The following is a 44,291-nucleotide window of genomic DNA, read 5'->3' as shown; positions in this document are numbered from 1 at the left end:
GTGATCACGGCCGGACGTCCGCACCGGCACGGCCGGGAACGCCCGGCCGAGCTCCTCGGCTGTCCGGCGGGCGCCGACGACCCTGGCCCGCAGCCGGTTGGAGCCGCAGGCGACGCAGTGCCAGGCGGTCTCAGCCCGACCGCACCAGGCACAGTCGAGATCCCGCTGGTCCGGCGCTTCGAGCGGGCCCGCGCAGTGCCGGCACCGAGCGGGCTCGCGGCAGCGCTCACAGGCCAGCCGCGGCACGTATCCGCGGCGCGGCACCTGGATCAGCACGGGGCCGCTGCGCAGCCCGTCCCGTACCGTCTGCCAGGCCAGGCTGGGCAGCCGCGCGGCCCTCGCGGCGCCGTCCCGCGCCAGCTCCCCGTCGCCGACGGTACGCACCAGGGGCGCCGCGATCCGCAGCTGCTCCCGGTCCGCGCGCAGCGGCAGCGCCCAGCCGCTCTCCACCAGCTGGGCGGCCTCCACCGTGCAGTTCGTACCACCGAGCAGGAACGCGCAGCGGCCGTGCGCGGCCCGCAGTTCGAGCACCTCGCGGACGTGCGGGAAGGGGGCGTTGTCGTCGCTGTGGCTGGAGTCCCCGTCGTCCCAGACGGCGACCAGGCCGAGGTCGGCGACCGGTGCGAACATCGCCGCTCTCGTCCCGACGACCGCCCGTACCGAGCCGCGTCGCACGGCGAGCCACTCCCGGTACCGCTTCTCCGGTCCGGAGTCGGCGGTCAGCAGCGCGTGGCGCCCGGGGCCGAGCAGCTCGGTGAGCGCGGCATCCACCCGCCCCGCGGTCCGGCCGTCGGGGACGACGACGAGGGCGCCGCGCCCGGATGCCAGGGTGGCGGCCATGGCCCTGGCGATCTCCTCGGGCCAGTGGGGTCCGGGCAGCGCGGTCCATACGGCCCGGGGCGCACCGCCCTCGGCCAGCGACCGCAGGAACGCCGGCCCCTGTGCGTACCGCGCCCAGCTCCCCACCGACGGTGCGGGCGGCGGTGGCAGCGGCTCGGGCGAGGGCCTGGACTCGGCCCTGCCGTTCCGGGGCGGCACGGCGAGCTGGAGGACATCGGCGAGGCTGCCCGCGTAGCGGTCGGCGACGGCCCGCGAGAGCGCGAGCAGCTCCGGGCCCAGCACCGGTTCGGGCGACACGACGTAGGCGAGTGCCGCGAGGGCACCCGTGTAGTCCGATTCGGCGAGCCGCTCGACGAGGAAGCCGTCGATCAGCCCGCCGCCCTCGCGCCGGCCACCGCGCACATTGCGTCCCCCGGCCCCGAAGCGGACCCGCACCCGCACTCCGGGCTGGGCCTCGGCGTCGAGCTCCTCGGGCACCGCGTAGTCGAAGTACTGGTCGAGATGGAGAACGCCCTTGTTGACCAGCACCCGGGCGACGGGCAGCTCCTTGGCGAGTGCGGCGCCGCGCCAGGTCCGCGGCTTGGCCCGCGGCACCTTGGCCTTCCGTACTGTCTCCCGGATCAGCGCAAGCTGCTCCGGGGCCCCGTCGCCGGAGTCCGCGGATCGCTCGTTCTCGCTGCTCACAGCCAAATTCCTACCAGACAGCACTGACAGTGGCCCCGTCGAGGCGGTACCGGAGGCCGGACGCGCCGGGGCCCGGACACCGTGTGCGGTGTCCGGGCCCCGGCGTGCGGACGGAAAAGGCGGCAGTCCTACAGCCCGGCCGCCGCGCGCAGCGCGTCCACGCGGTCGGTGCGCTCCCAGGTGAAGTCGGGAAGCTCACGGCCGAAGTGGCCGTAGGCCGCGGTCTGGGCGTAGATCGGGCGGAGCAGGTCGAGGTCGCGGATGATCGCGGCCGGGCGGAGGTCGAAGACCTCGCCGATGGCGTGCTCGATCTTCTCGGTGTCGACGGCGGCGGTGCCGAACGTCTCGACGAACAGACCGACCGGCTCGGCCTTGCCGATCGCGTACGCGACCTGCACCTCGCAACGGGCGGCGAGGCCCGCGGCGACGACGTTCTTGGCGACCCAGCGCATGGCGTACGCGGCCGAGCGGTCCACCTTCGACGGGTCCTTGCCCGAGAAGGCGCCGCCGCCGTGGCGGGCCATGCCGCCGTAGGTGTCGATGATGATCTTGCGACCGGTCAGACCGGCGTCGCCCATCGGGCCGCCGATCTCGAAGCGCCCGGTCGGGTTGACCAGCAGCCGGTAGCCGTCGGTGTCCAGCTTGATGCCGTCCTCGATCAGCTGCCCGAGCACGTGCTCGACGACGAACTCGCGGATGTCGGGCGCGAGCAGCGAGTCGAGGTCGATGTCGCTGGCGTGCTGCGAGGAGACGACGACCGTGTCGAGACGGACGGCCTTGTCGCCGTCGTACTCGATGGTGACCTGGGTCTTGCCGTCGGGGCGCAGGTACGGGATGGTCCCGTTCTTGCGGACCTCGGAGAGCCGACGGGAGAGCCGGTGCGCGAGGTAGATCGGGAGCGGCATCAGCTCGGGCGTCTCGTCGCAGGCGTAGCCGAACATCAGGCCCTGGTCGCCGGCGCCCTGCTTGTCGAGCTCGTCCTCGTCGCCCTCGACCCGCTTCTCGTACGCGGTGTCGACGCCCTGCGCGATGTCGGGAGACTGCGCCCCGATGGACACCGAGACACCGCAGGAGGCGCCGTCGAAGCCCTTCTTGGAGGAGTCGTAGCCGATCTCCAGGACCTTGTTGCGTACGAGGGTCGGGATGTCGGCGTAGGCCTTGGTCGTGACCTCACCCGCAACATGCACCAGACCGGTGGTGATCAAGGTCTCGACGGCGACGCGGGACCGGGGGTCCTCGCGGAGCAGCGCGTCGAGAATGGTGTCGCTGATCTGGTCAGCGATCTTGTCGGGGTGACCCTCGGTGACGGACTCCGAGGTGAAGAGACGGCGGGACACATCGCTCCCTGGGGTTGCAGCGGCTGCTGGCTGATCATTTGGCGGACGGCCGGGAGCTGCGCCCGGCATGGTCCGGCGCCAGTTTATCGGTCGCTTCCGTCCGGCGGACAACGTGTCTCGTCCTTTGGGAGTTCTGTGACCTCCGGCACGGCCCGCCGGCGCGGGCCGGTCCCCCTCGGGCAATGCCATTTACGCCCATATTTCAAGGGTTTCGGCCCGGCCGCGGGCGTGAAACAAGATTTTCATCCGAGACGCGACGACACGAGATCCCAGACCGTGTCGGCAAGTGCCTCCTTGGGCCCGTACGGCACCTGGGTCTCACCGCCGTCGGCCGCGAGCACCACGGCCTCGTTCTCCTCCGAGCCGAAGGTCCGGCGCTCCCCCACCTCGTTGACGACGAGGAGGTCACAGCCCTTGCGGCGGAGCTTCTCCCGGCCGTTGGCGAGGACGTCGTCGGTCTCGGCGGCGAATCCGACGACGATCTGACCGGGACGGGCGCGTTCGCCGGCCACCTCGGCGAGGATGTCGGGGTTGCGGACGAGCGTGATGGGCGCGGGCTCCTGGCCGTCCTTCTTCTTGATCTTCCCCGGGGCGTACTCGGCGGGGCGGAAGTCGGCGACCGCCGCCGCCATCACGACCACGTCGGCGTCCGCGGCGGCCTTCAGCACGGCCTCGCGGAGCTGCACGGCGGTCCCCGCGTGCAGCACGTCGGCGCCGGCCGGGTCGGGCAGGCCGGTGTTGGCCTCGACGAGGGTGACCCGGGCGCCGCGGGCGACCGCGGTACGGGCCAGGGCGTAGCCCTGCTTGCCGGAGGAGCGGTTGCCGAGGTAGCGCACCGGGTCGAGCGGCTCGCGCGTACCGCCCGCGCTGATCACCACATGGCGGCCGGCCAGATCGGGTCCGACGGGCCCGCGGGCCAGCACCCGGCGGCAGACCTCGAAGATCTCCCCGGGATCGGGCAGCCGGCCCTTGCCGGTGTCGACGCCGGTGAGCCGGCCGACGGCGGGCTCGATGACGACGGCGCCCCGGCGGCGCAGGGTGGCGACGTTCTCCTGGGTGGCGGGGTGCTCCCACATCTCGGTGTGCATGGCGGGCGCGAAGACGACCGGACAGCGGGCCGTGAGGAGCGTGTTGGTGAGCAGGTCGTCGGCGAGACCGTGGGCCGCCCTGGCGAGCAGGTCGGCGGTGGCGGGGGCGACGACCACCAGATCGGCGCCCTGCCCGATCCTGACGTGCGGCACCTCGTGGACGTCGTTCCAGACCTCGGTGGACACCGGGTGGCCGGAGAGCGCCGACCAGGTGGCCGCTCCCACGAAGTGCAGCGACGACTCGGTCGGTACGACGCGCACATCGTGACCGGACTCGGTCAGCCGGCGCAGCAGCTCGCACGCCTTGTACGCGGCGATGCCCCCGCTGACCCCCAGAACGACCTTCGGCTTGTCCACTGCGTCTCCCCGCACTCGGATACGAACACCCCCATGCTGCCTCACCGCACCGGGTCGGACGCTGTCGCCCCGGACACACCTCAGGCCCGGCAGCCGTGGCCGCCGGGCCTGAGGTGAAGGTGCAATTCCTGCTTACTGCGCGGGGCCCTCGATGGCCTCGGAGGTGAGCAGGCCCGCGTTGATCTCGCGGAGCGCGATCGAGAGCGGCTTCTCGTGCACGTGGGTGTCGACGAGCGGACCGACGTACTCCAGGAGACCTTCGCCGAGCTGCGAGTAGTACGCGTTGATCTGGCGCGCGCGCTTGGCGGCGTAGATCACGAGGCTGTACTTCGAGTCGGTGGCCTCGAGGAGCTCATCAATCGGCGGGTTGATGATGCCCTCGGGCGTGGTGATGGAAGAGGACACTCTCTGCCTTCCGAAGGGGGTAAAGATCAAAGAAATCTTTGACGGTGCGGAGTTCCGCGGTGGCGCGTACCGACTTCGTCAGTCGCTGTCGGCACGGTGGCCGGAAACATCCAGCATCAAGGCTAGCAGCTCACGGGCCACATCCTCGACGGAGGTGTTGACCAGCGTCGTATCGAACTCGGCCTCGGCGGCCAGTTCGACCTTGGCGGCGGCGAGCCGTCGCTCGATCACCTCGGGTGCCTCGGTCCCGCGGCCAGTGAGCCGGCGGACCAGCTCCTCCCAGCTCGGCGGGGCCAGGAAGACCAGCTGTGCGTCCGGCATCGACTGCCGGACCAGCCGGGCACCCTGGAGATCGATCTCCAGCAGCACCGGCTCGCCCGCCTCCAGACGGTCGAGCACGGCGCGGCGGGGCGTGCCGTAGCGGTTGCCCGCGAATTCGGCCCACTCCAGCAGCTCGCCGTTGGCGATCAGCTTGTCGAACTCCTCGTTGTCCACGAAGAAGTAGTGGACACCGTTGCGCTCGCCGGGGCGCGGCTTGCGGGTCGTCGCCGACACCGAGAGCCAGACCTCGGGGTGGACCTTGCGCATATGAGCGACGACCGTGCTCTTGCCGACCCCGGAGGGGCCGGAGAGCACGGTCAGCCGCGGACGTACGTCCGGGGGTACGGGGGACGTCCCCCGGGATGTTGCAGCCATGGAGCGATTATCCAGGTTCTCAGGAGTGCCTGAGAACGTCAGGCGGCGCTGCCGCCGAACTCACGCTCCAGGGATGCGATCTGGTTGGAGCCGAGACCCCGGACCCGGCGACTCTCGGAGATGCCGAGCCTCTCCATGATCTGCTTGGCGCGGACCTTGCCCACGCCCGGCAGGGACTCCAGAAGGGCGGAGACCTTCATCTTGCCGATGACGTCGTTCTCCTGGCCCTGCTTGATGACCTCGTGGAGGGAGGCGCCGGAGTGCTTGAGTCGATTCTTGACCTCGGCCCGCTCCCGGCGAGCCGCGGCGGCCTTTTCGAGCGCGGCTGCGCGCTGTTCAGGGGTAAGGGGCGGAAGAGCCACGCCTACGTCACCTCGGATGTCGATCTGTCGGATACGGACCGGTGAGGAAGCTGAGCGCTCCACACCAGGTGAGCGACGGACAACTTGTGTACGTCGGCTCTGGACGGAGACTAGCGGCCAAGGCCGCCGGAGTCAGCGAGAACCAACGAAAAGTCCTGGTCAGCCTTGGCCGACCAGGACATTTCAGGCATAACTACCGAGTTTTTGGTCAGGAAAGAGTCAACACCCTGTTACGTGGCACGATCAGCTATCCGCCACGGCTACCCGGATCTCGTCCGTGAGCCGTTCGGCGGCCTCGCGCAGCCCCTCCACGTCCGGCCCCTGGCTCAGTACGCCGCGGCTCACGCTGGGCACCACATTGCCCACCGAGGCGCCGAACACGCCGGGCAGATCCGCGGGCGTCGCGCCCTGTGCCCCGATCCCGGGGGCGAGCAGCGGGCCGTTGATCGCCAGGTTCACCCCCGCGTCCCCGAGCGTGGCCCCGACCACCGCGCCGACGGAGCCGAGCGGGGTCATTCCCTCGTTCTCGGCGGCCATGTGGTCGAGCATGAGCTGGGCCAGCGAACGGCCGTCGGCGGCGGTGGCGCGCTGCACCTCGGCGCCCTCCGGGTTGGAGGTGAGGGCGAGCACGAAGACGCCGGCGCCGGAGAGGACCGCCGCGTCGAGCGCCGGGCGCAGCGAGCCGAAGCCGAGGTACGGCGAGACGGTGACCGCGTCCGAGAACAGCGGCGAGTCCTTCTCCAGGTAGGTCGCCGCGTAGGCGCCCATGGTGGAGCCGATGTCGCCGCGCTTGGCGTCCATCAGCACCAGCGCGCCGGCCGCCCGCGCCTCCTCGACCGCCTTCTCCAGGACGGCGATGCCGCGCGAGCCGAAGCGCTCGAAGAACGCGGACTGCGGCTTGAGCACGGCGACCCGGTCGGCCAGTGCCTCGACGACGGTACGCGTGAAGCGTTCGAGCCCGGCGATGTCGTCGTTCAGGCCCCAGGCTGTGAGCAGCGAGGCGTGCGGGTCGATGCCGACGCACAGCGGACCGCGGGTGTCCATGGCGCGGCGCAGGCGCGCGCCGAACGGTTCGGTGCTCATGCGGTGGCCTTCCTGGTCTCTGCGCCGACGGCCTCGGCGAGGGTGGCGTACGGGGAGGCGGCCAGGCGCGCGGCCAGGCCCTTGTGGATCGACCGGGCGTAGAACGGGCCCTCGTAGATGAAGGCGCTGTAGCCCTGGACGAGGGTGGCGCCCGCGAGGATGCGCTGCCAGGCGTCCTCGGCGTTCTCGATGCCTCCGACACCGACCAGGGTGATCCGGTCGCCCACGCGCGCGTAGAGGCGGCTCAGCACCTCCAGGGAGCGTGCCTTGAGGGGCGCGCCGGAGAGTCCGCCGGTCTCCTCGACCAGGGACGGAGCGGACTTCAGGCCGAGGCCGTCGCGGGCGATGGTGGTGTTGGTGGCGATGATGCCGTCCAGGCCCAGCTCGACCGCGAGATCGGCGACCGCGTCGACGTCCTCGTCCGCGAGGTCCGGGGCGATCTTGACGAGCAGCGGGACCCGCCGCCCGGTGACGGTCCGGTCGGCCGCCTCACGCACGGCGCTGAGCAGGGGCCGCAGCGCCTCGGTGGCCTGGAGGTTGCGCAGACCCGGGGTGTTGGGCGAGGAGACGTTCACGACGAGGTAGTCGGCGTGGGCGGCGAGGCGCTCGGTGGACTTCACGTAGTCGCCCACCGCTTCGGCCTCCGGCACGACCTTCGTCTTGCCGATGTTGACGCCGACCGTGGTCCTGAAGACCGGCCTGCGGGCGGCCAGTCGCGCGGCGACGGCGGCCGAGCCCTCGTTGTTGAAGCCCATGCGGTTGATCAGCGCGCGGTCCGCGACGAGGCGGAAGAGGCGCTTCTTGGGATTGCCGGGCTGCGGTTCGCCGGTGACCGTGCCGATCTCGATGTGGTCGAAGCCGAGCATCGACATGCCGTCGATCGCGACGGCGTTCTTGTCGAAACCGGCGGCGAGGCCGAAGGGGCCGTGCATCCGCAGGCCGAGGGCCTCGGTGCGCAGCTCCTTGTACCGGGGCGCGAGCGCGGCGGCGACGAAGGTACGCAGCACGGGCGTGCGGGCGGCGAGGCGGATCCACCGGAAGGCCAGGTAGTGGGCCTGCTCCGGGTCCATCCGCTTGAAGACCAGCCGGAAGAAGAACTTGTACATCAGGAGTGTCCTCACAGAGAGGGGGACACCGTTTCCGGTGTCCCCCTGCCGTTCTGCTAGTCGCGGGCCGCGGTCAGATGTTCGGCGTGTTCCTGGAGGGAACTGACGCCGACGTCCCCGTGGGTGAGCGCGTCGATGCCCTGGACGGCGGCGGCGAGCGCCTGGACCGTCGTGAGGCACGGCACGGACCGGGCCACGGCCGCGGTACGGATCTCGTAGCCGTCGAGGCGGCCGCCCGTTCCGTACGGCGTGTTGACGATGAGGTCGACCTCGCCGTCGTGGATCAGCTGGACGATGGTCCTCTCGCCCTGCGGGCCCACGCCCTCGGACTGCTTGCGCACGATCGTGGCGTTGATGCCGTTGCGCTTGAGGACCTCGGCGGTGCCGGAGGTGGCGAGCAGCTCGAAGCCGTGCGCGACGAGTTCGCGCGCCGGGAAGATCATCGAGCGCTTGTCGCGGTTGGCGACCGAGATGAACGCGCGGCCCTTGGTGGGCAGCGGGCCGTAGGCGCCGGCCTGCGACTTGGCGTACGCCGTGCCGAAGACGGAGTCGATGCCCATGACCTCGCCGGTGGAACGCATCTCCGGGCCGAGGACGGTGTCGACGCCGCGGCCGTGGATGTCGCGGAAGCGCGACCACGGCATGACGGCCTCCTTGACGGAGATCGGCGCGTCCAGCGGCAGGGTGCCGCCGTCGCCGTTCGCCGGGAGCAGGCCCTCGGCGCGCAGCTCGGCGATGGTCGCGCCCAGCGAGATGCGGGCGGCGGCCTTGGCGAGCGGGACCGCGGTCGCCTTCGAGGTGAAGGGGACGGTGCGCGAGGCGCGCGGGTTGGCCTCCAGGACGTAGAGGATGTCGCCGGAGAGCGCGAACTGGATGTTGATCAGTCCGCGTACGCCGACGCCCTTGGCGATGCCCTCGGTGGAGGCCCGCAGCCGCTTGATGTCGTAGCCGCCGAGCGTGATCGGGGGCAGCGCGCAGGCGGAGTCGCCGGAGTGGATACCGGCTTCCTCGATGTGCTCCATGACGCCGCCGAGGTAGAGCTCGGTGCCGTCGTAGAGCGCGTCCACGTCGATCTCGATGGCGTCGTCGAGGAAGCGGTCGACCAGGACCGGCCGGGTGGGGCTGATCTCGGTGGACTCGGCGATGTACGAGGAGAGCCGCACCTCGTCGTACACGATCTCCATGCCGCGGCCGCCGAGCACGTAGCTGGGGCGTACGAGGACGGGGTAGCCGATCTCGTCGGCGATGGCCTTGGCCTCGTCGAAGGTGGTGGCCGTTCCGTGCTTCGGGGCCGGGAGCCCGGCCTCGGCCAGGACGCGGCCGAAGGCGCCGCGGTCCTCGGCGGCGTGGATGGCCTCCGGGGACGTGCCGACGACCGGCACGCCGTTGTCCTTGAGCGCCTGCGACAGGCCCAGCGGGGTCTGGCCGCCGAGCTGGACGATGACACCTGCGACCGGTCCGGCGAGGGTCTCCGCGTGCACGATCTCCAGCACGTCCTCCAGCGTCAGCGGCTCGAAGTACAGGCGGTCGGAGGTGTCGTAGTCGGTGGAGACGGTCTCCGGGTTGCAGTTGACCATGACGGTCTCGTAGCCCGCGTCGCTCAGCGCGAAGGAGGCGTGGACGCAGGAGTAGTCGAACTCGATGCCCTGGCCGATGCGGTTGGGGCCGGAGCCGAGGATGATCACCGCGGGCTTGGTGCGGGACGCGACCTCGTTCTCCTCGTCGTAACTGGAGTAGAAGTACGGCGTCTTCGCGGCGAACTCGGCGGCGCAGGTGTCGACCGTCTTGTAGACCGGGCGGATGCCCAGCGCGTGCCGCACCTCGCGCACGACGTCCTCGCGCAGGCTGCGGATCTCGGCGATCTGGGCGTCGGAGAAGCCGTGCCGCTTGGCCTCGGCGAGCAGCTCGGGGCCGAGCTCGTCCGCGGCGGCGAGCTCGTCGGCGATCTCCTTGATCAGGAAGAGCTGGTCGACGAACCAGGGGTCGATCTTCGTGGCGTCGAAGACCTCTTCCTGGGTGGCGCCGGCCCTGATCGCCTGCATGACGGTGTTGATCCGGCCGTCGGTCGGGCGGACCGCCTCGGCCAGCAGCTCGGCCTTGTCGCCGGGCTCACCGGTGAAGGTGAACTGCGAGCCCTTCTTCTCCAGCGAACGGAGCGCCTTCTGGAGCGCCTCGGTGAAGTTCCGGCCGATCGCCATGGCCTCGCCCACCGACTTCATGGTGGTGGTGAGGGTGGAGTCGGCGGAGGGGAACTTCTCGAAGGCGAACCGCGGGGCCTTGACGACGACGTAGTCGAGGGTCGGCTCGAAGGAGGCCGGGGTCTTCTCGGTGATGTCGTTGGGGATCTCGTCGAGCGTGTAGCCGACGGCCAGCTTGGCGGCGATCTTGGCGATCGGGAAGCCGGTGGCCTTCGAGGCGAGCGCCGAGGAGCGGGAGACGCGCGGGTTCATCTCGATCACGATGACCCGGCCGTCGGTCGGGTCGATGGCGAACTGGATGTTGCAGCCGCCGGTGTCGACGCCGACCTCGCGGATGATCGCGATGCCGATGTCGCGCAGCCGCTGGTACTCACGGTCGGTGAGCGTCATCGCCGGGGCGACGGTGATCGAGTCACCCGTGTGGACGCCCATCGGGTCGAAGTTCTCGATGGAGCAGACGACCACGACGTTGTCGTTCTTGTCGCGCATCAGCTCCAGCTCGTACTCCTTCCAGCCGAGGATGGACTCCTCCAGGAGCACCTCGGTGGTCGGCGAGAGCGTGAGGCCCTGTCCGGCGATGCGGCGCAGCTCGTCCTCGTCGTGCGCGAAGCCGGAGCCGGCGCCGCCCATGGTGAAGGAGGGGCGGACGACGACGGGGTAGCCGCCGAGCGTCTCGACGCCCGCGAGGACCTCGTCCATGGTGTGGCAGATGACCGAGCGGGCGGACTCGCCGTGGCCGATCTTGGCGTTGACGGCCTCGACGACGCCCTTGAAGAGGTCGCGGTCCTCGCCCTTGTTGATGGCCTCGACGTTGGCGCCGATGAGCTCGACGCCGTACTTCTCCAGGACACCGTTCTCGTGCATGGAGATCGCGGTGTTGAGCGCGGTCTGGCCGCCCAGGGTGGGGAGCAGCGCGTCGGGGCGCTCCTTGGCGATGATCTTCTCGACGAACTCGGGGGTGATCGGCTCGACGTACGTGGCGTCGGCGATCTCCGGGTCGGTCATGATCGTCGCCGGGTTGGAGTTCACCAGGATGACGCGCAGGCCCTCGGCCTTGAGGACGCGGCAGGCCTGGGTCCCGGAGTAGTCGAACTCGGCGGCCTGACCGATGACGATCGGGCCGGAGCCGATGACCAGGACGGACTGGATATCGGAGCGCTTAGGCACGCTGGCCCTCCATCAGGGATACGAAGCGGTCGAAGAGGTACGCGGCGTCGTGCGGGCCCGCGGCTGCTTCGGGGTGGTACTGGACGCTGAAGGCCGGCTGGTCGAGGAGCTGGAGCCCCTCGACGACCTGGTCGTTCAGGCAGACGTGGGAGACCTCGGCGCGGCCGAACTCCGTCTCGGACACCTTGTCGAGCGGGGCGTCGACGGCGAAGCCGTGGTTGTGCGCGGTGACCTCGACCTTGCCGGTCGTACGGTCCTGCACGGGCTGGTTGATGCCGCGGTGACCGTACTTCAGCTTGTAGGTGCCGAAGCCGAGGGCGCGGCCCAGGATCTGGTTGCCGAAGCAGATGCCGAAGAGCGGGGTCTTCCGCTCCAGGACGCCCTGCATGACGGAGACCGGGTGGTCGGCGGTGGCCGGGTCGCCGGGGCCGTTGGAGAAGAAGACGCCGTCGGGCTTCACCGCGTACACCTCCTCCAGGGTGGCGGTGGCGGGCAGCACGTGCACCTCGATGCCGCGCTCGGCCATCCGGTGCGGGGTCATGCCCTTGATGCCGAGGTCGATCGCGGCGACGGTGAACTTCTTGGTGCCGATGGCGGGGACGACGTACGCCTCCTTGGTGGCGACCTCGGCGGAGAGGTCGGCGCCCACCATCTCGGGGGCCTGCTGGACACGGGCCAGCAGCGTGGCCTCGTCGGCGACGGCGTCACCGGAGAAGATGCCGACGCGCATGGCGCCGCGCTCGCGCAGGTGGCGGGTGAGCGCGCGGGTGTCGATGCCGCTGATGCCGACGACGCCCTGGCGCTCCAGCTCCTCGTCGAGCGAGCGCTGCGAGCGCCAGTTGGAGGGCACCCGGGCGGGGTCGCGGACGACGTAGCCGGAGACCCAGATCCGTCCGGACTCGGGGTCCTCGTCGTTCACCCCGGTGTTCCCGACGTGCGGTGCGGTCATCACGACGACCTGGCGGTGGTACGAGGGGTCGGTCAGCGTCTCCTGGTAGCCGGTCATGCCGGTGGAGAAAACCGCCTCGCCGAAGGTCTCCCCCACGGCCCCGTAGGCGCGGCCGCGGAAGGCGCGGCCGTCCTCCAGGACGAGTACGGCGGGAGCTTTGGCGGCTCCCCGGGTGGAGATCGTCATCGTGCGGTGCCTTCCGTAGTGCTGGTGAGTTGGTTGATGGCCTCGACCCAGGCCGGGTGCTCGGCGGAGCGGTCGGAGCGGAAGCCGGAGTCGATCAGCTTGTCGCCGTGCGCCCAGGTGATGATCAGCAGGCCGCCCTCGGGGAGGACCTTGCCTGCGATGCCCTTGTCGAGCCGGGCCTCGCGCAGTGCGGCGGCCGGCACGAAGAAGTCGGCCGCCCCGGGCCGTACGACATCCAGGCCCTGATCGGTCAGGGTGAGCTCGACGCGGCTGCGGGTGCCGAGGCCGTGGGCCACGATCCGGTCGAGCCACTGCCCGGCGGTGGTCGAGGCGTGGTACCGGCCGGTCAGCGTGAGCAGCTTCTCGCCGTCCGCGAACCCTTCCGGGGTGGAGCCGAGCTCCGGCAGGCCGGACTGGAGGCTGCCCCTCCACTTCCATCCCTGGCGCATCAGCCAGTAGACGAAGGCGATGAGGACGATCAGCCCGACGACCCAGCTGATCCGGGCGGACCAATCGGTCACCTCGGCCGACTTCCGCCCGGCGGCGAGTTGGTACAGGGGGATGAGTGATGTCACGCGAGCTTCCCGTCGACGACCGTGGCACGGCCCCGCAGGAAGGTGTGGGTGACTCGGCCCGGCAGCTCGCGCCCCTCGTACGGAGTGTTGCGGCTGCGGGAGGCGAAGCCCGCGGGGTCCACGACACCACGGTATGCCGGATCGACCAGGGTGAGGTTGGCGGGTTCGCCGGCCGAGACGGGCCGGCCGTGTCCGTCGAGCCGTCCGATGGCGGCCGGGCGGAACGACATCCGGTCGGCGACGCCGGCCCAGTCGATCAGGCCCGTGTCGACCATCGTCTGCTGGACCACGGAGAGCGCGGTCTCCAGTCCCACCATGCCCATGGCGGCGGCGGCCCACTCGCAGTCCTTGTCCTCGTGCGGGTGCGGGGCGTGGTCGGTGGCGACGCAGTCGATGGTGCCGTCGGCGAGCGCCTCGCGCAGGGCCATGACGTCGGCCTCGGTGCGCAGCGGCGGGTTCACCTTGTAGACCGGGTTGTAGGACCGTACGAGCTCGTCGGTGAGGAGCAGGTGGTGCGGGGTGACCTCGGCGGTGACGTTCCAGCCCTTGGACTTGGCCCAGCGGACGATCTCGACGGACCCGGCGGTCGACAGGTGGCAGATGTGCACCCGGGAGCCGACGTGGGCGGCGAGCAGGACGTCGCGGGCGATGATCGACTCCTCGGCGACGGCGGGCCAGCCGCCGAGACCGAGTTCGGCGGAGACGACGCCCTCGTTCATCTGGGCGCCCTCGGTGAGGCGGGGCTCCTGGGCGTGCTGGGCGACGACGCCGTCGAAGGCCTTCACATACTCCAGCGCGCGCCGCATGATCACCGCGTCGTCGACGCACTTGCCGTCGTCGGAGAAGACCTTCACTCCGGCGGCCGAATCGTGCATGGCGCCGAGCTCGGCGAGCTTCCTGCCCTCCAGGCCGACGGTGACGGCGCCGATCGGCTGCACGTCGCAGTAGCCGGACTCCTTGCCGAGCCGCCAGACCTGCTCCACGACACCGGCGGTGTCGGCGACCGGGAAGGTGTTGGCCATGGCGTGCACGGCGGTGAAGCCGCCGACGGCCGCGGCCTTGGTGCCGGTGAGGACGGTCTCGGAGTCCTCGCGGCCGGGCTCGCGCAGGTGAGTGTGGAGGTCGACCAGGCCGGGCAGCAGGATCTGGCCCCCGGCCTCGACGACCGTCGCGTCACCGGCCTCGATGCCGGTGGAGACTGCGGCGATGGTCTCGCCCTCGATCAGGACGTCCTGGGGTTCGCCGCCGAGGATCTTCGCGCCGCGGATAAGGATCTTGCTCATGGTTACTTGTTCTCCTCGGTACGGGACGGGGCGGCGGGGGCGGCGGATTCGTACCCGCCCAGCAGCAGGTACAGGACGGCCATGCGGATCGAGACGCCGTTGGCGACCTGCTCGACGACCGTGCACCGGTCGGAGTCGGCGACCTCGGCGGTGATCTCCATGCCGCGCACCATCGGGCCGGGGTGCATGACGACGGCGTGTCCGGGCATCTTCGCCATACGCTCGGCGTCCAGGCCGTAGCGGCGGGAGTACTCGCGCTCGGTCGGGAAGTACGCGGCGTTCATCCGTTCACGCTGCACACGCAGCATCATCACCGCGTCGGACTTCGGCAGCACCTGGTCGAGGTTGTAGCTGATCTCGCAGGGCCACTGCTCGACGCCGACCGGGACGAGGGTCGGCGGGGCCACCAGGGTGACGTGGGCGCCGAGCGTGTTCAGCAGGTGGACGTTGGAGCGGGCCACCCGGCTGTGCAGGATGTCGCCGACGATGGTGATCCGGCGTCCTTCGAGGTCCCGGCCGAGACCGCTATCGGCCCCGACCAGGCGGCGGCGCATCGTGAAGGCGTCCAGGAGGGCCTGGGTGGGGTGCTCGTGAGTGCCGTCACCGGCGTTGACGACGGCGCCGTCGATCCAGCCGGAGGTGGCGAGGCGGTACGGGGCCCCGGAGGCTCCGTGCCGGATGACGACGGCGTCGGCGCCCATCGCCTCCAGGGTCAGCGCGGTGTCCTTGAGCGACTCGCCCTTGGAGACGGACGAGCCCTTCGCGGAGAAGTTGATGACGTCCGCGGACAGCCGCTTGGCGGCGGCCTCGAAGGAGATGCGGGTACGCGTCGAGTCCTCGAAGAAGAGGTTGACGACGGTGCGGCCGCGCAGGGTCGGGAGCTTCTTGATCGGCCGGTCCGCGACCCTGGCCATCTCCTCGGCGGTGTCGAGGATCAGGACGGCGTCGTCGCGGGTGAGATCGGCGGCCGAGATGAGGTGGCGCTTCATCTGGGTGTTCTCCGGGTGGCTGGAGGGTTCAGGCATGCGGGCGTGCGGAAGCAGCCGTACGGGCTCGCGATGGGCCGTACGGATGTGGTGCGGCTACTGCTCGCCCGACGGGGCGGCCCGCTCGACACCGAGCAGCACGGCGTCCCGGCCGTCCTCCTCGGCGAGCTGGACCTTGACCGTCTCCCGCAGCGACGTGGGGAGGTTCTTGCCGACGTAGTCGGCACGGATCGGGAGTTCGCGGTGACCACGGTCGACGAGGACCGCGAGCTGCACCGCGCGGGGCCGGCCGATGTCGCCCAGGGCGTCGAGCGCGGCGCGGATCGTGCGTCCCGAGAAGAGGACGTCGTCGACGAGCACGACCAGGCGGCCCTCGATGCCCTCGCCGGGGATCTCGGTGCGGGCCAGGGCGCGCGCCGGGCGCAGCCGGAGGTCGTCGCGGTACATGGTGATGTCGAGGGAACCGACCGGCATCTTCCCGCCGGTGATCTCTTCGAGCTTCTCGGCGAGCCGGCGGGCGAGGAACACGCCCCGCGTCGGGATGCCGAGGAGGACCACGTCGTCGGCGCCCTTGGCGCGTTCGACGATCTCGTGGGCGATCCGGGTCAGTACCCGGGCGATGTCGGGAGCCTCCAGAACGGGGCGTGCCGCATTGCCGGTGGCGTCGTGCTGTGCGTCCATAAGAAACGGACCTCCTTCTCCGCCTCACGGGACGGACCTTAAAGGACGTCGAAATTGCGTCATCCACGGTACCAGGGCTTGCACCGGCCTCTGCTACCACCCCCGGGAGGTGCCGGTCCGAACCATTCGGCTTGACGCATCCAAGTAACGCTGCGTAACCTCACAGTGAGTTACCAGCAACGCGGCGGAGCCGCGAAATGTCCCAGCGTCCGGGGAGCCTTATGTCCAGCGAATACGCAAAACAGCTCGGGGCCAAACTCCGTGCCATCCGCACCCAGCAGGGCCTCTCCCTTCACGGCGTGGAGGAGAAGTCCCAGGGGCGCTGGAAGGCCGTCGTGGTCGGTTCGTACGAGCGCGGCGACCGTGCCGTGACCGTGCAGCGCCTCGCTGAGCTCGCGGACTTCTACGGGGTCCCGGTACAGGAGCTCCTGCCCGGTACGACGCCCGGCGGGGCCGCCGAGCCGCCGCCGAAGCTCGTCCTGGACCTGGAGCGCCTCGCCCACGTCCCGCCGGAGAAGGCCGGTCCGCTGCAGCGCTACGCGGCGACGATCCAGAGCCAGCGCGGTGACTACAACGGCAAGGTGCTCTCGATCCGCCAGGACGACCTGCGCACACTGGCCGTGATCTACGACCAGTCGCCGTCCGTGCTCACGGAGCAGCTGATCAGCTGGGGTGTGCTGGACGCGGACGCGCGTCGCGCCGTGGCCCACGAGGAGGGCTGACGCCCCTCCGAAGAAACGTACCGCCGTGTCGGCGCGGTTCACCCCTTCGGGTGCCCGCACCGACACGGCTTTTTCGTGCGTGCCGGTTTGCGTGCCGGTTCGTGCGGAGGGTTTCGTGCGCGGCGGTCCGCCACATGCCGAAGGGCCCACGGCCAGGTGACCGTGGGCCCTTCGTCGGCTGAACGCCGTCGGAGGCTACTGCTCCCGGCGGAGGTTCGGCTTGAGGTCCTTGAACCGGGCCAGCAGCCCGTTCACGAAGGACGGGGAGTCGTCGGTGGAGAACTCCTTGGCGAGCTGGACCGCCTCGTCGATCACCACCGCGTCCGGGGTGCCGTCCACCCAGATCAGCTCGTACGCACCGAGCCGCAGGATGTTCCGGTCGACCACCGGCATGCGGTCGATCTCCCAGTCCACCGCGTAGGTCACGATGAGGTCGTCGATCCGGTCCGCGTACTGCGCGTACCCCTCGACGAGCTCCATCGTGTACTCGGTGACCGGCGGCTGACGGTTGTCGGCCCGCGAGTGCCGCACCCAGTCCGCGAGGACCGTCTGCACGGACTCGCCGCGCTGGTCGGCCTCGAAAAGGATCTGGAAGGCGCGCTTGCGGGCCTTGTTCCGGGCAGCCACGGTTAGCTGTTCACCCGGCCGAGGTAAGCGCCCGTGCGGGTGTCGACCTTGATCTTCTCACCGGTGGTGATGAAGAGCGGGACGCCGATCTCGTGGTCGGTCTCCAGCGTGGCCGGCTTGGTGCCACCGGTGGAACGGTCGCCCTGGACGCCCGGCTCGGTGTGCTTGACGGTCAGCTCGACGGCGGCGGGCAGCTCGACGTAGAGCACCTCGCCCTCGTGCTGGGCGACGGAGGCGGTGAAGCCCTCGACCAGGAAGTTGGCGGCGTCGCCGACAGCCTTGCGGTCGACCATGAGCTGGTCGTAGGTGTCCATGTCCATGAAGACGAAGTACTCGCCGTCCATGTACGAGAACTGCATGTCGCGACGGTCGATGGTGGCCGTTTCGACCTTCACACCGGCGTTGAACGTCTTGTCGACGACCTTGCCGGAGAGCACGTTCTTGAGCTTGGTGCGCACGAAGGCCGGGCCCTTGCCGGGCTTGACGTGCTGGAACTCGACGACGGACCAGAGCTGGCCTCCGTCGAGCTTGAGCACCATGCCGTTCTTGAGGTCGTTCGTGGAAGCCACGGTTGCGGAATCTCCTGGACTGAAGCTGGTGGAACGACCGAGGATGCGCGCTAGAGCGCGAGCAGCTCCTTGGTCGTAATGGTGAGTAGCTCGGGTCCGCCGTCCGCCTCGGGGCGCACGACGAGCGTGTCATCGATCCGGACCCCGCCCCGGCCCGGGAGGTGGACCCCCGGTTCGACGGTGACCGGTACACAAGCGTCCAGTTTACCCATGGCCGCAGGTGCCAACTGCGGGTCCTCGTCGATTTCGAGTCCCACCCCGTGCCCGGTCCAGGGTGCCAGGCCCCCGCCGTGCCCCGCGGAGTCCAGCAGATTCCGGGCCGCGCGGTCCACGTCGCGGTAGGCGGCGCCCGGTACGAGAGCCTCCCGCCCGGCCCGCTGAGCGGCGAAAACCAGGTCGTAGAGCTCGATCTGCCAGTCGGCGGGGGTCGTCCCGATGACGAATGTACGGCCGATCTCGCAGCGGTAGCCGCGATAGTTCGCGCCGAGGCAGACGGAGAGGAAATCCCCTTCCTCCACCCGCCGGTCCGAGGGGCGGTGGCGGCCCTGACCGGAGTTCGGTCCGGTGGCCACGGAGGTGGCGAAGGCGGGGCCGTCGGCGCCGTGGTCCACCAGGCGCCGCTCCAGCTCCAGGGCGAGATGCCGTTCGGTGCGGCCCACCAGGATGGATTCGAGGAGTTCGCCCAGGGCCTGGTCGGTGATCTCGGCGGCGATCCGCAGGCAGGCGATCTCCTCCTCGTCCTTGACCACCCGCAGCTGTTCGACGGTGGCACCGAGATCGCCCAGCCGGAGCCGCGGGGCGACCGAGCCCATGGCGCGGTGGCGGGCGACCGTCAGATGGTGCTCCTCTACGGCCAGGGACTCCGCGCCCGAGGAACTGGCCAGATCGGCGGCCGCGACCACCGGATCGCCGTCGGAGGCCGGCAGCAGGGACACCCGCAGCTGATCGTCGGTGCGGCCGTCGGCGGGATCGCCGCCCGGGGCGCGGGAGGAGAGCAGGACGTCCCCGCCGGGCCCGAGCAGCAGCACGGCTCCCGGGGGCGCCCCGCCCGCGAGATAGCGGACGTTGGCGGGGCGGGAGACCAGAGCGGCCGCGGATCCGACGGCGGCGCACCGGTCGCGAAGCAGCCCGCGGCGGACGGCGTACACCTCTGACATGTCACGAGCCTACGAGCGGTGGCGCGGGCCTGCTCGGTCAGCGCATCCGACCGGGGGGCGGTCGCCGCTCCCGTCACCGGGCCGGGCACCCCGCCGGGTGAGGGTTCACCAGCTCGGCGGGCTGGCTATCGAGCGGGCGAGTATGTCGTCCAGGACGCGGGCGGTGGTCTCCACGTCGTAGGCCGAGTTGTCGATGATCGGCAGCCCGGAGCCGTACCAGCCGGCCATCCTGCCGTGGATCCTGGCCACCTCCTCGTCCGAGAGGCGGCGGTTCCCGCTGCGGGCGGCGTTGCGCTCCAGCACGATCTCCAGGCCGGGCAGCAGGACGACGGGCAGGAGTCCTGGACCGACATGGCGCTTCCAGCCACCGAGCCCGACGACCGGACGGTCGGGGAAGACCGCGTCGTCGAGGATGCAGGAGATGCCGTTGGCGAGGAAATTGCGGGCGGCGAAGCCGCAGGTGCGGCGGGCGAGGCGGTACTGGGCCTCGGAGTGGTCGTTCCACCCGGCCTGCGGGTCGGCGAAACCGGAGCAGACCCACTCGCGGACGTCGTCGAGGCTGACATGGGCGGTGGGCACCCGGCGGCGGCTGGCCCAGAGCTTGGCCACGGTGGTCTTGCCGGCGCCCGCGGGGCCGATCAGGAGGACGGCGAGGGTCGCGCTGCCGGTGCCGGGCTCGGCGGGTGGCGCGGGCAGCGGGACGGGGCCGCCGGGCGGCAGCTGGACGTGTCCCGTGGTCTCCCTGGAGGGAGGACCCGGCGCATGGTGCGGGGCCGGCCCGCTCCATCCCCCGGGCGCGGGTGGGGTGGTGGGCGGCGGCCCCGGCGGACCGGGGTGGCCGGGGTGCTGGGCCTGGTGCGTCCAGCCGACAGGTCCGCTTCCGGGTCCTTGGGGCGGCGGCAGCGGGGCCCCCACTGCGTGCTGCATCCGGTGCCACTCCGTCTCGTACAGGCAACTGGCGCTGGTGGAACGGCAACCGTACCGTCCCCGGCCGCCGCAGAGACAACGGTCGGGGACGCGCCAGGGTGCCCGGTCGGCCGGGGAACCGGTCCGTCAGTCGGTCAGCTCGTCCGCGAGGGCGCGCAGGGCGAGGCGGTAGGAGCCGATGCCGAATCCGGCCACGGTCCCCGTGGCCACCGGCGCGACCACGGAGTTGTGGCGGAATTCCTCCCGCGCGTACGGGTTCGAGATGTGCACCTCGATCAGCGGGGCGGTGCGCTGGGCCGCCGCGTCCCGCATCCCGTACGAGTAGTGGGTGAAGGCACCCGGGTTGAGAACGACCGGAATTGAACCGTCCGCGGCCTCGTGGAGCCAGCGGATCAGCTCGCCCTCGTCGTTGGTCTCGCGGACGTCGACATCGAAGCCGAGCTCCTTGCCGAGCGCCTGGCAGGTCTCGACGAGTCCGGCGTAGGACGTGGCACCGTACACATCCGGCTCGCGGGAGCCGAGCCGGCCGAGGTTCGGGCCGTTGAGGACGAGCACCCTGCGGGTCACGCCGACACCTCCCCGTAGGCGGCCAGCAGCACGGCCGGGTCGGGGCCCTCCAGGACGGTGGGCTTGCCGAGGCCGTCGAGGACGATGAAGCGCAGCAGGTCGCCGCGGGACTTCTTGTCGACCTTCATGTTCTCCAGCAGCTTGGGCCACTGGTCGCCGCGGTAGGTGAGCGGCAGTCCGACGGACTCCAGGACGGTGCGGTGCCGGTCGGCGGTGGCGTCGTCGAGGCGCCCGGCCAGCCGGCCCAGCTCGGCGGCGAAGACCATGCCGACCGAGACGGCCGCGCCGTGCCGCCACTTGTAGCGCTCGTTCTTCTCGATGGCGTGGGCCAGGGTGTGGCCGTAGTTGAGGATCTCGCGCAGTCCGGATTCCTTCAGGTCGCTGGAGACGACCTCGGCCTTGACCCTGATGGCGCGTTCGATCAGCTCGGCGGTGTGCGGCCCGGTGGGCGTACGGGCGCCCTCGGGGTCGGCCTCTACGAGGTCGAGGATCAGCGGGTCGGCGATGAAGCCGGCCTTGATGATCTCGGCCATGCCGCTGACGTAGTCGTTCACGGGCAGCGAGTCCAGTGCCGCGAGGTCGCAGAGGACCCCGGCCGGCGGGTGGAAGGCGCCGACGAGGTTCTTGCCCTCGGCGGTGTTGATGCCGGTCTTGCCGCCGACGGCCGCGTCGACCATGCCGAGCACGGTCGTGGGCACGGCGATCCAGCGCACCCCGCGCAGCCAGCTCGCCGCGACGAATCCGGCCACGTCGGTGGTGGCTCCGCCGCCGACGCCGACGATCACATCGGTGCGGGTGAAGCCGGTCTGGCCGAGCGCCTTCCAGCAGTACGCCGCGACCTCGACGGTCTTGGCCTCCTCGGCGTTCGGCAGCTGGATCGCGATGGCCTCGTAGCCCTGCCCGGCGAGGTCCTGGCGGACCGCCTCACCGGTCTCGGCGAGCGCCTCGGGGTGCAGCACCGCGACGCGCTTGGCCCGGTCGCCGATGAGCGCGGGCAGCTCGCCCAGCAGTTGCCGGCCGACCAGCACCTCGTACGGGTCGGTGCCCGCACTGCCTGCGATCGGGATACGGGTGGGGCCCTGCTCGGTCATAGGTGTGTTCTCCCGGCCGGGGTCGTCCGTGCGCTCCGGCAGTTCCAGTGCGTCGAGGACCGCCTGGGCGACCTCTTCGGGGGTGCGCTCGTCGGTGGCGACGGTCACCCGGGCCACCTCGGTGTACAGGTGACGGCGGGCGTCCATCAGCTCGCGCCACTGCCGGCGCGGGTTGACGGCGAGCAGCGGGCGGGCAATGTTCAGACCGACCCGCCTGACGGCCTCCTCCACGTCCATCGAGAGATAGACGACGGGCCGGCCGGCGAGCAGAGCGCGGGTCGTGTCGTCGAGCACGGCGCCGCCGCCGAGGGAGAGCACACCCGTGTGCTCGGCGACGGCGGTGTGCACCGCGCGCCGCTCCAGCTCGCGGAAGTGCTCCTCGCCCTCGTCGTAGAAGATCTCCGGGATCGGCTTGCCAGCCGTGGCCACCACGTCCGCGTCGGTGTCCCTGTAGGTGGTGCCGAGCCGGTCGGCGAGCAGCTCACCGACCGTGGACTTGCCGACGCCCATCGGGCCGACGAGGACGATCAGCGGGCCGCTCATCGGATCTGGAGGTGGTCGAGGTACGACTGCACATTGCGGTGGGTCTCGGCGACGCTGTCGCCGCCGAACTTCTCCGCGACGGCGTCGGCCAGGACGAGTGCGACCATCGCCTCGGCGACGATGCCCGCGGCCGGAACGGCACAGACATCGGAGCGCTGGTGGTGAGCCTTGGCCGGTTCGCCGGTGACGACGTCGACGGTGGCGAGCGCGCGCGGCACGGTCGCGATGGGCTTCATCGCGGCACGGACCCGCAGCAGCTCGCCGGTGGTCAGACCGCCCTCGGTGCCGCCGGAGCGGCCGGAGGCGCGCTTGATCCCGTCCTCGGTGACCAGGATCTCGTCGTGCGCCTTGGAGCCGGGGACCCGGGCCAGGTCGAAGCCGTCGCCGACCTCGACCCCCTTGATGGCCTGGATGCCCATCAGGGCCGCGGCGAGCCGGGCGTCGAGACGGCGGTCCCAGTGGACGTGCGAGCCGAGTCCGACGGGCACCCCGTACGCCAGCACCTCGACGACGCCGCCGAGGGTGTCGCCGTCCTTGTGGGCCTGGTCGATCTCGGCGACCATTTCCTTGCTCGCGTCGGCGTCCAGGCAGCGCACCGGGTCGGCGTCCAGCCGCTCGACGTCGGCGGGCGTCGGGTAGACGCCGTAGGGAGCCTTGGCCGCGGCCAGCTCGACGACATGGCTGACGATCTCGATGCCGGCGGTCTCCTTGAGGTACGACCGGGCGACGGCACCGAGCGCGACGCGGGCCGCCGTCTCGCGGGCGCTGGCGCGCTCCAGGATCGGCCGGGCCTCGTCGAAGCCGTACTTCTGCATGCCCGCGAGGTCGGCGTGGCCGGGGCGGGGGCGGGTCAGCGGGGCGTTACGGGCCAGCTCGGCCAGCTCGTCGGGGTCGACCGGATCGGCCGACATGACCTGCTCCCACTTGGGCCACTCGGTATTGCCGACCATCACGGCGACCGGGGAGCCCATGGTGAGCCCGTGGCGCACCCCGCCGAGGAAGGTGACCTCGTCCTTCTCGAACTTCATCCGCGCACCGCGGCCATAACCGAGCCGCCGCCGGGCGAGTGCGTCCGCCACCATCTCCGTGGTGATCGGGACACCGGCGGGAAGACCCTCCAGCGTCGCCACGAGTGCGGGGCCGTGCGACTCCCCCGCGGTCAGCCAGCGCAACCTGCTCAACGGTGCTCCTCATGCTCGCGCCTGGAACTGCAACGGCGCGACCGGGTGCGCGGCCCTGGCCCGCCGCCTTCGATCCTCCCACGACCGGGGGCCCGAACCGGTCGCCGGTCCAGCAGACGGACGGATCGTCCCGGCGGGCGCGATGCCTCAGCGGGCGGCGAGCGCCGCTTCCCCGGCCTGCCGCATGGCCGCGAGCGGCGCGGGCGCACGGCCCGTCATCTGCTCGACCTGGAGGACGGCCTGGTGCACCAGAAGGTCGAGACCTCCGACGACTGCGCCGCCGCGGGCCGTCCAGGCGGCGGCGAGGGGGGTGGGCCAGGGTTCGTACAGCACGTCGAAGAGGGTGCCGGGCCGCTCCGGTACGGCAGCGGTCAGGGCGTCCGTGGCACCGGCCGGGGTGGTGGCGATGACCAACGGGGCGAGCAGCGCCTGCTCGGCCTCCGCCCAGTCGGAGATCCGGACGTCCACGCCGAGGCGTTCGCCCCAGCCGCGCATCTCCTGACCCCGTTCACGGCTGCGGACGTATGCCGTGACCGGCCCCGTGCAGATCGCCGAGAGCGCGGCGAGCGCCGATGACGCGGTCGCCCCGGCGCCGAGGACGGCGGCGGACTCGGTCTTCTCCACCCCGCGTTCGCGCAGCGCGGCGATCATCCCGGGGATGTCGGTGTTGTCGCCGGTCAGCCGGCCGTCCTCGGCACGGACGACCGTGTTGACGGCCTCCACCGACGACGCGGTCCGGCTGATGGAGTCCAGCAGCGGAATGATCGCCCGCTTGAGCGGCATGGTCAGCGAGAGACCGGCCCAGGTGGAGTCGAGCCCCTGGACGAAGCCGGGCAGCGCGGCCTCGTCCACCTCGAACCGGTCGTACGCCCAGTGGGTGAGGCCGAGTTCGGCGTACGCGGCCCGGTGCAGCACCGGGGAGAGCGAGTGCGCGATGGGCGAACCGAGGACGGCCGCCCGGCGGGGCCCGTCATTCGAGGCCATGCTGTTCCTTGAACTTGTCGTTGAGCTTCTCGTGCTCGGCGGCCGTCTTGGTGAACTGGGTCTTCTTGCCGTCGAGCGAGATGAAGAACATCCACCCGTTGCCGGTGGGGCTGAGCGTGGCTCGCAGGGCTTCGTCGCCCGGATTGCTGATCGGCCCCGGCGGGAGGCCCGGGTGGTAATAAGTGTTGTAGGGGTCCGGGTTGGTCTTGATCTCGTTCGAGCTGATCTTGATCTTGCTCTGGTTCTTCAGGTAATTGAACGCGGAGTCGAATTGGAGCTTGCGGTTCGTGACCACATTGTCCGGCTTCAAGCGGTTGTAGACGACTTCGGCCATCTTGCGGAAGTCGTCGTGCGTGAGTCCCTCCGCCTGGACCAGGCTGGCGACGGTGAGCACCTGCCACGGGCCGTCCAGCTTGTACTTCTTGGCGGTTCCTTCGAGGTCGAGCTTGTCGTACTCCTCGTTGGACCGCGAGACCATCTTCTTGAGGATCGCCTCCGGCTTGGTTTCCTTGGTGACCGGATATGCGGCCGGGTAAAGGAATCCTTCCAGCGGGTCCTTGATGTCCTTGTTGTTGCTCGCCCAGTCGGGCAGCCCCAGGTCGGAGGCATCGGACTTGGCAATGCCCTTGGTCGTGCCCTTCTTGAGGCCCAGCTTCTTGTCGACCATCTCGTAGATGGCGACATTCCGGTAACCCTCGGGAATCACCAGGAGGTTCTGGCTCTTCGGGTCGACCATCATCTTCACGGCCTCGGCCGCCGACATCTTCTCGTGGAGGAGATACACCCCGGCCTGGATCGACTTCCCCTTGGGGTTCTCGTTCTGCGCGGAGACGAACGCGTCGACGCTCTTGACCACACCCTGCTTCTTCAGGATGTTGCCGATGTCGTACCCGAACGCGCCCTTCGGGATCTCCACCTCGACCGACCCCGAGCCGCTGCCCGCGTAGTCGGGCGCCGCACCGAACTTGTCCTTCCAGTACGAGTAGCCGAAGTAGCCCACCCCGCCGAGGCCGCCGACCAGGACCAGTGAGACGACCAGGCAGGCGCAGCCGCTGCGGCTCTTCTTCTTGCCCTTGCCGCGTCGCTCGTTGCCGCCACGGCTGCCGCGGCGTGACTCACGCGGGTCGTCGTCGTACTCGTCGTCGGCGTCCTTGTCCCTGCCGTCACGGTCGTCGTCGGCGCCCGTGAAGAACGGGTGGGTCTCCTCCGGCTGGACCTCCGGGTCCCAGTCGGGAGTCTGCGCCGGGGCCTGCTGGGGCACGGCCTCCCGACGGCCCGGGGGCTGCGGCGGCGGGTAGGCCTCCGGCGTGCCGTAGTGGTCGTGCGTCTCGCCGTAGCCGCCCTGTCCTCCGGCGTACGGGTCGGCCGGCTGGGCGTCGTACGGCATCGCGGCGGGCTGCTGCCCGGTGCCCCAGCCGCTGTTGTCGTACTGCGGCTGCTGGGGCTGCTGGGGCGCTTGCTCGTACGGGTCCTGCGGGACTCCGTAGCCGGGCTGCTGCTGGTAGTGCTGCTGCTGGGCGTACGGGTCATGCGCCTGAGGCTGCGGCGGCTGCTGCGCGTACGGGTCGTGCGGGTGGGGCTGCTGCTGGCCGCCGTACTGGCTCTGGCCGTGGGGAGGCTGCTGCCCTCCCCATCCCTGGTCCCCGTACAAGGGGTCCTCGGGATGCCACGGTTCGGAGCCGGGGCCCCGGCCATACTCAGTCATCGATCCCCTAGAGCCGCGAGACGACATTCCGTCTCTTTGCTGTGCGGTGTTTGTTCGAAACACCGCCGCATCGCGCGGAACGTTACCGTATCGCGATCAGACAACCACTTCGACGCCTTCGCCGGGGGCCTGGCCCGACGCCCGTTCGGACTCCAGAGCGTTCTGAAGGATCACCACAGCGGCAGCTTGGTCGATGACGGATCGGCCTTTCTTGGACTTCACGCCCGAAGCGCGCAGTCCTTGACTGGCCGTCACTGTGGTCATCCTCTCGTCCACGAGTCGCACCGGAATGGGTGCGACCGCGCGGGCGACCTCCTGGGCGAAGACCCGGATCTTGGCGGCGGCGGGTCCCTCACCGCCGCCGAGGGACCGCGGCAGGCCGATGATGATCTCGATCGGCTCGTACTCCTCGACGATCTGTCCGAGCCGCCGGTGGGCCGCCGGGACGTCGCGTCCCGGAACGGTCTCCACCGGCGTGGCGAGAATCCCGTCGGGGTCGCACGAGGCGACCCCGATCCGGGCGTCCCCGACATCGATCGCGAGACGACGACCGCGGCGCATCTGCGTCATTCCCGTCGTCACGCCGTCTCGGTGACGAGGCGTTCGACGGCGGACACCGCGGCGCCGATGGCCTCGGGGTCCTGGCCGCCGCCCTGGGCGACGTCCGGCTTGCCGCCACCGCCGCCGCCGAGGGTCTTGGCCGCGGCACGGACCAGGTCACCGGCCTTGAGACCGCGCTCGCGGGCGGCCTCGTTGGTGGCGATGACGGTGAGCGGGCGGCCGTTGGCCGTGGTGAACAGGGCCACGACGGCCGGACGGCCGCCCTGGATGCGGCCACGGACGTCGAGAACGAGCCTGCGCAGATCGTCGGCCGTCGTGCCGTCGGGGACCCGGCCGGTGACCAGGGCGACGCCGCGTACGTCCTTGGCGGACTCGGCCAGTCCGGCGGCGGCCTGGAGGACCTTCTCCGCGCGGAACTTCTCGATCTCCTTCTCGGCGTCCTTCAGCTTGCCGAGCATTCCGGCGATCTTCTCCGGGAGCTCCTCGGGACGGCCCTTGACCAGTTCCTGGAGCTGGGCGACGACCGTGTGCTCCTTGGCGAGGAAGTTGTACGCGTCGACGCCGACGAGGGCCTCGATGCGCCGCACACCGGAACCGATGGACGACTCGCCGAGCAGCTTCACCAGGCCCAGCTGGGCGGTGTTGTGGACGTGCGTACCGCCGCAGAGTTCCTTGGAGAAGTCGCCGATGGTGACGACCCGGACCCGCTCTCCGTACTTCTCGCCGAACTCGGCGATCGCGCCCTGCTTCCTGGCCTCGTCGATCGACATGACCTCGGCCTGGACGTCGAGTTCACGCGAGAGCACGTCGTTGATCTTCTGCTCGACGTCGGTCATGACCGAGCCGGGGACGGCGTTCGGCGAGCCGAAGTCGAAGCGGAAGCGGCCGGGCTGGTTCTCGGAACCGGCCTGGGCGGCCGTCGGGCCGAGTGCGTCGCGCAGGGCCTGGTGCGTGAGGTGCGTGGCCGAGTGGGCGCGGGCGATGGCGCGGCGGCGCTTGACGTCGATCGAGGCGAAGACCGGAGCGCCGACGGTGACCTCGCCGACCTGGACGACGCCCTTGTGGACGTGGACGCCGGGGACCGGCTTCTGGACGTCGCGGACCTCGATGACGGCGCCGGTGTGGAGCTTGATCCGGCCCTGGTCGGCGATCTGGCCGCCGCCCTCGGCGTAGAACGGGGTGCGGTCGAGGACGACCTCGACCTCGTCGCCCTCGGACGCGGCCGGGGAGGACACACCGTCGACGAGGAGGCCGACGATGGTCGACTCCCCCTCGGTGGTGGTGTAGCCGGTGAAGTCGGTGGCGCCGGAGCTGTCGGCGACCTCGCGGTAGGCGGACAGGTCGGCGTGACCGGTCTTCTTGGCGCGGGCGTCCGCCTTGGCGCGCTCCCGCTGCTCCTTCATCAGACGGCGGAAACCGTCCTCGTCCACGGCGAGGCCCTGTTCGGCGGCCATCTCCAGAGTGAGGTCGATCGGGAAGCCCCAGGTGTCGTGGAGCAGGAACGCCTTGTCGCCGGCGAGGACCTTGCCGCCCGCGGCCTTGGTCTCGGTGACGGCGGTGTCGAGGATGTTGGTGCCGCCCTTGAGGGCCTTGAGGAAGGCGGCCTCCTCGGCGAGGGCGACGGTCTCGATGCGCTTGCGGTCGGTGATCAGCTCCGGGTACTGCTGCCCCATCGTCTCGACCACGACGTCGACCAGGTCCTTGACGACCGGTCCGGTGGCGCCCAGCAGCCGCATGTTGCGAATGGCCCGGCGCATGATCCGGCGCAGCACGTAGCCGCGCCCCTCGTTGCCCGGCGTGACGCCGTCGCCGATGAGCATCACGGAGGTGCGGATGTGGTCGGCGACCACGCGGAGCGAGACGTCCGAGCCGTGGTCGGCGCCGTACCGGACGCCGGTCAGCTCGGTGGCCCGGTCCATGACGACGCGCAGGGTGTCGGTCTCGTACATGTTCTGTACGCCCTGCAGGATCATGGCGAGGCGTTCCAGGCCCAGACCCGTGTCGATGTTCTTCGACGGCAGGTCGCCGAGGATCGGGAAGTCCTCCTTGCCGTCACCGGCGCCGCGCTCGTACTGCATGAAGACCAGGTTCCAGATCTCCACGTACCGCTCGTCGTTGACGGCCGGGCCGCCCTCGACGCCGAACTCGGGGCCGCGGTCGTAGTTGATCTCGGAGCAGGGGCCGCAGGGACCGGGGACGCCCATGGACCAGAAGTTGTCCTTCTTGCCCAGCCGCTGGATGCGCTCGGCCGGCACACCGATCTTGTCGCGCCAGATGGCCTCGGCCTCGTCGTCGTCGAGGTAGACCGTGATCCACAGCCGCTCGGGGTCGAGGCCGAAGCCGCCGTCCGCCACGGAGCTCGTCAGAGCCTCCCAGGCGTAGCTGATGGCGCCTTCCTTGAAGTAGTCGCCGAAGGAGAAGTTGCCGCACATCTGGAAGAACGTGCCGTGCCTCGTGGTCTTGCCGACCTCTTCGATGTCCGGCGTACGGACACACTTCTGCACGCTGGTGACGCGCGGGGCGGGCGGCTTGACCTCACCGAGGAAGTACGGCTTGAAGGGGACCATGCCCGCGGGGACCAGCAGCAGAGTCGGGTCGTCCGCGATGAGCGACGCCGAAGGGACGACGGTGTGACCGCGCTCCTCGAAGAAGCTCAGCCAGCGGCGACGAATTTCAGCCGACTCCATCAGTGGTCCTCATTCCGGTTGTACGACTTGTAGGGGAGCTTGCGGTATTCGGTGGCCCCGAGGGACCGGTCGGGTCCGACGGGCTCGGACGCCTCGACGACGAAGTGCCGCCGCACCGGGAGGTCCGGATCGACCGGCGTCTGAAGGCCCAGCGCCTCGCCCAGTTCGGCTTCGCGCCGCGCCATCGACTCACGGACGTCCAGGGCGAAGTCCTTGAGCTTGTGCCCCGTCTCGATCGCCTTGTCCGCGGCCTGCGCCGCGAGGCTCTCGGGGGTCAGCTGCTTGAGCTTCCGGTTGACCTTGGTGGTGGCCCAGACACCGGCGGCGGCGCCGGCGGTGAACCAGAAGGTTCGGCGGAACATGGCTGCGTCAGTCCTTCGATCCGCGGGAGTTTCTGCCGTTGCGCTTCCTGCCGCGCGCGGACGGCACGGTGCGGCCGACGAGCACGGTACGGCGGGCGGGTTCCGGTTCGGGATCGGCCTTGCGGCCGATGGCCTGCCGCACCCCGTAGCCGAACGCGGCGACCTTGACGAGCGGGCCGCCGAAGGTCGAGGCGACGGTGGTGGAGAGCGCCGAGGCGTTCGAGGTGACTTCCTGGACGTCCGTGGCGATCGCGTCGACCTTGTCGAGCTGGGTCTGCGCGGCACGCACGGTCGCGGAGGCGTCGGCAAGCAGCGGGACCGCCTGTTCGGTCACGTCCGCCACGAGCTTGGTGGTCGCCCTGAGCGTCTGGGCCAGCCTCACCAGCACGACGGCGAGGAACGAAACCAGGATCGCCCAGAAGACGGCCACCAGGATCCCGGCCACCTCTCCACCGGACACAGTGCACCGCTCTCTAGCTTGTCGCTGTCTCTGTACTGTCTGTCTCTGCTCGGTCCGGCGACGGCCGTCGCAACAGCCGATCGTCGTCCCCCGAGCCTATCGCGCCGGTGGTCTCACCCCGTACCGCATTCCCGGCGCGGAGGGCGGCCGTTGCCATAAGGCGATTGTACGGAGAGCTTCCGTACGAGTACTCTGCGTGTTTCATGCGACGCCCCCAGCGCTTTTTTGCGTCCCCCCACGATCCGAGCGCCCCCACAGCGCTCGGAAACCTGCCGGCGGAACTGAACAGATTCGTCGGACGGGAGAACGATCTCGTCCGTCTCGCTCAACTCCTGGACGAGTCCAGGCTCGTCACCGTGGTCGGAGTGGGCGGCGTGGGCAAGACCCGCTGCGCCGCCAGGATCGCCGCACTGTTGGAGAAACGGTACTGCGATGGTGTCTGGATGGCCGAACTCTCCGCCATCCACGACCCCGAGCTGCTGGAACACGCTCTGGTCGACGCCCTGGGACTCACCGATCACACCAGCAGATCGCCCCGCACGACCCTCGTCGATCAGCTGGCCGATCGCCGGCTCCTCCTGGTGATCGACGGCTTCGAGCACCTCGTGGACGCCTGTGCCGAACTGGTACGGGAACTACTCCGCCGGGCCCCGCACCTGCGGGTGCTGGCCGCCGGTCGGCTGCCGCTGGAACTGGACGGGGAGCGCACCTTCCCGCTCGCGCCGATGACGGACGAGGACGCGATGCTGCTCTTCGCCGAGCGGGCCGTCGCCGTGCGCCCGGATTTCCGGCTGACCGACGACAACCGCGCGACCACCCTGGAGCTGTGCCGCCGCCTGGACGGAATCCCGCTCGCGCTGGAACTGGCCGCCGGGCGGCTGCGCGCCCTGTCCACCGACCAGGTGCTGCAACGCCTGGACGACCGCTTCCGGCTGCTGACCGGTTCGAGCCGCAGCGCGCTGGCGCGCCACCAGACACTCCGTACCGCCATCGGCTGGAGCCATGAACTCTGCGCCCCGGAGCAGCGGCTGCTCTGGGCGCGCCTCTCGGTGTTCGCCGGACAGTTCGACCTGGAGGCCGTCGAATACATCTGCAGCGGCGCCGATCTGCCGGCCGAGTCGGTACTCGATGTGCTCTCCGGGCTGCTGGCGCAGTCCGTGGTGCTGCGCGAGGAATCGGCACACGGCACCCGCTACCGGATGCTGGACACGGTGCGGGAGTACGGCGCCGAGTGGCTGGCGGCCACCGACGACACGGACCGGCTGCGGCGCCGCCACCGGGACTGGTTCCTCGGGCTGGCGACCTGGTGCGAGCTCGACTGGTTCAGCCCGCGGCAGGCCGAGGTGGCCGCCCGGGTCGAGAGCGAGCTGCCGAATCTGCGGCGGGCTATGGAGTGTTCGCTGGAGAGTCCGGACGAGGCCCATCTCGCGCAGTACCTGGCGGGCACCCTGTGGTTCCTCTGGGTGGGCTGCGGACGGCTCTCGGAAGGCCGGCACTGGCTGGACCATGTGCTGGAGGAGGACACCCCGTACGACTCCTCGCGACTGAAGGCGCTGTGGGTGCTCGGCCATGTGGCCGTGCTCCAGGGCGACCCGGTCGGTGCGGTCGCCGCACTTCAGGAGTGCAAGGACGAGGCGGACCGGGCCGGCGACTCCACGGCGCTCGCGTACGCGGTGCACCGGATGGGATGTCTGGCGCTGGTCACCGACGACGTGGTCAGGGCCCAGGAACTGTTGGACGACGCGCTGCGCCGCTACCAGGAGCTCGGTGAGCTGAACAGCAATGTGCTGATGGCCCAGATCGAGCTCGCGATGGCGGTCGGATTCCACGGGGATCTGGACAGGGCGGCCGCCATCTGCGAAGAGGTCAGGGAGATCTGCGAGGACCACGGGGAGCGGTGGGCCCTGTCGTACGCGCTGTATGTGCTGGCCTTCGCGGCGCTGCAGCGCGGCCGGCCGGAGACTGCCCGGGAACTGCTCGGGCAGTCGTTGGCGATCAACCACACCTTCCACGACCTGCTCGGCTCGGTGCTCGCCCTGGAGCTGCTGGCGCTGGTCACGGCCATCGAGGGCGATGCGGCGGAGGCGGCGGTGCTTCAGGGGGCCGCCGACGGGATCTGGCCGTCGGTGGGACCGCCGCTGTTCGGATCGGCGCACTACGGGCAGCCCCGGGTCCGCTGCGAGGAGCTGGCCCGCCGGGAGCTGGGCGACAGCCGCTACGAGGCGGAGCTGCACGCGGGCGGGCAGCTGGACCTGGACGCGGCGGTGGCCAGGGCCCTGGCGAGTGGCCCCGCGGACCACCGGGAGACCCCTGGGCGGCTGCCCGGAACGCTGCCGGTCCCCGGGAAAACGCGGAGGCCCGCCGCCTCCCGTACATCGGGGAGCGGCGGGCCGGAGCGCTGGTGAGAGCGGCTATGCCCGGATCAGCGGGCGTAGTACTCGACGACGAGCTGCTCGTCGCAGATCACGGGGATTTCCTTGCGGTTCGGGTCCCGGTCAAGGCGGAAGGCCAGGGCCTTCAGGTTCACCTGCAGGTAGCGCGGGGTCTCGCCGTCGGGGGCGTAGCCACCCTCGCGGGCCACCTGGAAGGGGTGCTTGTCGCGGCTGCGCTCGCGGACCATCACGACGTTGTCGGGACGGACGCGGAAGGACGGCTTGTCGACCTTGCGGCCGTCGACCTCGATGTGACCGTGCACGACCATCTGGCGGGCCTGGTAGATGGTGCGGGCGATGCCCGAACGCAGGACCAGCGCGTCGAGACGGCGCTCGAGCTCGACGACGAGCGCCTCGCCCGTCTTGCCCTCGGCCTTCTTGGCGCGGTCGTAGGCACGCGCCATCTGGCGCTCGCTGATGTCGTACTGGGCACGCAGACGCTGCTTCTCCAGCAGACGGACCTTGTAGTCCGAGTTCTGCTTGCGGCCACGGCCGTGCTCGCCCGGCGGGTAGGGGCGGGCCTCGAAGTACTTGACGGCCTTCGGCGTCAGCGCGATGCCGAGCGCGCGGCTCTTCTTGACCTTGGGACGCGACTGGTTAGGCACGTTCTCCAGACCTCCGTTGTAGGTTAGGTTAGGCTCACCTTACTTGAGGAGATCGCATGTCTCGCCCGGGGAACACCAGTCACATCACGGACAGCACTGACAGCGTCGACACCTCTCGGGGTGCCGATACGACGGAGGACCGATCAGATCGTGGTCAGCCGCGTCCCGGCGGGCTTGAAAACACTCGAATGCCGTCAGCAGCCGAGCGCACACGAACTCTCGTACAGAGTACCTGTTCGGCGGTGCTGCTCATCCCCGGGCCGAACGCCCCTGCCTCGGACCACCTGATGCCGCTCACCAGAAGCGTGGGTCCGGACGGGGATCTGTTCCTCGAACTCCCCGCTGATTCCCTGGCCGTACGGACCGCTGCGCACGCCGAGGACGACGAGCTGACCGCTGTGCTGGAGATCACGGACGTCGCCCCGGTCTCCGTCCCGCACCGCATCCGCGGCCGTGCCTGGGTCTCGGGGTGGCTCACCACCGTACCCGGCCTGTCGGGGCCCGGCCGGATGACGCTCCGGCTGGAGACGGGCGAGGCGTACGTCGACGATCTGTGGGGTGCCGAGGAGGTCGAGCCGGAGGAATTCCGGGACGCGCTGCCCGATCCGCTTGCCGGGCACGAGGCGGAGCTGCTGCAGCATCTGCACACGGCGCACGGCGAGCAGCTGGCGGCGCTGTGCGGGCTGCTGGGAGAACGGGCGGCCGGTCGCTGCCCGTCCCACCTGCCTGCCGTCGTGCCGCTCGCGCTGGACCGGTACGGGCTGCGGCTGCGGCTGTGCGAGGACCGGAGTCGGTGCTACGACGCGCGCTTCGAATTCCCCGCTCCGGTGCGGGACGTCACCGAACTGCGCGACGCGATGCACACGCTCTTCGCGGCGGCGGCGAGCTGAACGGCGACGCCGCTCCTGCTCAGCCCGCGGACGGTCCGGTGGCGTCGCCGGCCGTGCGGCCGAGCCGCTCGCGGACCCGCTCCACCACATCCGCGTAACGCGCCTCCGCGCCGTAGCGCGTGGGCCGGTAGTAGTGCTTGTCGCGTACCGCGTCCGGTGCGTACTGCTGGGCGGCGATTCCGCCGGGGACATCGTGCGGATACACATAGCCCTGGGCGTGGCCCAGCTTGGCGGCGCCCTTGTAGTGACCGTCGCGCAGATGGGCCGGGACGGGCCCCGCGAGGCCGTTGCGCACGTCCTGCTGGGCGGCGGAGATCGCCAGCGTCGCCGCGTTGGACTTGGGGGCGAGGGCCAGGGCGATCGTGGCATGGCTCAGGATGAGCGCCGCCTCCGGGAAACCGATCATGGCGACCGCCTGGGCGGCCGCCACGGCGGTGGGCAGCGCCGTGGGGTCGGCGAGACCGATGTCCTCGCTGGCCGAGATCATCAGCCGCCGGGCGATGAACCGGGGGTCCTCCCCCGCTTCGATCATCCGGGCCAGATAGTGCAGCGCGGCATCCACGTCGGAACCGCGGATGGACTTGATGAGCGCGCTCGCCACGTCGTAGTGCTGGTCGCCGTCCCGGTCGTACTTGACGGCCGCGCGGTCAACGGTCTCCTCCAGGGTCAGGAGGCTGATCTCCTTCTCCTGCTTGGACAGCGCGGCACCGGCCGCGGCCTCCAGCGCCGTCAGCGCCCGGCGGGCGTCGCCCCCCGCGATCCGCAGCAGATGCGCCTCGGCCTCCTCCGGCAGCGTCACCGCGCCGCCGAGCCCGCGCTCGTCGGCCAGAGCCCGCCCGAGCAGGCCGCGCAGATCGTCGTCGGTGAGCGATTCCAGGGTGAGCAGCAGCGAACGGGACAGCAACGGCGAGATGATCGAGAAATACGGATTCTCGGTGGTCGCCGCGATCAGCGTCACCCAGCGGTTCTCCACGGCCGGCAGCAGGGAGTCCTGCTGTGCCTTGGAGAAGCGGTGGATCTCGTCGAGGAAGAGGACGGTCTCCTTGCCGTAGCCACCAGTGGCGCGGCGGGCGCCCTCGATGACGGCGCGCACCTCCTTGACGCCCGCGGTGATCGCGGAGAGCTCGACGAAGCGCTTGTTGGTGGCCTTGCTGACCACGTACGCCAGAGTCGTCTTCCCGATGCCGGGCGGGCCCCAGAGGATCACCGACGACGGGCCCGCCGGACCGCCGTTCCCCTCGCCGACGAGGCGGCGCAGCGGCGAGCCCGGCTTGAGCAGATGCTGCTGGCCGACGACCTCGTCGAGGGTGCGGGGGCGCATCCGGACAGCCAGTGGGCTGCTGGACGGGTCCTTCTCCTGGCGGTCTTCGGCGGCTGCGGTAAAGAGGTCGGGCTCCACGTTTTGAAGCCTATGTCACGGCACCGACATCCCTGCCGGGCCGGTCGCCCGGCAGGGATGCGGGAGGGATGAGCGGGCCGGTCAGCTGGTCCAGAAGTCCCACCAGCGGGTCAGGATCAGCATGCCGATGATGCCGACCCACAGGACCGGCGGCACCCAGTGGAACTCCGTCAGACCGTTGCGCAGCCAGTCCGGCGCGGGAATGATCCGGTGCTTGATGTTGTGCGTGGTGACGTAGCAGAACATGAAGATCGTGGCGACCCAGGCCAGGCAGCACCAGAGGCAGAGCGAGTTGATGTTGTAGAGCGACTGGTACTGGAGCCAGGTGCAGAAGCCGACACCGAACAGCGTGCCGGCGTTCATCCCGAGCCAGTACCAGCTGCGGAAGCGGGCGCCCGCGAGCAGCGCCAGCCCGATCCCGATGATCACGGGGTACGTGGCCATGCCGAGCATAGGGTTCGGGAAGCCGAAGGCGGCCGCCTGCTCGCTCGTCATGATGTTGCCGCACGCGACAACCGGGTTGAGGCTGCAGCCCGGTGTGAAGTTGGGGTCCTCCAGCAACTTGAACTTGTCGATCGTGATGACCCAGGCGGCGAGGAGTCCGGCAGCGCCCGTGATCACCAGCAGCAGAGCGAGCGCCCGACTGCCGCCGATGGTCCTCTTCCCGCCGTCCTCGTCCTGTTCGGAGGAGGGATGGTCAACCGCTGCAGTCGTCATATCGCCGTTCCATCAGTGAGTGGCCTGCTGGGCACGGTCATTGTGCCGTACCACGACACTGGGCTTCTGTTCGATGGACATAAAGGTGTACCCAGAGGTCTGCGCACGACCGGCACGGAACCCAAGGGTCCGCGAGCGGCTCTGCACCAGGACCGAACTTGCGGTGAAGTACGCGGCCCGAGGAAGCGCCACGGCGACCTGACCGCGGTGGACGGCCTGGACCTGGGGCTCCGGCGGGGCGAGGTGTTCGGGATCCTCGGGCCGAACGGCGCCGGGAAGAGCACGACCATGGAAATCCCGCAGGGTCATCGCAGCCGTGACGAAGGGACCGTTCCGGTGCTCGGCATCGCCCCGGCCCGTGCCGACCGCCGCCGACGTTTCCGGGTCGGTATCGTCCGACAGGGTGAATCCGCACCCGCCGCATTGACGGTACGCGAGACGGTGGCGCACTTCGCCCGCCACTGCCCGAGGCCGCGCGACTGCGAGGACGTCATCGCGCTCGTGGATCCGGAGCTGAAGGCCGGCCGCCCGGATCAAGGAACTCTCCGGCGGTCGGCGACGCCGTCCCGACGTTTGCGCTCGGCGTGACCGGCTCCCCCGAACTCCTGCTGCTGGACGAGCCGACCACCGGTTTCGGCCCGGGGCCCGCCGCCGCTTCCGGGAGTTGATCCGGCTCCTGGCGCGGGAGGGCACGACGATCATGCTCACGACGCACCATCTGGAGGAGGCCGAGGCGCCGGCCAGCTCGCCGCCGTATCTGCGGGAAAGGTGGTCGCCGAGGGTGAACCCGCCGCCCTGCGCGAGCAGTTCGGCACCTACGCCACCGTCGAGTGGACCGAGCCGGGCGGCACCCCGCGCTCGGAAATGCTGGAGGCCGCGGTCCTGCTGCTGGTCGGCACCGCGTTGTCCGATGTCGACCTGCCGACGAGCGCGGGCAAGTGGCTGACCTTCGGCTGGATCTTCGTCCTGGGGATCACCGGTTGCGCGCTGCTCGGCATCGCGACCAGCAGGGTGCCGAGGTCCGGGCGGAGTGCGACCTCGGTGGTCGTACTGCCCTTCCTCGTCCTGCAGTTCATCTCCGGTGTCTACATATCGGTCGACACGCTGCCCGGCTGGATGCTGAACCTCGGGGCGCTGTTCCCGCTGAAGTGGATGTGCCAGGGCTTCCGCGGCGTCTTCCTGCCCGAGCCGGCAGCCGTCGTCGAACAGGCCGGGAGCTGGGAGTACGGAAGGTCGCGCTGGTCCTCGGCGCCCGGTGCTTCGGCGGTCCGGTGCTGTGCCTGCTGGCCTTCCGGTGGAAGGACCGGCGCGACGGCCGACCGGGATGTGCACGACCCCGGGGCCGGGGCGTTCCCGCCCCAGGGTGATCGGCGGGACGGGAATCCGCCCGCCGGCCACCCCGGACAAACCCTAGGCCAGGCGCCCGCGGACCGCCTCGGCCACGTCGGACAGCGGCACGGCCGTCTGCTCGCCGGACTCCATGTCCTTGAGCTGGACGACGCCCTCGGCCAGGTCACGCTCGCCCGCGACGATCGTGAAGCGGGCCCCCGACCGGTTCGCGCTCTTCATCGCGCCCTTGAGGCCCCGGTTCCCGTACGCGAAGTCCGCCGCCACCCCCTCGCGGCGCAGCTGCGTGACGATGCCGAAGAGGATCCGGCGGGCCTCCTCACCGAGCGGTACCGCGAAGACGCTGGTGGCCGCCGGTAGTTCGAGCTCGATGCCCTCCGCCTCCAGCGCGAGCACCGTACGGTCCACGCCGAGCGCCCAGCCGACCGACGGGAGCGCCGGTCCGCCGATCATCTCGGACAGACCGTCGTAACGGCCGCCGCCGCCCACCGCGGACTGCGACCCGAGCCCGTCGTGGACGAACTCGAAGGTGGTGCGGGTGTAGTAGTCGAGGCCGCGGACGAGCTTCTCGTCGTCCTCGTACACCACACCTGCCGCCGAGAGCAGGTCGCGCACCTCCTCGTGGTACGCCTTGCAGGCGTCGCAGAGGTAGTCGCGCAGCACCGGGGCGCCGGTCAGCTGCTTCTGCACCTCGGGCCGCTTGTCGTCGAGGACCCGGAGCGGGTTGATCTCGATGCGGCGGCGGGTGTCCTCGTCCAGGTCGAGCTCGCGCAGGAAGCCCTGGAGCGCGTCCCGGTAGACGGGGCGGCACTCCTTGTCGCCCAGCGAGTTGAGCAGGATGCGGAAGTTCCGCAGCCCCAGCGCGCGGTACGCCTGGTCGGCGAGGATGATCAGCTCGGCGTCCAGCGCCGGGTCCTCGGCGCCGATCGCCTCGGCACCGACCTGCGAGAAGTGCCGGTAGCGGCCCTTCTGCGGGCGCTCGTAGCGGTAGTACGAGCCGGAGTACCAGAGCTTCACGGGCAGGTTGCCGAGCTTGTGGAGGTTGGCCTCCAGTGCGGCGCGGAGCACGGAAGCGGTGCCCTCGGGGCGCAGCGCCAGCTGGGAGCCGCCCTTGGTGGTGAGGGTGTACATCTCCTTGGTCACGATGTCGGTGGACTCGCCGACACCGCGGGAGAAGAGGGCGACGTCCTCGAAGCCGGGCGTCTCGATGTAGCCGTAGCCGGAGTTCTTCAGGGGTGCGGCGATCGCCTCGCGCACCGCCAGATACTTGGCGGAGTCGGGCGGGGTCAGGTCGTACGTGCCCTTGGGGGCCTTGAAAGTGCTCACGGGATGTCTCTCGTCACATTCCTCGTCGGGGCGCGTCCAGGCCGTTCAGGAACGGGTTCGAGGCGCGCTCGCGGCCGATGGTCGTCTGGGGGCCGTGGCCGGACAGCACCACGGTCGAGTCGTCGAGCGGCAGGCACACACGGGCCAGCGACTCGAGCAGCTCGGCGTGGTCGCCGCCGGGCAGGTCGGTGCGTCCGACGGAGCCGGCGAAGAGCAGGTCGCCCGAGAAGAGGATCTGCGGAACATCCGCGGCCTCGGGCATCCTGAACGTCACCGACCCCTTGGTATGGCCGGGCGCATGCGCGACACCGAACTCCAGACCGGCCAGCTTCAGCCGGGCGCCGTCGCTCAGCTCCTTGACGTCGTCCGGCTCCCCGATCGTCAGCTCACCCATGAGCGGCATCCCGATGGAGCGGCCGAGGGCCTTCTCCGGGTCGCTCATCATGTACCGGTCCTCCGGGTGGATCCAGGCGGGGACGTCGTGCGCGCCGCACACCGGGACGACCGAGGCGACATGGTCGATGTGGCCGTGGGTCAGTACGACGGCGACGGGCTTCAGCCGATGCTTCTTCAGCGTGTCCTCGACTCCCTGGGTGGCCTGGTGGCCCGGGTCGATGATCACGCACTCCTCGCCTGCGGCCGGGGCGACCAGATAACAGTTGGTCCCCCAGGCCCCTGCGGGGAACCCGGCAATGAGCACGATCGTCCTTAATGGTCGTCCGACGGCGGATTGCGACTGAGAAGGTCGCGGCAGTTCAGAGCCTACCGGCGCTCCTCATTCCACAGCTAACCCATATACGGTACGGGGCAGCCAAGCCCCCATCACACGACCTACAAGGAGATCACCCGGTGGTCAGCAGCGATCAGCGGCGGCGGCAGCTCGCCAGGGAGAAGTTCGAGCGGCAGCAGCAGCGCCGGGAGGAGGCACGCCGCAGGACGAGGCGGCTGACGGTCGTCATCGCGTCCGCGGTGGCCGTGGTGGCGGTCGTGGGTGCGGGCTCGTATCTCGCCCTCGGTGACGACGGCAAGAAGGACAAGACGGACGCCTCCTCGAAGGCGAGCCCGTCGGCCGACGCGTCGCCGAGCGAGAGCAAGGCGCCCGAGCCGGCGATGAAGATCGACAAGAAGGCCCACTACACGATGTCGCTCAAGACGAGCCAGGGCGACATCGCGTTCACGATGGACGCGGCGAAGACCCCGCACACCACGAACTCCTTCAAGTCGCTGGCCGACAAGGGCTACTTCGACGGTACGAAGTGTCACCGCCTGACCACGCAGGGCATCTTCGTGCTGCAGTGCGGTGACCCCAAGGGCGACGGCACGGGCGGTCCGGGCTACACGATCGCGGACGAGAACCTGACCGCGCTGGGCAAGGCGGGCCAGGACGGCACCGTGACCTACCCGGCGGGCACGGTGGCGATGGCGAACACCGGCCAGCCGCACACCGGCGGCAGCCAGTTCTTCCTGGTGTACAAGGACAGCAAACTGCCGCCCACCTACACCCCGTTCGGCACGATGGACGACGCCTCGCTGAAGGCCGTCAAGGACATCGGCGCGGCGGGCGTGGACGGCGGCGCGGCCGACGGTGCGCCGAAGAAGGCCGTGAACATCTCGAAGGCCGCTGTCGACAAGTCGTGACCGGCCCGGGGCGGCCGGACCGGACCGGCCGGTGACGACGAGCGCGGGACGGATTTTTTTCGGCCGCGCTGAGTGCGGACAGCCGGGCGGCCGGTCGCCTAGATTGGCGTTGTGCAGGGCGGGCGCTGCCCGCCCCAGGAAACTGTGGACGATGCCAGGGGGGCGAACCCTCTCGCGGGCATCAGGTGGAGGAGGCGCTGTGAGCAGCGACCCGTGGGGCCGTGTCGATGAGACCGGCACCGTGTACGTGCGGACAGCCGACGGCGAGCAGGTCGTCGGATCGTGGCAGGCGGGTTCCCCCGAGGAGGCTCTGGCCTACTTCGAGCGCAAGTACGAGGGCATTGTGGTCGAGATCGGCCTCCTCGAACGGCGGGTGAAGACCACCGACCTGTCGGCGAAGGACGCGACGACCGCCATCGAGCATCTGCGTCTGCAGGTGGACGAGCATCACGCCGTCGGTGACCTCGACGCGCTGCGCAAGCGGCTCGACGCGCTCGTCGCGACGGTCGACTCGCGGCGCGAGGAGCGCAAGGCCCAGAAGGCGAAGCAGACCGACGAGGCGAAGCACGCCAAGGAGGCTCTGGTCGCCGAGGCCGAGGAGCTGGCGCAGAGCGAGCAGTGGCGCTCCGCGGGCGAGCGGCTCCGTGCGCTCGTCGACACGTGGAAGGGTCTGCCGCGGCTCGACCGCAAGTCCGACGACGAGCTGTGGCACCGCTTCTCGCATGCCCGATCGGCGTTCTCCAAGCGCCGCAAGGCGCACTTCGCCTCGCTGGACGCCCAGCGCGAGGAGGCCCGCAAGGCCAAGGAAAAGCTGGTCGTCGAGGCGGAGTCGCTCTCCGGTTCCACCGACTGGGGGGCCACGGCCGCCCGCTACCGCGACCTGATGACGGAGTGGAAGGCGGCGGGCCGCGCCCAGCGCGAGGCCGAGGACGATCTGTGGAACCGCTTCCGCGGTGCTCAGGACGTGTTCTTCGCCGCCCGCAGCGAGGTCTTCGCCGAGCGGGACGCCGAGCAGGGCGAGAACCTCAAGCTCAAGGAGGAGCTCGCGGTCGAGGCCGAACGGCTGGTGCCGGTGAAGGACCTGAAGGCGGCCAGGGCCGCGTTCCGGGCCATCAACGAGCGCTGGGAGGCCATCGGCCATGTACCGCGTGACGCCCGCCCGAAGGTCGAAGGGCGGATGCACGCGGTGGAGCGGGCGCTCCAGGAGGCCGAGGAGTCGGAGTGGCGGCGGACGAATCCGGAGGCGCGTGCGCGCGCCGCGGGTCTGACCGGTCAGCTGCAGGCGGCCGTGGACAAGCTGCGTACGCAGATCGACACGGCCCGCGCCGCGGGCAACAACGCCCGCGCCGACAAGCTGGCCAAGGAGCTGGAGGGCCGGCAGGCACTGCTGGACCAGGCGCTGAAGGGCCTGGAGGAGTTCGGCGGCTGACCGTCACACCATAAGGAAGGGGCTCCCGTACCTGGCGTACGGGAGCCCCTTCCTTCTGTGTGATCGCGTTACGGTCCTTATGCCTGATCGCGTTACGGCCTGCGGGCCGAGGTCACCCGGTAGACGTCGTAGACGCCCTCCACGCCCCGTACCGCCTTGAGTACGTGGCCCAGGTGTTTCGGGTCGCCCATCTCGAAGGTGAAGCGTGAGGTGGCCACCCGGTCCCGGGAGGTCTGGACGGCCGCCGACAGGATGTTGACGTGCTGGTCGGACAGGACACGGGTGACGTCCGAGAGCAGCCGGGACCGGTCGAGGGCCTCGACCTGGATGGCGACCAGGAAGACCGAGGACTGGGTCGGCGCCCACTCGACCTCCAGGATCCGTTCCGGCTGCTGCGACAGCGAGTCGACGTTGACGCAGTCGGCCCGGTGCACGGAGACGCCGCTGCCCCGGGTGACGAAGCCGATGATCGGGTCGCCGGGGACGGGCGTGCAGCAGCGGGCCAGTTTGACCCAGACGTCCTCCACGCCCTTGACGACGACGCCCGGATCGGCGTTGGAGCGGCGCTTGCCGCGGCTGCGCGAGGGCGGCGAACTCTCGGCGATGTCCTCGTTGGCGGCGTCCTCGCCGCCTAGTGCCTGGACCAGCTTCTGCACGACCCCGGCGGCCGCGACATGTCCCTCGCCGATCGCCGCGTACAGCGACGAGATGTCGGGGTAGCGCATCTCGTGGGCGAGGGTGACCAGGGAGTCGCCGGTCAGGATGCGCTGGATCGGCAGGTTCTGCTTGCGCATGGCACGCGCGATGGCGTCCTTGCCCTGCTCGATCGCCTCGTCGCGGCGCTCCTTGGAGAACCAGGCACGGATCTTGTTGCGGGCGCGGGGCGACTTGACGAAGCCCAGCCAGTCCCGGGAGGGGCCGGCGCCCGCCGCCTTGGAGGTGAAGACCTCCACCAGATCGCCGTTGTCGAGCGTCGATTCGAGCGGTACCAGCCGCCCGTTGACCCGTGCTCCTATCGTCCGGTGGCCGACCTCCGTGTGCACCGCGTACGCGAAGTCGACCGGGGTCGCACCCGCGGGCAGCGCTATCACGTCGCCCTTGGGTGTGAAGACGAAGACCTCGTTGCGGGAGAGGTCGAAACGCAGCGACTCCAGGAACTCGCTGGGGTCCTCGGTCTCCTTCTGCCAGTCCAGGAGCTGGCGCAGCCACGCCATGTCGTTGACGGTGTCCTGACCGCGGCCGGTGTTCTTGGGGACGTCGGTCCGCACCTTGGAGGCGCCCGCGACGGCCTCCTGCTTGTACTTCCAGTGCGCGGCGATGCCGTACTCGGCGCGACGGTGCATGTCGAAGGTGCGGATCTGCAGCTCGACGGGCTTGCCGCTGGGACCGATCACCGTGGTGTGCAGCGACTGGTACATGTTGAACTTGGGCATCGCGATGTAGTCCTTGAACCGGCCGGGGACCGGATTCCATCGCGCGTGGACGGTGCCGAGCGCCGCGTAGCAGTCGCGGACGGTGTCGACGAGGACGCGGATGCCCACCAGGTCGTAGATCTCGGCGAAGTCCCGGCCCCGCACGATCATCTTCTGGTAGACGCTGTAGTAGTGCTTCGGCCGCCCCGTGACGGTGGCCTTGATCCGGGCGGCGCGCAGATCGGCCTGGACCTCGTCGGTCACTATGGCGAGGTATTCGTCGCGCTTCGGGGCCCGCTCGGCGACGAGTCGGACGATCTCGTCGTACATCTTGGGGTAGAGGATCGCGAAGGCGAGATCCTCCAGCTCCCACTTGATGGTGTTCATGCCCAGGCGGTGCGCCAGCGGGGCATAGATCTCAAGGGTCTCGCGGGCCTTCTTCTCCTGCTTCTCCCGCTTGAGGTAGCGCATGGTGCGCATGTTGTGCAGCCGGTCGGCGAGCTTGATGACGAGGACCCGGGGGTCCTTGGCCATCGCGACGACCATCTTGCGTACGGTCTCGGCCTGGGCGGCCTCGCCGAACTTGACCTTGTCCAGCTTGGTGACGCCGTCGACGAGCAGGGCGACCTGGTCGCCGAAGTCGCGGCGCAGGGTGTCCAGGCCGTACTCGGTGTCCTCGACCGTGTCGTGCAGCAGTCCGGCCATCAGCGTCGCCGGGTCCATGCCCAGCTCGGCGAGGATCGTCGTGACGGCGAGCGGGTGCGTGATGTACGGGTCGCCGCTCTTGCGCTTCTGGCCGCGGTGCCACCGCTCGGCGACCTGGTAGGCGCGCTCGATCTGGCGCAGCGTGGCCGTCTCGATCTTGGGGTCGTTGCTGCGGGGCCGTTCGCGCGCCCCGGGACACGATCGGGTTTGGATCCGTCCAGTGCCGGATTCCCCGGCACACCGGTCATTTCGGCACTGTTCGTCA

General features: G+C 70.3%; 38 protein-coding genes and 2 pseudogenes. 7 read left to right on the top strand and 33 right to left on the bottom strand.

Features of this window, described 5'->3' with window-relative positions; genetic code table 11:
• From ABZY11_RS20165 to pyrR, 14 genes are all read right to left on the bottom strand, one after another.
• The coding region (locus tag ABZY11_RS20165) for a primosome assembly protein PriA (protein ID WP_356480432.1) at positions 1-1,524 on the bottom strand (1,524 nt) is incomplete at its 3' end.
• A gap of 128 nt (positions 1,525-1,652) precedes the next feature.
• Complete coding sequence (gene metK / locus ABZY11_RS20160) at positions 1,653-2,861, bottom strand: methionine adenosyltransferase (RefSeq protein WP_189543751.1); 1,209 nt, start codon at positions 2,859-2,861, stop codon at positions 1,653-1,655.
• A gap of 242 nt (positions 2,862-3,103) precedes the next feature.
• On the bottom strand, positions 3,104-4,306 hold the full coding sequence (coaBC, locus tag ABZY11_RS20155; protein WP_356480431.1) for a bifunctional phosphopantothenoylcysteine decarboxylase/phosphopantothenate--cysteine ligase CoaBC: 1,203 nt from the start codon (positions 4,304-4,306) through the stop codon (positions 3,104-3,106).
• Between the two features lie 132 nt (positions 4,307-4,438).
• Complete coding sequence (rpoZ, locus tag ABZY11_RS20150) at positions 4,439-4,711, bottom strand: DNA-directed RNA polymerase subunit omega (RefSeq protein ID WP_003970369.1); 273 nt, start codon at positions 4,709-4,711, stop codon at positions 4,439-4,441.
• A gap of 78 nt (positions 4,712-4,789) precedes the next feature.
• Positions 4,790-5,407: a guanylate kinase gene (gene gmk, locus ABZY11_RS20145; RefSeq protein ID WP_356480430.1), complete on the bottom strand. Its 618-nt coding sequence runs from the start codon at positions 5,405-5,407 to the stop codon at positions 4,790-4,792.
• Between the two features lie 38 nt (positions 5,408-5,445).
• A complete protein-coding gene (locus ABZY11_RS20140) occupies positions 5,446-5,769 on the bottom strand; it encodes an integration host factor (RefSeq protein WP_014157387.1) in 324 nt (107 codons plus the stop codon).
• A 243-nt stretch (positions 5,770-6,012) separates the two neighbouring features.
• The gene (pyrF, locus tag ABZY11_RS20135; protein ID WP_356480429.1) at positions 6,013-6,852 is read right to left on the bottom strand and encodes an orotidine-5'-phosphate decarboxylase; all 840 of its coding nucleotides are present in this window, start codon (positions 6,850-6,852) and stop codon (positions 6,013-6,015) included.
• Positions 6,849-7,958, bottom strand: a complete 1,110-nt coding sequence (locus ABZY11_RS20130; RefSeq protein ID WP_356480428.1) for a quinone-dependent dihydroorotate dehydrogenase — start codon at positions 7,956-7,958, stop codon at positions 6,849-6,851. Before ABZY11_RS20130 ends, pyrF begins: the two co-directional genes overlap by 4 nt.
• Positions 7,959-8,014: 56 nt before the next feature.
• A complete protein-coding gene (gene carB, locus ABZY11_RS20125; protein ID WP_356480427.1) occupies positions 8,015-11,323 on the bottom strand; it encodes a carbamoyl-phosphate synthase large subunit in 3,309 nt (1,102 codons plus the stop codon).
• Positions 11,316-12,458, bottom strand: coding sequence for a glutamine-hydrolyzing carbamoyl-phosphate synthase small subunit (gene carA / locus ABZY11_RS20120; RefSeq protein WP_356480426.1), 1,143 nt, complete (start codon positions 12,456-12,458; stop codon positions 11,316-11,318). The genes carB and carA overlap by 8 nt, the downstream gene beginning before the upstream one ends.
• On the bottom strand, positions 12,455-13,033 hold the full coding sequence (locus ABZY11_RS20115) for a hypothetical protein (RefSeq protein ID WP_356480425.1): 579 nt from the start codon (positions 13,031-13,033) through the stop codon (positions 12,455-12,457). The genes carA and ABZY11_RS20115 overlap by 4 nt, the downstream gene beginning before the upstream one ends.
• The gene (locus tag ABZY11_RS20110) at positions 13,030-14,316 is read right to left on the bottom strand and encodes a dihydroorotase (RefSeq protein WP_356480424.1); all 1,287 of its coding nucleotides are present in this window, start codon (positions 14,314-14,316) and stop codon (positions 13,030-13,032) included. Before ABZY11_RS20110 ends, ABZY11_RS20115 begins: the two co-directional genes overlap by 4 nt.
• Positions 14,317-14,318: 2 nt before the next feature.
• On the bottom strand, positions 14,319-15,305 hold the full coding sequence (locus tag ABZY11_RS20105) for an aspartate carbamoyltransferase catalytic subunit (protein ID WP_356480433.1): 987 nt from the start codon (positions 15,303-15,305) through the stop codon (positions 14,319-14,321).
• Between the two features lie 93 nt (positions 15,306-15,398).
• The gene (pyrR, locus tag ABZY11_RS20100; RefSeq protein ID WP_356480423.1) at positions 15,399-15,983 is read right to left on the bottom strand and encodes a bifunctional pyr operon transcriptional regulator/uracil phosphoribosyltransferase PyrR; all 585 of its coding nucleotides are present in this window, start codon (positions 15,981-15,983) and stop codon (positions 15,399-15,401) included.
• Between the two features lie 221 nt (positions 15,984-16,204).
• Here pyrR and bldD point away from each other — a divergent pair, with 221 nt between their 5' ends.
• Positions 16,205-16,705, top strand: coding sequence for a transcriptional regulator BldD (gene bldD, locus ABZY11_RS20095; RefSeq protein WP_014044812.1), 501 nt, complete (start codon positions 16,205-16,207; stop codon positions 16,703-16,705).
• 195 nt (positions 16,706-16,900) lie between these two features.
• On the opposite strand, the gene nusB is transcribed toward bldD, so the two are convergent.
• From nusB to ABZY11_RS20030, 13 genes are all read right to left on the bottom strand, one after another.
• Positions 16,901-17,332 carry a transcription antitermination factor NusB gene (gene nusB / locus ABZY11_RS20090; RefSeq protein WP_072484538.1) on the bottom strand — a complete coding sequence of 144 codons (432 nt, stop codon included), beginning with the start codon at positions 17,330-17,332 and terminating at the stop codon, positions 16,901-16,903.
• 2 nt (positions 17,333-17,334) lie between these two features.
• Complete coding sequence (efp, locus tag ABZY11_RS20085) at positions 17,335-17,901, bottom strand: elongation factor P (RefSeq protein WP_356480422.1); 567 nt, start codon at positions 17,899-17,901, stop codon at positions 17,335-17,337.
• Between the two features lie 50 nt (positions 17,902-17,951).
• Entirely contained in the window at positions 17,952-19,058 is a 1,107-nt protein-coding gene (locus ABZY11_RS20080; RefSeq protein ID WP_356480421.1) for an aminopeptidase P family protein, read from the bottom strand.
• Between the two features lie 105 nt (positions 19,059-19,163).
• Positions 19,164-19,985 carry a Pro-rich N-terminal domain-containing protein gene (locus ABZY11_RS20075; RefSeq protein WP_356480420.1) on the bottom strand — a complete coding sequence of 274 codons (822 nt, stop codon included), beginning with the start codon at positions 19,983-19,985 and terminating at the stop codon, positions 19,164-19,166.
• 126 nt (positions 19,986-20,111) lie between these two features.
• A complete protein-coding gene (gene aroQ / locus ABZY11_RS20070; protein WP_114243499.1) occupies positions 20,112-20,552 on the bottom strand; it encodes a type II 3-dehydroquinate dehydratase in 441 nt (146 codons plus the stop codon).
• Positions 20,549-22,186: a 3-dehydroquinate synthase gene (gene aroB, locus ABZY11_RS20065; RefSeq protein WP_356480419.1), complete on the bottom strand. Its 1,638-nt coding sequence runs from the start codon at positions 22,184-22,186 to the stop codon at positions 20,549-20,551. Before aroB ends, aroQ begins: the two co-directional genes overlap by 4 nt.
• Positions 22,183-23,367 carry a chorismate synthase gene (gene aroC, locus ABZY11_RS20060; RefSeq protein WP_356480418.1) on the bottom strand — a complete coding sequence of 395 codons (1,185 nt, stop codon included), beginning with the start codon at positions 23,365-23,367 and terminating at the stop codon, positions 22,183-22,185. Before aroC ends, aroB begins: the two co-directional genes overlap by 4 nt.
• A gap of 147 nt (positions 23,368-23,514) precedes the next feature.
• Positions 23,515-24,351, bottom strand: coding sequence for a shikimate dehydrogenase (locus ABZY11_RS20055; RefSeq protein ID WP_356480417.1), 837 nt, complete (start codon positions 24,349-24,351; stop codon positions 23,515-23,517).
• A complete protein-coding gene (gene mltG, locus ABZY11_RS20050; RefSeq protein WP_356480416.1) occupies positions 24,338-26,056 on the bottom strand; it encodes an endolytic transglycosylase MltG in 1,719 nt (572 codons plus the stop codon). Before mltG ends, ABZY11_RS20055 begins: the two co-directional genes overlap by 14 nt.
• A 96-nt stretch (positions 26,057-26,152) precedes the next feature.
• A complete protein-coding gene (gene ruvX, locus ABZY11_RS20045) occupies positions 26,153-26,638 on the bottom strand; it encodes a Holliday junction resolvase RuvX (RefSeq protein WP_356480415.1) in 486 nt (161 codons plus the stop codon).
• A complete protein-coding gene (alaS, locus tag ABZY11_RS20040; protein ID WP_356480414.1) occupies positions 26,635-29,304 on the bottom strand; it encodes an alanine--tRNA ligase in 2,670 nt (889 codons plus the stop codon). Before alaS ends, ruvX begins: the two co-directional genes overlap by 4 nt.
• The gene (locus ABZY11_RS20035) at positions 29,304-29,666 is read right to left on the bottom strand and encodes a DUF6167 family protein (protein WP_356480413.1); all 363 of its coding nucleotides are present in this window, start codon (positions 29,664-29,666) and stop codon (positions 29,304-29,306) included. Before ABZY11_RS20035 ends, alaS begins: the two co-directional genes overlap by 1 nt.
• Positions 29,667-29,673: 7 nt before the next feature.
• On the bottom strand, positions 29,674-30,111 hold the full coding sequence (locus ABZY11_RS20030; RefSeq protein WP_356480412.1) for a DUF948 domain-containing protein: 438 nt from the start codon (positions 30,109-30,111) through the stop codon (positions 29,674-29,676).
• A 218-nt stretch (positions 30,112-30,329) separates the two neighbouring features.
• Here ABZY11_RS20030 and ABZY11_RS20025 point away from each other — a divergent pair, with 218 nt between their 5' ends.
• Positions 30,330-32,531, top strand: a complete 2,202-nt coding sequence (locus ABZY11_RS20025; RefSeq protein WP_356480411.1) for an AAA family ATPase — start codon at positions 30,330-30,332, stop codon at positions 32,529-32,531.
• Positions 32,532-32,548: 17 nt separating this feature from the next.
• Here ABZY11_RS20025 and rpsD read toward each other — a convergent pair whose 3' ends face one another.
• On the bottom strand, positions 32,549-33,163 hold the full coding sequence (rpsD, locus tag ABZY11_RS20020; RefSeq protein WP_356480410.1) for a 30S ribosomal protein S4: 615 nt from the start codon (positions 33,161-33,163) through the stop codon (positions 32,549-32,551).
• Between the two features lie 188 nt (positions 33,164-33,351).
• Between rpsD and ABZY11_RS20015 the strand changes: the two genes are divergently transcribed.
• Positions 33,352-34,053: a DUF2470 domain-containing protein gene (locus tag ABZY11_RS20015; RefSeq protein WP_356480409.1), complete on the top strand. Its 702-nt coding sequence runs from the start codon at positions 33,352-33,354 to the stop codon at positions 34,051-34,053.
• A 19-nt stretch (positions 34,054-34,072) separates the two neighbouring features.
• On the opposite strand, the gene ABZY11_RS20010 is transcribed toward ABZY11_RS20015, so the two are convergent.
• Positions 34,073-35,452, bottom strand: a complete 1,380-nt coding sequence (locus tag ABZY11_RS20010) for a replication-associated recombination protein A (RefSeq protein WP_356480408.1) — start codon at positions 35,450-35,452, stop codon at positions 34,073-34,075.
• 81 nt (positions 35,453-35,533) lie between these two features.
• The gene (locus ABZY11_RS20005; protein ID WP_356480407.1) at positions 35,534-36,169 is read right to left on the bottom strand and encodes a vitamin K epoxide reductase family protein; all 636 of its coding nucleotides are present in this window, start codon (positions 36,167-36,169) and stop codon (positions 35,534-35,536) included.
• Between the two features lie 141 nt (positions 36,170-36,310).
• Between ABZY11_RS20005 and ABZY11_RS20000 the strand changes: the two are divergent.
• A pseudogene (locus ABZY11_RS20000) lies at positions 36,311-37,033 on the top strand (ABC transporter ATP-binding protein); the annotation flags it as partial.
• Positions 37,028-37,536, top strand: a pseudogene (locus ABZY11_RS19995) (ABC transporter permease); the annotation flags it as partial. The pseudogenes ABZY11_RS20000 and ABZY11_RS19995, both read left to right, overlap by 6 nt.
• Before the next feature lie 43 nt (positions 37,537-37,579).
• Here the strand turns inward: ABZY11_RS19995 and hisS are convergent.
• Both hisS and ABZY11_RS19985 read right to left on the bottom strand, forming a co-directional pair.
• The gene (gene hisS, locus ABZY11_RS19990) at positions 37,580-38,842 is read right to left on the bottom strand and encodes a histidine--tRNA ligase (RefSeq protein WP_356480406.1); all 1,263 of its coding nucleotides are present in this window, start codon (positions 38,840-38,842) and stop codon (positions 37,580-37,582) included.
• Positions 38,843-38,855: 13 nt separating this feature from the next.
• Complete coding sequence (locus tag ABZY11_RS19985; protein ID WP_356480405.1) at positions 38,856-39,542, bottom strand: MBL fold metallo-hydrolase; 687 nt, start codon at positions 39,540-39,542, stop codon at positions 38,856-38,858.
• Positions 39,543-39,691: 149 nt separating this feature from the next.
• On the opposite strand from ABZY11_RS19985, the gene ABZY11_RS19980 reads away from it, so the two are divergent.
• Both ABZY11_RS19980 and ABZY11_RS19975 read left to right on the top strand, forming a co-directional pair.
• Positions 39,692-40,480 (top strand): peptidylprolyl isomerase, encoded by a 789-nt coding sequence (locus tag ABZY11_RS19980; protein ID WP_356480404.1) that lies wholly within the window; start codon positions 39,692-39,694, stop codon positions 40,478-40,480.
• A 199-nt stretch (positions 40,481-40,679) separates the two neighbouring features.
• The gene (locus tag ABZY11_RS19975; protein ID WP_356480403.1) at positions 40,680-41,909 is read left to right on the top strand and encodes a DUF349 domain-containing protein; all 1,230 of its coding nucleotides are present in this window, start codon (positions 40,680-40,682) and stop codon (positions 41,907-41,909) included.
• Positions 41,910-42,001: 92 nt separating this feature from the next.
• Here the strand turns inward: ABZY11_RS19975 and ABZY11_RS19970 are convergent.
• On the bottom strand, positions 42,002-44,291 hold a 2,290-nt coding region (locus tag ABZY11_RS19970; protein ID WP_356480402.1), incomplete at its 5' end, for a bifunctional (p)ppGpp synthetase/guanosine-3',5'-bis(diphosphate) 3'-pyrophosphohydrolase.

The sequence above is a fragment of the Streptomyces sp. NPDC006510 genome, assembly GCF_040611955.1.
Lineage (GTDB): Bacteria > Actinomycetota > Actinomycetes > Streptomycetales > Streptomycetaceae > Streptomyces.
This window is presented reverse-complemented; position numbering and strand designations above follow the sequence as displayed.

What these genes read in the sequence shown, in the direction of transcription:
- gmk (WP_356480430.1), bottom strand. Translation starts at nt 5,407, where the DNA reads ATGGCTGCAACATCCCGGGGGACGTCCCCCGTACCCCCGGACGTACGT.
- pyrF (WP_356480429.1), bottom strand. Translation starts at nt 6,852, where the DNA reads ATGAGCACCGAACCGTTCGGCGCGCGCCTGCGCCGCGCCATGGACACC.
- ABZY11_RS20130 (WP_356480428.1), bottom strand. Translation starts at nt 7,958, where the DNA reads ATGTACAAGTTCTTCTTCCGGCTGGTCTTCAAGCGGATGGACCCGGAG.
- carA (WP_356480426.1), bottom strand. Translation starts at nt 12,458, where the DNA reads ATGACGATCTCCACCCGGGGAGCCGCCAAAGCTCCCGCCGTACTCGTC.
- ABZY11_RS20110 (WP_356480424.1), bottom strand. Translation starts at nt 14,316, where the DNA reads ATGAGCAAGATCCTTATCCGCGGCGCGAAGATCCTCGGCGGCGAACCC.
- ABZY11_RS20105 (WP_356480433.1), bottom strand. Translation starts at nt 15,305, where the DNA reads ATGAAGCGCCACCTCATCTCGGCCGCCGATCTCACCCGCGACGACGCC.
- pyrR (WP_356480423.1), bottom strand. Translation starts at nt 15,983, where the DNA reads ATGGACGCACAGCACGACGCCACCGGCAATGCGGCACGCCCCGTTCTG.
- bldD (WP_014044812.1), top strand. Translation starts at nt 16,205, where the DNA reads ATGTCCAGCGAATACGCAAAACAGCTCGGGGCCAAACTCCGTGCCATC.
- ABZY11_RS20080 (WP_356480421.1), bottom strand. Translation starts at nt 19,058, where the DNA reads ATGTCAGAGGTGTACGCCGTCCGCCGCGGGCTGCTTCGCGACCGGTGC.
- ABZY11_RS20075 (WP_356480420.1), bottom strand. Translation starts at nt 19,985, where the DNA reads ATGCAGCACGCAGTGGGGGCCCCGCTGCCGCCGCCCCAAGGACCCGGA.
- aroB (WP_356480419.1), bottom strand. Translation starts at nt 22,186, where the DNA reads ATGAGCGGCCCGCTGATCGTCCTCGTCGGCCCGATGGGCGTCGGCAAG.
- ABZY11_RS20055 (WP_356480417.1), bottom strand. Translation starts at nt 24,351, where the DNA reads ATGGCCTCGAATGACGGGCCCCGCCGGGCGGCCGTCCTCGGTTCGCCC.
- mltG (WP_356480416.1), bottom strand. Translation starts at nt 26,056, where the DNA reads ATGACTGAGTATGGCCGGGGCCCCGGCTCCGAACCGTGGCATCCCGAG.
- alaS (WP_356480414.1), bottom strand. Translation starts at nt 29,304, where the DNA reads ATGGAGTCGGCTGAAATTCGTCGCCGCTGGCTGAGCTTCTTCGAGGAG.
- ABZY11_RS20035 (WP_356480413.1), bottom strand. Translation starts at nt 29,666, where the DNA reads ATGTTCCGCCGAACCTTCTGGTTCACCGCCGGCGCCGCCGCCGGTGTC.
- ABZY11_RS20025 (WP_356480411.1), top strand. Translation starts at nt 30,330, where the DNA reads ATGCGACGCCCCCAGCGCTTTTTTGCGTCCCCCCACGATCCGAGCGCC.
- ABZY11_RS20015 (WP_356480409.1), top strand. Translation starts at nt 33,352, where the DNA reads ATGCCGTCAGCAGCCGAGCGCACACGAACTCTCGTACAGAGTACCTGT.
- ABZY11_RS20005 (WP_356480407.1), bottom strand. Translation starts at nt 36,169, where the DNA reads ATGACGACTGCAGCGGTTGACCATCCCTCCTCCGAACAGGACGAGGAC.